Source organism: Burkholderia sp. Ac-20365, from assembly GCF_017104715.1.
Classification (GTDB): Bacteria; Pseudomonadota; Gammaproteobacteria; order Burkholderiales; family Burkholderiaceae; genus Paraburkholderia.
The window spans coordinates 56,020-111,481 of sequence record NZ_JAAGPI010000020.1; the positions used below are offsets into that span (position 1 = coordinate 56,020).

The window sequence follows — 55,462 nt, forward strand, 5'->3', positions numbered from 1 at the left end:
GCGGCGAAGGCATGGCGATCTTGCAGCGTACGCTGGCAGGCTACGCGGCCCATCCGAATTTCGCGTCGGTGCTGTTCGTCGGGCTGGGTTGCGAGACGAACCAGATTGGCGGCGTGCTCGAATCGGGCGGTCTGGCGGATAACACTGCAAAGCTGCGCAGCTTCACGATTCAGGACAGCGGCGGCACGCGCAAGACCATCGAGCGCGGCATTGCACTGGTGCGCGAAATGCTCGCCGATGCGAACCGAGCGGTGCGCGAGAAAGTGAGCGCGTCGCATCTGATGGTCGGCCTGCAATGCGGCGGCTCGGATGGCTACTCGGGCATTTCGGCGAATCCTGCATTGGGCGCCGCCGTCGACCGGCTCGTGCAGCATGGCGGCACCGCGATTCTCTCGGAGACGCCCGAAGTCTACGGCGCCGAGCATCTGCTCACGCGCCGCGCGGTGAGCCGCGAAGTCGGCGAGAAACTGCTGGCGCGTATCGCGTGGTGGCAGGATTACTGCGCGCGTAACGGCGCGGCGCTCGACAACAATCCATCGGCGGGCAACAAGGTCGGCGGGCTCACCACGATCCTCGAGAAATCGCTCGGCGCGGTGGCGAAAGGCGGCACGACGAATCTCGTCGACGTGTACGAATACGCGCAGCCAATCCACGCGAAGGGTTTCGTGTTCATGGATTCGCCTGGCTACGACCCGATGTCGGCGACGGGCCAGGTCGCGTCGGGTGCGAACCTGATCTGCTTCACGACCGGGCGCGGCTCCGCGTATGGCTGCGCGCCGTCACCGTCGCTGAAGCTCGCGACCAACACGGCGTTGTGGGACCGTCAGGAAGAAGATATCGACATCAATTGCGGCGGCGTGATCGACGGCACCGCGACCATCGATCAGCTCGGCGCGGACATCTTCCAGATGATGCTCGACTGCGCGTCGGGCACGCGCTCGAAAAGCGAACTGCACGGCTACGGACAGAACGAGTTCGTGCCCTGGCAAGTCGGCGTGGTGACCTGAACGCAGACCGGCATTACGCGGCTGCGGGCGCGCTGACGGGTGGCGTGCCGTCGTGCATCATCGCCGTCAACTGCGCGCGCAGTTCAGGCGAATCACTGTGCTTGTGTGCCTGCATCGCATGCGCGACGGCGGCTTCGATCAGTTCACTTTCCGAATCGGCGCAGAGCGCGACCGTGCAGTTGATGTCGCTCGGGCATTCGCGGCAATCGATGTATTTGCGGCCCATGACAGTCTCCTCAGATCAAAGGCGTCGAGCGCAACGCGTGCGTTGACTTGGCCTCGTCGTTAAAGTCGACGAAGCTGCGGCCAATGTGCGTGTGCGCGACGGGACGGCGCGGCTTGAGCCGAACAGGAAGGGGTAAGAAAAGTATAGGTCGCGGTGTGTGCGTTTGCCCCGCCTCCAGGCCAGTGGGACAATACCGGCCTTCGCGCCGAGCGCGTTTCATCGCCATTCACGTCCTATCTCAATCGATGCCGAATTCGTCCGAACACATCACGAATCACGTGCGCGTTGCCGTCATCGGCGGCGGCCCTGCGGGGCTGATGGCCGCTGAAGCGCTGGCGCAAGGCGGCGTGCGCGTCGATGTGTACGACGCGATGCCGTCCGTCGGACGCAAGTTTCTGATGGCGGGCAAAGGCGGCATGAACATCACGCACTCCGAGCCGATCGAGCCGTTTCTCGGCCGCTACGGGAAACGCCGCGCGGACATCGCGCCATTGCTCGATGTGTTCGGCCCGGACACGCTGCGCGCGTGGCTCGATGAACTGGGCGTCGCGACGTTCGTCGGCAGCTCGGGTCGCGTGTTTCCAACCGACATGAAGGCCGCGCCGATGCTGCGCGCGTGGCTGCATCGGTTGCGCGAAGCGGGCGTGCGGTTTCACATGCGGCATAAGTGGATTGGGTGGACTTCGACCGGCGCGCACGGCTTGCGCTTCGCGACGCCCGAAGGTGAGCGTGAGGTGAACGCGGATGCTGTCGTGTTTGCGTTGGGCGGCGGCAGTTGGGCGCGCCTCGGTTCCGACGCCGCGTGGGTTCCGTTGATGCAGCAGCGTGAGATTCCCGTCGAGCCGCTTCTGCCCGCCAATTGCGGCTTCGACGCGGAGTGGACCGCTTACTTCAGCGAACGCTACGCGGGTCAGCCGGTGAAGCCGGTTTCGATCGCTGTCGAGAACGTGGACGGCACGGTCCAGCATCGACAAGGTGAGTTCGTCGTGACATCGACGGGAATCGAGGGGAATCTCGTCTACGCGATGTCTTCCGCGATCCGCGACCGTCTGCTCGCCGACGGTGAGGTCACTATGCGGCTCGATCTGGCGCCTGGCCTGAGCGCGCAACGCGTAATCGATGAAGTGACGCGGCCGCGCGGCTCACGTTCGATGTCGAGTCATCTGCACAGCCGCATCGGCATTACGGGCGTGAAGCTCGGCTTGCTGCACGAATGCCTGTCCAAGGAGGACTTCACCGATGCAGCGAAGCTCGCGCAAGCAATCAAGTCGTTGCCCTTGCGGCTGACGCGCGCGCGACCCATCGACGAAGCAATCAGCAGCGCTGGCGGCATTCCGTTCGAAGCGCTCGATAGCGCGATGATGGTGCGGCAACTGCCCGGCGTGTTCTGCGCGGGCGAGATGCTCGACTGGGAAGCGCCGACGGGCGGCTATCTGCTGACGGCGTGCTTCGCCAGCGGGCTCGTGGCTGGGCGCGGCGCGCTCGCTTATCTACTCGCGCGCTGAACGGCGCGCTTTATTTGGCCTTGAGCCGCCACAGCGAAGTGATTTCAGCGACACGCGCGGCGTGCAGCGGATCGGACGCATCCGTCGCTTTCGGATGACGCGGCTTGATATCCTCGCGACCCGCGACGACGAGACCGGCTTTGTCGATTGCAGCCGTCAGCCAGTCGCGCGTGCGCATGCCAAGATGCTCCGCAAAATCCGACAGGATCAGCCAGCCCTCGCCGCCCGGCTCGAGATGCCCGGAAAGCCCGTTGAGAAAGCCGAGCAGCATGCGGCTTTCGTAGTCGTACACGGCATTTTCGATTGGTGAGGCCGGGCGCGCCGGCACCCACGGCGGATTGCAGACGACTAACGCCGCGCGGCCTGCGGGAAAGAGATCGGCGGCGATCAGTTCGACCTGTTGGTCGTAGCCGAGTCGCGTGAGATTTTCTTTGGCGCATGCAAGCGCGCGTGGATCCTGATCGGTCGCGACGATACGCTTGACGCCGCGCTTCGCGAGCAATGCCGACAACACGCCCGTGCCCACGCCGATATCGAATGCCAGTTCCTGCGACGGCAATGGCGCACGCGCGACGAGATCCACATATTCGCCTCGCACGGGTGAGAACACGCCGTAGTGCGGATGAATGCGCTCCTGCAAAGCAGGAATCTCGACGCCCTTCTTGCGCCACTCGTGCGCACCGACCAGACCGAGCAGTTCGCGCAGCGAGACCACGGAAGCTTCGCCGGAAGGCGGCCCATACACCTCTTCACAGGCCTGCTGGACGTTCGGCGCGCGGCGCAATGGAATCGTGTAATCGCCCTCGAGCGGAATGAGCACCATCCCGAGCGTGCGGGCGCGCTGCGATTGCGCTTGCCGGTGCAGATTGAAGGCGTCGAGCGGATTTGCCGGCGCCTGCTTGCGCGGTTTGCGTTCGAGTCGACGCGTCATCGCCTGCAATAGCTGACGGGCATTCTGGAAGTCACCGCGCCACAGCAACGCGGTGCCTTCGGAGGCGAGGCGGTAAGCGGCGTCGGCGGTCGTACGGTCATCCGCGATCACGACTCGCTTCGCGGGCGGAACCGCGGCTTCGGAGCGCCAGCGCGCCGAGTGCGGGCCGTCGGCTTCGGGCCAGGTCAGGGTGGGGAAATCGGTCATGTCCGTATTGTATTGAACCCTTGGGCCTCGTCGACTTCGAGCCACGTTCGCGCAAGACAGAACGTCAAAGACGACAGAACAGGAAAACGGCGCACCAAAGAAAAACGGGTTACACGGAATTCCGTGTAACCCGTTTCTTACAACTGGTGCCGGCTGCAGGACTCGAACCCGCCACCTCATGATTACAAGTCAAGCGCTCTACCTGATGAGCTAAGCCGGCATGAGACCGCGATTCTACTTCATTTCACGACTTTGAGGTGGCCTCTTCCGCCACCTTTCGATCCGTCGTCGTCGGGTCCCGGGGTGTCATCCGGTTCGCTGACGCTCTCCGCCGCCTTGGCCGCTTCCTGCGGTGCCTCGGCGATCACGGCTTCGTCGTCCTCGGAATCCGTCGCCTCGCCACCCGCCGATTCGACCGGGAACGCCATGCCCTGCCCGTTCTCGCGCGCGTAGATGGCGAGCACGTTCGCCACCGGCACCTCGATCTTGTGCGACTTGCCCGAAAACCGCGCGTTGAACTCGATCCACTCGTTGCCCATCTGCAGCTGGCTGGTCGCCTCGAAGCTGATGTTCAACACGATCTCGTTGTCGCGCACGAACTGGCGCGGCACGCGCGTCTGGTTGTCGACACGCACGGCGATATGCGGCGTATAGCCGTTATCGGTACACCATTCGTACAGCGCGCGCAGCAGGTACGGCTTCGTGGAAATCTCTTGCATCAACTGTCCTTTTGCCGGGCAGGCGCGCGAACCGGTACGAAAACGCCGCGCGCCGAACCCGAAGCCAATCTCAAACTCAGCGGCGCATCACCTTTTCCGACGGCGTCAGCGCTTCGATATAGGCCGGACGGCTGAAAATACGCTCAGCGTACTTCATCAGCGGCGCGGCGTTCTTCGACAGTTCGATGCCGTAGTGATCCAGACGCCACAAGAGCGGCGCGATCGCGACGTCGAGCATCGAGAACTCTTCGCCGAGCATGTACTTGTTCTTCAGGAAGATCGGCGCGAGTTGCGTCAGACGATCACGAATGGCCAGGCGCGCCTTTTCGTGATTCTTCTCGGCGGCTTTGCCCTTCTCGTTTTCGAGCGTGCCGACGTGAACGAACAGCTCCTTCTCGAAATTGAGCAGGAACAGACGCGCGCGAGCACGCTGGACGGGATCGGCCGGCATCAGCTGCGGATGCGGGAAGCGCTCGTCGATGTACTCGTTGATGATGTTCGATTCGTACAGGATCAGATCCCGTTCGACGAGGATCGGCACCTGACCGTACGGATTCATCACGGCGATGTCTTCCGGTTTGTTGAACAGGTCGACGTCGCGGATTTCGAAGTCCATGCCCTTTTCGAACAACACCAGCCGGCAGCGCTGGGAGAACGGGCAAGTAGTGCCGGAATACAGAACCATCATGTTTGCGTTTCCTCAAAAAACTTAAAGGGCCAGCGAGCGGGAAAACCGTCTTGCAGGTTTTCCCTTGCGCCGGCCCCACACCCGTTACGGTGTGACTATTTGATATCTTTCCAGTACGCGGCGTTCAGTCGCCAGGCTAAAAAGCTCAGAACGCCCAGGAACAGCAAGACCCAAACGCCAAGCTGACGCCGGGTTTTCTGCGTCGGTTCGGACATCCATGACAGGTACGACACGAGGTCGGCCACAGCAGAATCATAATCTACCGGCGACATCGTCCCCGGCGTGACCTGCTGGTATCCCACGAATTTCTTGACCTTTTCCTTCGTGTGTTCGTCGATGTCGTCTTCGAACTTCGCTGTTCTCTGCCCCTGAAGCTGCCACAGCACGTGAGGCATGCTCACGTTCTCGTACACCATATTGTTCCAGCCAGTCGGCCGTGTGTCATCGCGATAAAAACTGCGCAGATACGTGTACAGCCAGTCACGGTTCCGCGCCCGCGCTTCCACCGACAAATCGGGCGGCGTCGCGCCGAACCACGCCTTTGCGTCGTCGGGGCGCATCGCGACCGTCATCGTGTTGCCGACTTTATCTGTCGTGAACAGCAGGTTCTTTTCAATTTCCTTCTGCGAAATGCCGATATCTTGCAATCGGCTGTACCGCATCAGGTTCGCGCTATGGCAATTCAGGCAGTAGTTTACAAACAATTGGGCGCCGTGCTGCAACGAAGCAATATTGTCCGCGTTGTCGGGCGCACGGTCGAGCGGGAATTCGCCTTCCGCGCGAACAGACGTAGCGGATAACGCCAGCACGGTTGCACCGAGCAGCGCGAGCGTCGAAAGCAGTTTTTTCATCTTCGTTTTCTCCTGGCTCGCGGTTAGTGGGGTTTGAACCGCACTCGTTCGGGTGGCTGCTTGAACTTGCCAAGCGGCGTCCAGAACGGCATGCCGAGGAAAAACGCGAAGTAGACCAGCGCGCAAATCTGCGCAATCAGCGTCGCGGCGGGAGACGGCGGCTTGGTTCCGAGGAACGCCAGCGTCAAAAAGGCCAGTACGAAGATGCCGTAAAACACCTTGTGGAAGAACGGCCGGTAGCGGATCGATTTCACCGGCGAGCGGTCCAGCCACGGCAGAAAGAACAGCGACACCACCGCGCTGCCCATCACTACCACGCCCCAGAACTTCGACTCCGTGAACGCCATCGCCAGAATGACGAGGATCGCGAGCACGGGCAGGCCGAGCTTCCACTTGCCACGCGCGCGGATCAGCGCGAACAGGCCAAGCAGGCCAATCACGATCATCAGCACGATCTTGAACGGATCGGTGGTGGCGCGCAGCATCGCGTAGAACGCGGTGAAGTACCAGACCGGCGCGATTTCCGGCGGCGTCTGCAGCGGATTCGCCGGCACGAAGTTGTTCGACTCGAGGAAGTAGCCGCCCATCTCCGGCGCGAAGAAGATGATCGCCGCGAACACCATCAAAAAGACGCACACGCCCATGAAGTCGTGAACCGAGTAGTACGGGTGGAACGGAATGCCGTCGAGCGGAATGCCGTTCGCGTCCTTTTTCGCCTTGATCTCGATGCCGTCCGGGTTGTTCGAGCCGACTTCATGCAGCGCGACGATGTGCGCGACCACCAGCCCGAGCAGCACCAGCGGAATCGCGATCACGTGGAACGCGAAAAATCGGTTCAGCGTGACGTCGGACACCACGTAGTCGCCGCGAATCCACAGCGACAGGTCCGGGCCGATGAACGGAATCGCCGAGAACAGGTTCACGATCACCTGCGCGCCCCAGTACGACATCTGGCCCCAAGGCAGCAGATAGCCGAAGAACGCTTCTGCCATCAGGCACAGGAAAATCGCGCAGCCGAAGATCCACACCAGTTCGCGCGGCTTGCGATACGAGCCGTACAGCAGCCCGCGGAACATATGCAGATACACGACGACGAAGAACATCGACGCGCCCGTGGAGTGCATGTAGCGGATCAGCCAGCCCCACGGCACCTCGCGCATGATGTACTCGACCGATGCGAACGCGAGCAGCGAATCGGGCTTGTAGTTCATCGTCAGGAAGATGCCCGTGACGATCTGGTTGACCAGCACCAGCAGCGCGAGCGAGCCGAAGAAGTACCAGAAGTTGAAATTCTTCGGCGCGTAGTACTCGGACACGTGCGCTTTCCAGGTCGCCGTCATCGGAAAGCGGCGATCGATCCAGCCCGTGAGTCCGGTTGTTTCCACCTCTTTCTCGGTCGTCGCCATTACGCTTCTCCTTTCTCGTCCCTGCCGATCACGAGCGTGGTGCCGGTGATCATGTAGGGCGGAATGTCCAGGTTTTGCGGCGCAGGTTTGTTCTTGAAGACGCGGCCGGCCATGTCGTAGGTCGAGCCGTGGCACGGGCACAGAAAGCCGCCGGGCCAGTCGTCAGGGAGATTGGGCTGCGCGCCTTCCTGAAAGCGCGGAGTCGGCGTGCAGCCAAGATGGGTGCACACGGCGACGGCAACGAACAGATTCTTGTGTTCGGGACGGGAGCGGAACTCGTTTTTCGTGTAGTCCGGCTCGGGCATCGAAAACGGGTTCTTGCTTTCCGGATCGGCGACTTCCTTGTCGGCCTTCTGAACGTCGGCAAGCTGCTGATCAGTGCGATTGATGATCCAGACGGGCTTGCCGCGCCAGGCGACCGTCATCATGTCGCCGGGCTTGAGGTTGGAGATATCGACTTCGACGGGGGCTCCCGCCGCTTTGGCTTTTTCGGATGGTGCAAACGAACTAACAAAGGGTACGACGGTGGCGACTCCTCCGATGCCACCTGCTACGGTCGTCGCAATCAGCCAGCTACGGCGGCCGCCATCGACGCGTTCATCTTCCTTGTCTCGCATCACACGCCCCACTTCTGAGTTGGATTTTTCCTTCACGTCGGGTCTACCGCCGCTAGTTTGCTCGAATGGAGTCGCCATTTACAAGGGCCGATTGCCAAAAACCGTGCGAAGTCCTTGATAAATCAGGGTTTCCCCGCACGGATCGCAAACCTTTATGCGGCTTTTATTAAGCATTTCCTCCGTTTTTCAATCCTTTTTCTCGCTTAATGCAGCCGATATTCAAACCGGATTATGAATATCGATAAACAGGTGTTCCAGCTCGAAATGTTCGGACAGATGCGAGCCGAGCGCCTGCACGCCGTAACGCTCGGTCGCATGGTGACCCGCCGAGATGAACGCAACACCGCTTTCCGCCGACATATGCGTGATCGGCTCGGAGATTTCGCCCGTCAGATAGACGTCCGCGCCGGCCTCGATGGCGGCTTCGAAATAACCTTGCGCGGCGCCCGTGCACCACGCGACGCGCCGCAACTGCTTGTCGGGATCGCCCAGCACCAGCGGCGTACGGCCGAGCGTCTGCTCGACTTCCGCGCTGAAGTGCGCGAGCGTGATCGACATGGGCAGCGTGCTCATCCAGCCGATGTCGTTGTCGCCGAAACGGCCGTCGGGGATCAGACCGAACTTCGCGCCGAGCTGCGCGTTGTTGCCGTAGAGCGGGTGATCGTCGAGCGGCAGATGGTAGGCGAACAGGTTCAGATCGTTCGCGAGCAGCGCCTTGAGCCGTTGATATTTGCGGCCGGTGATCTGCGGCGCCTCGTTGCGCCAGAAGTAACCATGATGGACCAGCACGGCGTCCGCGCCCCACTCCAGCGCCGCCTCCAGAAAGGCCAGCGACGCCGTCACGCCCGTCGCGATTTTCTCGATCTTGCGTCGCCCTTCGACTTGCAGACCGTTCGGGCAATAGTCCTTGAAGCGCGAAGTTTCAAGGAGATTGTTCAAGTACAATTCGAGTTCGATCCGATCCATATACACCTCTAATTTTCAGATGCTCAGACGCTTTTGGCTGTTCTTCGCCCAGGCGGTGACCGTGCTGCTGGCGCTGATGTTCATCATTGCGACCCTCAAACCGCAGTGGCTGCAACGTCAAGGGCAGTTCGGCAAGCAGCTGGCCGAGCCGATCGTCGCGCTCCGAGAGGTGGCCCCCGGAATGGGCAGCGGCGGCTCCGTCCAGAATTCCTACGCGGACGCGGCACAGAAAGCGATGCCCGCCGTCGTCAACGTGTTCTCCAGCAAGGACGGCTCGCTTCCGCCCGACCCGCGCGCCAAAGACCCGCTGTTCCGCTACTTCTTCGGCGACAAGAACAAAAAGCAGCAGCAAGAGCAACCCGCGGCCAATCTCGGCTCTGGGGTTATCGTGAGTTCGGAAGGTTACATTCTAACGAACCAGCATGTCGTCGACGGCGCGGATCAGATCGAAATCGCGCTCGCCGACGGCCGTACGACGAACGCGAAGGTGATCGGCGTCGATCCCGAAACCGATCTCGCCGTGCTCAAGGTCAACATGACGAACTTGCCGACCATCACGCTCGGCCGCATGGACCAGACGCGCGTCGGCGACGTGGTGCTCGCGATCGGCAATCCGTTCGGGGTAGGTCAGACGGTGACGATGGGCATCGTCAGCGCGCTCGGCCGCAATCACCTCGGCATCAACACGTTCGAAAACTTCATCCAGACGGATGCGCCGATCAATCCTGGCAACTCGGGCGGCGCACTCGTCGATGTGAACGGCAATCTGCTCGGCATCAATACGGCGATTTACTCGCGCTCGGGCGGCTCGCTCGGCATAGGCTTCGCGATTCCCGTTTCGACGGCGCGCAGCGTGCTGGAAAGCATCATCACGACGGGCACCGTGACGCGCGGGTGGATTGGCGTCGAGCCGCAGGACGTGACGCCGGAAATCGCCGAATCGTTCGGGCTCGAGCAGAAGTCGGGCGCGATCGTGGCGGGTGTGCTGAAAGGCGGTCCAGCCGACAAGGCCGGCATCAAGCCGGGCGATATTCTGGTGTCGGTCAACGGCCAGGACATCACCGATACGACGCGCCTCCTGAACGTGATCGCGCAGATCAAGCCGGGCACCGACGCGAAGGTTCATCTGGTCCGCAAGAACAAGGAAATGGATCTGACGGTGATGATCGGCAAGCGCCCGCCGCCGCCAAAGCAGCCTTCGGACGATAGCGATGACGACGATGGCGGTTGAGCTTCAGGTCGTCAGAGCGGCCAGCTAGCGCAGGCAAATAAAAAGGGCAGTCTCCAACGGAGCACTGCCCTTTTTGCTGTCCAGCGCCCGTTCGACGCGGGCTTCTTCAGCTTGCCGCGTTGCCCTCGTTCTCAGGCGCCGCGACCGGCTTGCTCACGAACAGCCGCGCCGCGATGATGCCCGCTTCGTACAGCACGATCAGCGGAATCGCGAGAATCAGCTGCGAGAACACGTCCGGCGGCGTCACCACAGCGGAAATCACAAACGCGCCAACAATCACATACGGCCGTATTTCCTTGAGCTTCTTGATGGTCAGCACGTTCATGCGAACGAGCAGCACGACGACGATCGGTACTTCGAAGGTCACGCCGAAGGCGATGAACATCGTCAGCACGAAACTCAGGTAATTGTCGATATCGGTCGTCATCTCCGCGCCGAGCGGCGCATTGTAGTGCGCCATCACGCGGAAGATCGTGGGGAACACGACGAAGTACGCGAACGCCATGCCGCACAGAAATAGCGTGTAGCTGCTGCCGACCAGCGGCCCGACCAGCTTCTTCTCATGCTGATACAGGCCCGGCGCGACGAACGCCCAGATCTGGTACAGCACGATAGGTAGCGCGATCACGAACGCGACGAGCATCGTCACCTTCATCGGCACGAAAAACGAGCCGGTGACGTCGGTGACGATCATCTTGCCGTCCTTCGGCAGGTTGTTCATCAGCGGACGCGCAAGCAGCCGGAAGATGTCGGGCGCCCAGTAGACGAGCCCAACGAACACGACGATCACCGAAATGCCCGCGCGGATGATGCGGTCGCGCAGTTCGACGAGATGCGAGATGAAGGTCTCTTCAGTGCCTTCGTTCTGGTTTTGGGGGTCGCTCACACCGGCCCTCGGTTAGAGATTGATGCACAGGACATCGGTCGATCAGAAAAAGCGTGTCGGCCGACGCAGACTGACAGGCGTATGCCGCGCGACACGCGCCGCGCCCGATTGCACCCGCGTGCGCCGCAGCGTGGCGCGCTTGTACCAGTTCGGCGTAGCCGTCTGCTTGACGCGCCAGTTCTTGCGCTTCGGCGCGGCGGCATCGGTACTGCGCCAGGACGAGCCGCCCGTCATAAGGGAATCGGACGTGTTGAAGGTATCGGACGCCAGGCTTTCCGTCGCGCCGCCCGCAATGCTCGGCGACACCGACGTGCCTTGCGACCACGCCTCGTTCAGTTCGGTTTCGTGCTTGCGCAGATTGTCGTGAATCGAGGTTTCGACGTTTTGCGCCGCCGATTCGAATTCGGTCTTCATGCGGCGCAATTCGTCGAGCTCGATCTCACGCGTGACTTCGGACTTGACGTCGTTGATATAGCGTTGCGCGCGGCCGAACAGCGCGCCCGCCGTTCGGGCGACGCGCGGCAGGCGCTCAGGGCCGAGCACGACCAGCGCGACCACGCCGATCAACGCCATCTTGGTTAAACCGAGGTCCAGCATGGATAGGGCTTCCCGTCAGTGCGCGCGTGTCAGCGCAAGCTCGGCTGGCGCCGGATTAGCGGGAATCGCCGGAATGCGGCGCCTTTTCCTTTGCGTCGACATCAACGGTGTTCGTGCGCGCGATCTGATCACGCTGCTGGCCTTCGGGCGTTTCGCCGTCCTTCATGCCTTCCTTGAAGCCCTTCACCGCGCCGCCCAGATCAGTACCGATATTGCGCAGCTTCTTCGTACCAAACACCAGTGCGACGATCAGCAAAACGATCAGCCAATGCCAAATGCTCAACGAACCCATAAAAATCTCCTTAACCCCCACCGTCGTGCCTGGCGACGGCAACTGTGCGCCTTGCGGCCTGAATCGAAGCGCGCCTGACGGTCACGCTTCACCTGCAAAACTCCCGCCAACGCCCTTTTATTGCGTCAGCGCCCTCGGTCCCATTATGAACATGTCTGCGAGTCGCTGTCGTTACATCCCTACATAAACGCACGATGTCGTGATGCCGGGCCCGTCATTGTGCGCAGTCAAAAAGCATATGCGGCGAATCTTTGACGGTTTGGCCCATGTTGATTGCGAATTTGACCCGCGTTCAGCCCATTCTCAGCCACGGGCGAGGTCCCGCCAGCAGATGCGCATGCAGGTGATAGACCTCCTGTCCACCGCCCGGCCCCGTATTGATGACCGTGCGGAAACCTGTCTCGCCACCTTTGTACGCAACGCCCAACTGATCGGCGAGACGCGCAACCAGTATCAGCATCTTACCAAGCAGGGCCGAATCGCTCTCGGTACAGTTCGAGAGCGTCGCGATGTGCTTGCGCGGTATCACGAGCACGTGCGTTTCGGCCGCCGGACGGATGTCGCGGAACGCGACGAAGTCTTCGTCTTCGTGGACTTTGGTCGACGGAATTTCGCCTGCGGCGATCTTGCAGAAAAGGCAGTCCGGATCGTGGCTCATGGTCTTGTGAACGGCGAACGCCTTATGTGGCGCGGGTTAAAACCAGCCGCGCGGATTCGTCAGCGGCTTGTTGTCGTACAGATACAGCCAGCCTTTGATGATACGGTACAACGTCCAGATCGCGACAGCCCACAGGATCGGCACGCCAATCAGCACGATGAAGAGCGCAACGCCGATCAGATGCCCAATCAGCCCCAGCCAGAACGTACGGATCTGCCAGTCGAAATGCGCTTCGTACGGCGTGCCGACCGTCTCCGGCCGCTTGATGTAGTTGATGATGATCGCGATCAGCACGGAGATGCCGCCCGTGAGCCAGTACACGGCGTAGAGCGCGTAGATGATGTGCGTCAGCGTGCGCAGGCTGCGCTGCCGGTCGATTTCGACTGCGCTCTGATAAGACGGTGGCGGATAACCGCCGTGCGACTGTTCCATGCTGACGTCCTCCTGGAGGGGCGAATGGATACTGTTGCTACTGGTCTCTCGTCGCTCTTGTGTCCGCGCGCGCCGCCGCGCCTTGCTGGCTCAGTCGCCGTTCTGCTCGCGGTCGCGGCTCTTGCGCAGCGCCTTTTCCTCGATGCCCGACAAGCCCTCGCGGCGCTCCAGTTCGGCGAGCACATCGGCGGGATTCAGGTCGAAATGCGACAGCATCACGAGGCAATGGAACCACAAATCGGCCACTTCGCCGACCAGCGCCTTGCGCTCCGCGCCCAGCCGCACGTCCTTGGCGGCCAGCACGACTTCCGTGGCTTCCTCGCCGATCTTCTTGAGCACCGCATCGTCGCCCTTGTGGAACAGGCGCGACACGTACGAAGTTTCGGGATCGCCGCCCTTGCGGCTGTCGATAACGTCAGCGAGGCGCCGAAGCGTATCGTTCGTCGATTGCGAATCTTGCGTCATTTGTAGATATGTTCGGGGTCTTTCAGCACGGGATCGACGGCAACCCAGTTGCCGGCATCGACCGAGCCTTCGAATTTCTGGAAAAAGCACGAATGCCGGCCGGTATGGCACGCAATGCCCGACACCTGCTCGACCTTCAACAGCACGACGTCTTCGTCGCAATCGAGCCGCACCTCATGCACATGCTGCACGTGGCCCGATTCCTCGCCCTTGAACCACAGGCGCTGGCGCGAACGCGAAAAGTACACCGCGCGGCCCGTTTCGATCGTCTTCGACAGTGCTTCGCGGTTCATCCACGCGAACATCAGCACGTCGTTGGTCGATGCTTCCTGCGCGATCACGGGCACGAGGCCGTTCGCGTCCCACTTCACCTTGTCGAGCCAGCCGACTTCAGACGGATTGACCACGTTACAACCTCACCGAAATGCCCTGATCGGCCATGAAGCGCTTGCACTCGCCGACCGTGTGCTCGCCATAGTGGAAGATGCTCGCGGCCAGCACGGCGTCCGCGCGGCCTTCCTTGATGCCGTCGGCCAGATGCTGCAGCGAGCCGACACCGCCCGACGCGATCACGGGAATCGGCACCGCGTCCGACACCGCGCGCGTGAGCGCGATATCGAAGCCGCTCTTCGTGCCGTCGCGGTCCATGCTGGTCAGCAGGATTTCGCCTGCGCCGAGTTCGGCCATCTTGCGCGCCCATTCGACGGCATCCAGCCCCGTGTTCTTGCGCCCGCCATGCGTGAAGACTTCCCAGCGCGGCGCTTCGCCTTCGGCCGACACGCGCTTCGCGTCGATCGCGACGACGATGCATTGCGAGCCGTATTTGTCGGTCGAATCGCGCACGAGTTGCGGATTCGCCACCGCCGACGAGTTCATGCTGACTTTGTCCGCACCCGCGTTCAAGAGGCGTCGCACGTCTTCGACAGCGCGCACGCCGCCCCCGACCGTTAACGGAATGAACACTTGCGAGGCGACTGCTTCGATGATCGGGAGAATCAGGTCGCGCTGGTCGGAAGTGGCCGTGATGTCGAGAAACGTGAGTTCGTCGGCGCCCTGCTCGTCGTAGCGGCGCGCGATTTCAACGGGATCGCCCGCGTCGCGCAGTTCGACGAAGTTGACGCCCTTGACCACGCGGCCAGCCGTGACGTCCAGACAGGGAATGATGCGTTTAGCTAAAGCCATAGTCTTGCTAATACTTGCCAATACCGCTGGTGAGGCCGCTCACCCGTGCATCACGCCTCAAAAGGCGGTGGGGAAAACGGCGCAGGGCCGGTGCGCCGGAACCGCGCGGCGCGAGCCTGAATCATCTGTCAGACGCGCGCCATGCGCAGCACAGCCAACGCTCAGGCGTCGTCCGATTCGCGCAGGCGGTCCGCGTGCGTTTGCGCCGCGGCGAAATCGAGGTCGCCCGAATAGATCGCGCGGCCGCAAATCACGCCTTCGATCCCTTCGGATTCCACTTCGCACAGCGCTTCGATATCGCCCATGTTCGACAAGCCGCCGCTCGCGATCACGGGGATCTTCATCGAGCGCGCGAGACGCACGGTCGCCTCGATGTTGATGCCCTGAAGCATGCCGTCGCGGCCGATGTCCGTATAGATGATCGACTCGCAGCCATAGTCCTCGAACTTGCGCGCGAGATCCACGACTTCGTGGCCCGTCAGCTTGCTCCAGCCGTCGGTGGCAACCTTGCCGTCCTTCGCGTCGAGCCCGACGATGATATGGCCGCCGAACGCCGTGCACGCTTCGAGCAGGAAGCCGGGATTCTTCACGGCAGCCGTGCCGATGATCACGTACTCGAGGCCGTCGTCCAGATAGCGTTCGATCGTGTTCAGGTCGCGGATGCCGCCGCCCAGCTGCACGGGAATCTCACCGCCGACTTCTTCGATGATCGCGCGAATCGCTTCCTCGTTCTTCGGCTTGCCGGCGAATGCACCATTCAGGTCGACGAGGTGCAGGCGTCGCGCGCCGCGGTCGACCCAATGTCGGGCCATCACCGCCGGTTCCTCGTGGAAAATCGTCGCCTGGTCCATATCGCCCTGTTTGAGGCGTACACACTGACCGTCTTTCAGGTCGATGGCGGGGATCAGCAGCATAGCAATCGGGTGTTGTCAGGGAAAAAAGTTGAAATTCGGCTGGCGGAAAAACCGGCTGCGGTCCGCGCCAGGCCGTTTCGCTAGTTTAGTACATGTCTTTCGGCGACCTTGCTGACCGGCGTCGGATGCGTATGCATGGGAGCGAGGCAGCGGGGACGGACGGAGAACATGGACGGTTAATGATGTTGACGGCAGGGATGCTGACGGCAGCGATCAGGGATTCCAGTGCACGAAGTTGCGATACACGCGCAAGCCCGCGTCGGCGCTCTTTTCCGGGTGGAATTGGGTCGCAAAAATGTTATCCCGCGCCACCGCCGAGGTAAAGGGCACGCCATACACGGTTTCGCCCGACGTATGCGCGGCGTTTTCCGGCACGACGTAATAGCTATGCACGAAATAGAAGAACGCGTTGTCCGCGACGCCGTCCCACAATGGGTGCGACTGCGCCTGACGCACGCGATTCCAGCCCATTTGCGGCACCTTGAAGCGCGAGCCGTCGTCCTGCAGCTGGCCTGCGAGATCGAAGCGCACCACTTTTCCGGGCAACAGGCCGAGGCCGTTCGTGTCGCCTTCCGCGCTCCAGTCGAACAGCATCTGCTCGCCGACGCACACGCCCATCAGCGGCTTGCTGCGCGACGCTTCGATAACCGCGTCCTGCAAGCCGGATTCGCCGAGCGAGCGCATGCAGTCAGGCATCGCGCCCTGGCCCGGCAGCACCACGCGGTCCGCCGCGCGGATCGCTTCGGGCTTGTCGACGATCGCCACGTCCGCTTCCGGCGCGGCTTTCTTCAACGCCTGGGCAACCGAGCGCAGGTTGCCCATTCCGTAATCCACAATCGCAATCGAAGTTTTCATTTCAAGTTAGGCAGCAACGCCTTCAATCCGTTGACGATGAACTCCACCGCCAGCGCTGACAACATCAAACCCATCAACCGCGTGCCGATATTGATACCCGTGCGGCCAACCCAGCGTGCAATCGGTTCCGCGAGACTCAGCGATCCGAAGCAGAGCGCCGCAATCACAGCGCCGATGGCAATCAGACTAATCCGCTCGTACCAATGAGGATAGCTGGCCGAATAGACTAGGACAGTACTGATGGAGCCCGGCCCCGTCAGCAGCGGAATCGCGAGCGGCACCACGGCGATGTTGTCCTTCATCTCGGCTTCGTGCCGTTCTTCCGGCGTCGAGCGCGCATTGCCGACCTGTGCGTTCAGCATGCTGATCGACATCAGCAACATGATGATGCCGCCGCCGACTTCAAGCGCGCCGATCGAAATGCCGAAGAAGCGGATGATCTGCTGCCCGATCAGCGTCGACACCGCGATCACGCAAAACACGGAAATCGATGCGACACGGATCGTGCGCCGCTGTTCGGCGACCGACTGCTGTGACGTCAGACTCAGAAAGAACGGTATCGCGCCAACCGGGTTGATCAACGCCAGCAGCGAAATAAACGACTTGATGATGTCCATCTCAAGCCGGCCGCGCGACGCGCGCCGGTCCCGTTTGGTCGCTTAGAGGCTGCCCTTGGTCGACGGAATCTGCCCCGCCGCGCGCTCGTCCAGTTCGACGGCCATGCGGATTGCACGGCCGAACGCCTTGAACACCGTTTCCATCTGATGGTGCGCGTTCAGCCCGCGCAGGTTGTCGATATGCAGCGTGACGCCTGCATGGTTCACGAAACCGCGGAAAAATTCGATGGAGAGATCGACGTCGAACGTGCCGATGCGCGCACGCGTGAACGGCACGTGGAATTCGAGACCCGGACGGCCGGAAAAATCGATCACGACGCGCGACAGCGCTTCGTCGAGCGGCACGTACGAATGACCGTAGCGGCGAATGCCCTTCTTGTCGCCGACGGCCTTCGCGACGGCCTGACCAAGCGTGATGCCGACGTCTTCGACGGTATGGTGGTCGTCGATATGCGTATCGCCATGCGCTTCGACATCCAGATCGATGAGCCCGTGGCGGGCAATCTGGTCGAGCATGTGATCAAGAAACGGCACGCCCGTGGCCAGCTTTTGCTGACCGGTGCCGTCCAGGTTGATCTTCACACGGATCTGCGTTTCGCTGGTGTTGCGAACGACTTCCGCAAGGCGCATGGCAATTCCTCGAATCTGACTTAAAAAGTGGGGGTTGTGAAAAGTGCTGGCGTGAGTTCAGTTCAGCACGAGTTTCAGCGCGGCGAGCATTTGAGCGTTTTCATCCGGCGAACCGACCGTCAAACGCACGCAATTCGCGAGCAATGGATGCATTTTACTCACGTTTTTGATCAAAACCCGCGAAGTAAGGAGGGTTTCGAACGTCGCCGATGCATCCGGCACACGCACGAGCAGGAAATTGCCCGCGCTCGGGAACACTTCGGCGCCCGGCAGCGCGGCGACCGCGTCGGCCAGTTTCGCGCGTTCGTCGCGCAATTGCGCGGCCTGCGCGTCGAGCACGTCGATGTGATCGAGCAGGAAATCGGCCGTCGCCTGCGTCAGCACGTTGATGTTGTACGGCGGACGCACCTTGTCGAACTCGTTGATCCATTCGGTGCGGCCCGCCATATAGCCGAGACGGATGCCCGCAAGGCCCAGCTTCGACACGGTACGCATCACGACGACGTTATCGAAGTCGGCTGCACGCGGCATCCAGCTTTGCTGCGCAAACGGCTGATACGCTTCATCGATCACCACAAGACTGCCGCTCGCCGCCGCGATGATGCGCTCCATCTGCGCCGTATCGAACAGCGTACCCGTCGGGTTGTTCGGATACGCGAGATAGACGACGGCCGGCTTGTGTTCCGCGATCGCCGCCAGCATTGCCTCGACGTCGAGCGTGAAATCGGCGTTCAGCGGCACGCCGACGAACTCCATGTTCGCGAGCTTCGCCGACATCGCGTACATCACGAAGCCCGGCACGGGCGCCAGCACTTTCGCGCCCGGCGTCGCGCACGCCATCGAGATCATGCTGATCAGTTCGTCCGAGCCATTGCCGAGCAGCACTTCGCAGTTCGCCGGCACGTTCATCACGCGCTTGAGCTTGTCGAGCAGCGCCTGCGGACGCGGCGCCGGATAGCGATTCAGCGCGACGCCCGCCAGATGCTCGCCGAGTTGCGCGGCTAGCGCTTCGGGCAACGAAAACGGGTTCTCCATTGCATCGAGCTTCACGAGGCCCGTCGCGTCAGCGACCGGGTAGCTCGTCATCGCGAGCACGTCGCGGCGGATGATGTCTTGAGGTGTCGTCATGGCGTGTGATGCGCGTGCCTGCTCTCAGGCGACAGCGCAATAGGGGCGGCTGTGTGGCCGCCCCGGGTTGAGTTCTCTGTCTTTGTAGATCCGGAAGCCATCTCGAATTTAGCGCGCGTATTGCCCGCGTGAGACGGCTCGCCGCAAGGTCAGCCCGTGTTCTTCATCCGGTATTCGGCGCTGCGCGCATGCGCTTGCAGGCCTTCGCCATACGCGAGTTCGGCGGCGATTTCACCGAGCGTCTGCGCGCCGTCCGCGCTCACTTCGATCAGGCTCGAGCGCTTGAAGAAATCATAGACGCCGAGCGGCGACGAGAAACGTGCGGTACGAGACGTAGGCAGCACGTGATTCGGCCCCGCGCAGTAGTCGCCGAGGCTTTCGCTCGTGTAGCGGCCAAGGAAGATCGCGCCCGCGTGGCGGATCTGCTGCGCCCATTGCTGCGGCTCCAGCGCGGAGATTTCGAGGTGTTCGGGCGCGATATCGTTGGCGATCGCGCACGCTTCGGCCATGTCGCGCACCTTGACGAGCGCGCCGCGGCCTTCGAGCGACGCGAGAATCACGTCGCGGCGCGGCATCGTCGGCAGCAGTTCGTTGATGGCGTCTTCGACGCGCGCGATGAAACCCTGGTCCGGGCACAGCAGAATGGATTGCGCGAGTTCGTCGTGCTCGGCCTGCGAGAACAGATCCATCGCAACCCAACGCGGATCGGTCGTGCCGTCGCACAGCACGAGAATTTCCGACGGACCGGCAATCATGTCGATGCCGACCGTGCCGAACACGCGGCGCTTCGCCGACGCGACATAAGCGTTGCCAGGACCGCAGATCTTGTCGACGGCAGGAATGGATTGCGTGCCGTACGCGAGCGCGCCAACCGCCTGCGCGCCGCCAATCGTGAACACGCGATCGACGCCGCCGAGCAGCGCCGCTGCCAGCACCAGCGGATTTTTCACGCCGTCGGGCGTCGGCACGACCATGACGATTTCGCGCACGCCGGCCACACGCGCGGGAATCGCGTTCATCAAGACCGACGACGGATACGCCGCCTTGCCGCCCGGCACGTAGATGCCCGCGCGGTCGAGCGGCGTCACCTTCTGGCCGAGCACGGTGCCGTCGGCTTCCGTGTACTGCCAGCTATGGCTGCCGCATTCGATCTTCTGCTTCTCGTGATAGCCGCGCACACGCGCCGCCGCCGCTTCGAGCGCCGCGCGGCGCTTCGGCTCGAGACCTTCGAGCGCGGCTTCCAGCTCCGACATCGGCAGTTCGAGCGCAGCCACGCTATCGGCGCTCAGGCGATCGAAACGGTTCGTGTAGTCGAGCACGGCAGCATCGCCGCGCGCCTTCACGTCAGCCAGAATCTGCGCGACCGAGCGTTCGATCGCTTCGTCTTCGCTCGCCTCGAACGCGAGCACCGCATGCAGCGACTTGCGGAAATCTTCAGTGCTGGAATCGAGTTTGCGAATCTTGATAGACATGCTGGTATCCGTTTCGGTAAGGCGCGCGAGTGAGACTCTGGTTAAGACCTTGGGTTTGAAACTTGGGTTTGAATCTTGCCTCAGGCCGTTGCGTCGGTGCGTTGCGACGCGCGCTGGAACGCGTCGAGAATGGGCGCCAGCGCGGCGCGCTTCAACTTCAGCGCCGCCTGGTTCACCACGAGGCGCGACGAGATCTGCATGATCTCCTCGACCTCGACAAGATTGTTGGCGCGCAGCGTGCCGCCCGAGCTGACCAGATCGACGATCGCGTCCGCGAGGCCCACGAGCGGCGCGAGTTCCATCGATCCATACAGCTTGATCAGATCGACGTGCACGCCCTTGGCTGCGAAGTGCTCGCGTGCCGTCTGCACGTACTTCGTCGCGACGCGCAGGCGCGCGCCCTGGCGCACCGCGTTCGCGTAATCGAAGCCGGCCGCGACCGCCACCGACATGCGGCAGCGCGCGATGTCCAGATCGATCGGCTGATACAGACCGCTGCCGCCGTGCTCGATCAGCACGTCCTTACCCGCGACGCCGAAATCGGCGGCGCCGTATTCGACGTACGTGGGCACGTCCGTGGCGCGCACGATGATCACGCGCACGTTCGGATCGTTGGTCGGCAGGATCAGCTTGCGCGACGTTTCCGGGTCTTCCGTCACTTCGATGCCCGCTGCCGCAAGCAGCGGCACCGTTTCCTCGAAGATACGCCCCTTCGATAACGCGAGCGTCAGCGGCTTGTTCGCTGCGGGCGACGACGACGTTTGCGGCAATTCGCTCATGCCTGATTACCCTTGATGCGGCGCACCTTCGCGCCGACTGCCGTGAGTTTCGATTCCATCCGGTCGTAGCCGCGATCGAGGTGATAGATACGGTCGATCAGCGTTTCGCCATCGGCGCACAGGCCCGCGATCACGAGACTCGCCGATGCACGCAGGTCGGTTGCCATCACCTTCGCGCCCGACAGCTTCTCGACGCCGTTCACCAGCGCCGTCTTGCCGTCGATCGTGATGCTCGCGCCGAGACGGTTCAGTTCCTGCACGTGCATGAAGCGGTTTTCGAAGATCGTTTCGACCACTTGCGAGGTGCCGTCGGCCAGCGTGTTGAGCGCCATGAACTGCGCCTGCATGTCGGTCGGGAACGCCGGATATTCCGACGTGCGGAACGACACGGCCTTCGGACGCTGGTTCATGCGCACGCGCATCCAGTCGTCGCCCTCTTCGATCGTGACGCCGGCTTCGCGCAGCTTGTCGGTCACGGCTTCGAGAATCTGCGGACGCACGTGACGCAGCGTGACGTCGCCGCCAGCGGCCGCGACCGCGCACAGGAACGTGCCCGCTTCGATACGATCCGGCACCACCGTGTGCTTCGCGCCATGCAGCTTGTCGACGCCTTGAATGACAAGACGATCCGTACCGATACCGTCGATCTTCGCGCCCATCGACACCAGCAGGTTCGCGAGGTCGCCGACTTCCGGCTCGCGCGCGGCGTTTTCGATGACCGTTTCGCCTTCCGCGAGCACCGCTGCCATCAGCAGGTTTTCGGTGCCCGTGACGGTGATCATGTCGGTGATGATGCGCGCGCCCTTCAGACGCTTCGCGCGCGCTTCAATGAAGCCGTGCTCGATGTTGATCTCGGCGCCCATCGCCTGCAGACCCTTGATGTGCTGATCCACCGGACGCGCGCCGATCGCGCAGCCGCCGGGCAGCGACACCTTCGCCTCGCCGAAGCGCGCGACGAGCGGGCCGAGCACGAGAATCGATGCACGCATCGTCTTCACGAGTTCATACGGCGCGACGAGGTTGTCCACCTTCGACGCGTCGAGCATCACCTTGCCGTCCGAGCTTTCCGTGCGCACGCCCATCTGGCCGAGCAGTTTCAGCGTGGTGCGAACGTCCTGCAGATCGGGCACGTTATCCAGGTGCACCGGCTCCGCGCTCAACAAGCCCGCGCAAAGGATCGGCAGCGCCGCGTTCTTCGCACCCGAAACAACGATCTCACCAGCGAGCTTCTGCCCGCCTTCAATCACGAGTTTGTCCATGCCTGTTTGTTCCTGATCTGCCCGTCCGCCTGCGGGCGTCTTGTTGTGGGCGGTTGCTGCGGCGCCGTTGGCGGCGTCGCGATTCTCATGTGTAAGTCGCACTAATGTTCCAGCTAATTTGCAGCTACGTCTAAAGCTTATTGTGCAGCTTGTTGTTCCGCTCTTCCTGCAGCCAGTTTGTCAAGCGCCGTCCTCCGACAGACAGCACGGTTTGCGCGCAATCGCTACGCGCAGGTCAGGCGCTTTGCCATTCCGTGGGCGTCAGCGTTTTCATGCTGAGCGCGTGGATCTCTTCGCGCATGCGATCGCCGAGCGCCGCGTACACGAGTTGATGGCGTTGAATCAGACGCTTGCCTTCGAAATTCGGCGACACGATGGTCGCGAAGAAATGCTGGCCGTCGCCTTCCACTTCGAGATGCTCGCAAGGAAGGCCTGCCGCGATGTAGTTTTTGACCTGTTCAGGTGTGGGTAGCATGAATGGTGCTCCTAGTGACGCAGCTTGAAGCCGGTTGCGAGCATGCGCATCGCGATCACGGCCAGCACGACGAAGAAACCGGCGACGATCAGCAGGCTCCACAGCGGATTGATATCCGACATGCCAAAGAAGCCATAGCGAAAGCCGTCGATCATGTAGAAAAACGGATTGAGCCGCGAAATTTCGCGCCACACGGGCGGCAGCGTATGCGTCGAGTAGAACACGCCCGACAGGAACGTGAGCGGCATGATCAGAAAATTCTGGAACGCGGCAAGCTGGTCGAACTTCTCCGCCCAGATGCCCGCGATCACGCCGAGCGTGCCGAGAATCGCCGAGCCGAGCACGGCGAACGCGATGATGAAAAGCGGCGCAGTGAAGCTCATCGGAATGAACCAGACGGTCACGATAAACACGCCCAGCCCGACGCACAGTCCGCGCACGACCGCCGCCAGCACATACGCGCCGTACATTTCCCAGTGCGACAGCGGCGGCAGCAGCACGAACACGAGATTGCCCGTGATCTTCGATTGAATCAGCGACGACGAACTGTTCGCGAATGCATTCTGCAGCACGCTCATCATCACGAGGCCGGGCACGAGAAAGCTCGTGTACAGCACGCCGGGATAGACCTGCACGTGATCGCGCAGCGCATGGCCGAAGATCGTCAGATACAGCAATGCGGTGATGACGGGCGCGAGCACTGTCTGGAATGCGACCTTCCAGAAGCGCAGCAGCTCTTTGTAAAACAGCGTACGAAACCCGCTCATGCCAACCCCTCAACCACTTCCGGCCCGTTCATCACCTGCATGAACACGTCTTCGAGGTCGGCCTTGCGCACCTCGATTTCATCGAACGTGCAACCTGCCGTGCGACATTGCGCGAGGATGCGCTCCACGTCGTCATAGCTCGACAGGCGCAGCAAATGCTGGCGTCCGTTGACGTTGCTGGGATCGACTTCGAGCGAGCGCAGCTCGGCGGGCAGCACGCCCTGCGCAAAACGGATGAACAGTTGCGTACCTGCAAAGCGGGCGAGCAACGTGCTCGTGCGCTCCAGCGCAACCACTTCGCCACGACGCAGCATCGCAATGCGGTCGCACAGCGATTCGGCTTCTTCCAGATAGTGCGTGGTCAGCACGATCGTGTGGCCTTCGCGGTTCAGGCGCGAAATGAATTTCCACAGCGTCTGGCGCAATTCGACATCGACGCCCGCCGTCGGCTCGTCGAGCACGATCACGGGCGGCCGGTGTACCAGCGCCTGCGCGACCAGCACGCGGCGCTTCATCCCGCCCGACAAGGCACGCATGTTCGCGTCGGCTTTTTCGGTGAGATCGAGATTGGCCATCACCTCGTCGATCCAGTCGTCGTTCTTGCGCAGGCCGAAATAGCCCGACTGGATACGCAACGTTTCGCGCACGGTGAAGAACGGATCGAACACGAGTTCCTGCGGCACGACGCCGAGCGCGCGGCGCGCGAGACGGAAATCGTCGACGACATGGTGGCCGTGAACCGTGATGCTGCCTTCATCGGCGCGCGCGAGGCCCGCGAGAATACTGATGAGCGTCGTCTTGCCGGCGCCGTTCGGACCAAGTAGCCCGAAGAACTCGCCTTGTTCGACGGTGAAGCTGACGCCTTTGAGCGCTTGCAGATCTTTGTAGCGCTTCCTGACGTTACGAATTTCAATCGCTGACATGACTGTGCGCCGTCGGGGGAGACAGCGCCTGATAGGTCGCCCGGCAAGGGCGCGAAGCATGGGGACGGAATTGGGGCCGGGTGTAAAAGACCGCTTGCGCTGCCGCGCGCGTTGCTATTACAACCGCTACGACCGTTTCCGCGATGCGGGATGAAACGGCCAGGCGCCAAAAAACATTTGATTATAGGGCAAAAGTCTAAACGGCCGACTTGCCCTGGAGGAACGTGAGCCAGCGCAAATGGTGAAACGCGATGCGCGGCTCACTGACGCGTGAGCGTCAATGTCGTGAGGGTAACAGCGAATCGACGCCGTACGCTTGCGCGAGACTGGACAGCCCCGCAGGCAGGTTGACGATGGCGAGCGGCGTGCCGCGCGCAGTCGCTGCGCGTTGCCATGCGAGCAGCACGGCAAGCGCGGAAGAATCGAATTGCGTGAGCGCCGCGCAGTCGACAGCGGTCGCACCGCTGCCGATACGCGCAAGACCCGCTGCGAGCGCGGCCTTCGCGCTCGCGTGGGTCAGCGTGCTGCCCGATTCGAACGTGTTGACCGGCGTGCTGACCGGCGCGCTCACAAAGTTGTTCACGACTGTTTGCCGCCCGAGAGTTGCTGGTTGCGCGCCGTCAGGAACTGGATCAGGCCATCGACGCCACTCTTCTGGATCTGCTCGTTGAACTGCTGCTGGTACGCCTGGATCAGCCATGCGCCGAGCACGTTCAGGTCATACACGCGCCAGCCTTGCGGCGTCTTGTACAGACGGTAGTCGAGTTCGACCGGCGAGCCGTTGTTCATCACGACCGAGCGGACCACGACATCGGTATCTTCCGGGCTGGCGCGGAACGGCTTGTATTCGATCTGCTGGTCCTTCACCTGCGCCAGCGCACCCGAGTACGTGCGGATCAGCAGCATCTTGAACTGCTCGACCACGGCGTTCTGCTGCTCGGGCGTCGCGGTGCGCCAGTTGCGGCCCATTGCCAGTTGCGTCGTACGACGGAAGTCGGTGTACGGCAGGATCTTTTCGTTCACGAGCTTCGTGACGGCGCCGATGTTGCCGGTTTGAATCGTCTTGTCGGCGCGCACGGCGTCGATCACTTGCTGCGTGACGGTCTTGACCATCACGTCAGGATTGCTGCTGTCGACGGTTTGCGCGGATGCCACGCCGCCGAACGCAAAAAAGGCTGCAATAAACGGGATAAAGAAGAAGAATTTTTTCATTTCCAGTCCTGCAAAAAAGAGAAGCTCAGGTTGGAGGCGACGATATCACGCGAGTTCAGCCGCAATCCACGCCCAAACTGCGAGAGTCGTATCCGAGTGTTACGGCAGACAGATACGACGCTCGCATTTGACATACCTTAACGCAGCTTCAGCGACGGATAGCCGAAGAGCGCCGGCGGCACGATCTGACCAGCCGGGACGGTCGGCGGCGCATCGGTGCCGGATGCCGGTTGCGCAGCGCCTGCTGCGCCGTTCGATGTCGCGCCCGAAGCAGCTTCCGGCGCTGCAGCCGGGGCCGGCGCGGGTGCTGCTGCGGACGCGGGAGCCGGCGCGGACGCAGGTGCTGGCGTTGCCGCGCCGCCATCGACATCTTCGTACTTCGGCAGCGGCGCTTCGTTGCCGTAATCCGGCAGGCTCGACGACGCCGCAGTGCCGCCCGTCAGCAGATAACGGCGGCGTTGCAGGTACGCGTTGCGCACGAACGAATATTTGTCGAGCGCCGCGCCTTCGAGCACGTCGGTTGCATTCAGCAGGTTGGCGCGCGTGTTGACCAGATTCACGCCATACAACGCCCAGCTCAAACTATCCGGCTTCACATACGTGAGCGGATTGATGAAGTAGTTGCCGACGATACCCACGCCGTCACGCACCGTGCTCGGCCCGAACAGCGGCAACACCAGATACGGACCCGCAGGCACGCCATAGTGACCGAGCGTCAGACCGAGGTCGTTGTCGTGCTTCGGCAGCTTCGCTAGCGTCGCCACGTCGAACAGGCCGCCGACACCGAAGATCGTGTTGATCACGATCCGCATGATGTCCGACACACCGTCGGCGATCTTCAGCTGCAGCAGGTTGTTCGCCGCGATGTACACATCGCCGATGTTCGAGAAGAAGTTCGTGACGCTGTCACGCACCGGTTGCGGCGTGACGAACACGTAGCCCTTCGCGACCGGCTTGAACGCGTATTTATCGACGGTGTCGTTGAATGTGAAGACCGTGCGGTTAAAGCCCTCGATCGGATCTTCCTTTGTGGGGTTCTGAACGGTTGCGCAACCCGCAAGCGCGGCCACCGCGAGCGTCATCCCCGCGACACGTAAGCGTGTCGTCTTCATTGTTGTTCTCCTTATTGGCCGGATGCGCCCGACGCCGCTGCAGCAGACGCCGCAGGAGCGGAAGCCGCTTCTGCAGGCGCAGGCGCCGCAGCCGGCGCACCGGATTTGGCAGCGCCCGAATCCGCTGCCTTGCTATACAAAAACTGCCCGATCAGATTCTCCAGGACGATGGCTGATTGCGTCATCGTGATCGTGTCGCCGGCCTTCAGCATTTCGCTGTCGCCACCCGGCTCAAGACCGATGTACTGCTCACCCAACAGACCGGACGTCAGAATCTTCGCGGACGTGTCTTTCGGAAACTGATATTGCTTGTCGAGATCGAGCGTCACCAGCGCCTGATACGAATTGCTGTCGAAGCCGATCGACGCCACGCGGCCCACCGTCACGCCCGCGCTCTTCACGGGCGCGCGTACCTTCAGGCCACCGATATTGTCGAACTTCAGCTTGACCGGGTACGTCGCCTGAAACGACAGCGAGCTCATGTTGCCGGCCTTCAGCGCGAGGAACAGCAACGCGATGAAACCGAGCACCACGAACAGACCTACCCAGAAATCGAGAGCAGTTTTTTTCATCTTCATCCCAAAGAGAATCTATGCCGCTGCGGTGCGAGCCACGCGCGGCGCTTTGCGCGCGCGTTGGCTCGACATCGCCTAGCTGAACATCAGCGCGGTCAGAAGGAAATCCAGACCGAGCACGGCCAGCGACGCGTAGACAACCGTCTTCGTCGTCGCGCGCGAGACGCCTTCCGGCGTGGGCTTCGCTTCGTAGCCCTGGTAGAGCGCAATGAACGTGACCGCGAAGCCGAACACGATGCTCTTGATTACACCGTTGCCGACGTCGCGATACGCATCGACGCCGCCTTGCATCTGCGACCAGAATGCGCCCGCGTCGACACCGATCATCAGCACGCCCACGACATAGCCGCCGAGCACGCCCACCGCGCTGAAAATCGCCGCGAGAATCGGCATCGAGATGATGCCCGCCCACATGCGCGGCGCGACGACCACTTTTAAGGGATCGACGGCCATCATTTCCATGGCCGTCAGTTGCTCGCCCGCCTTCATCAGGCCGATTTCGGCCGTGAGCGACGTGCCCGCACGCCCGGCGAACAGCAGCGCCGTGACCACCGGCCCGAGTTCGCGCACCAGCGACAGCGCGACCAGCAAGCCTAGCGCCTGTTCGGAGCCATAGCGATTGAGCGTGTAGTAACCCTGCAAGCCAAGCACGAAGCCGACGAACAGCCCCGACACCGCGATGATCACCAGCGAATAATTACCGACGAAGTGGATCTGCTTCGTGACAAGACGCGGACGGCGCAGCAGCGGGAAAAATTCCAGCACGAGGCGCAGAAACATGCGCGCTGCGTAGCCCGTCTGCCCGAGCCCGCAGATGACGGAACGGCCGATGAAGCTGATCATGCGCGGCCTCCGCCAATGCCGAAGTCCGCCGCCAGCGGCGTCTTGCTCGGATAGTGAAATTTGAACGGACCGTCGGGCGTGCCGTCGATGAACTGACGCACGGTCGGATCCGTCGACGCACGCAGTTCCGCCGGTGTGCCTTCAGCAAGCACGCCACCGTTGGCGAGGAAGTAGACGTAATCGGCGATTGCGAACGATTCGGGAACGTCGTGCGTGACGAGAATCGAGGTCGCGCCAAGCGCCGTATTGAGCGCGCGGATCAGGTTCGCGGTGATGCCGAGCGAAATGGGGTCGAGTCCGGCGAACGGCTCGTCGTACATCATCAGTTCGGGATCGAGCGCGATGGCGCGGGCGAGCGCCACGCGGCGCGCCATGCCGCCCGAAATCTCCGACGGCGCGAGATCGCGCGCGCCGCGCAAGCCCACCGCGTTGAGCTTCATCAACACGAGGTCGCGGATCAGTTCTTCGGGGAGATCGGTGTGTTCGCGCAGCGCGAAGGCGACGTTTTCGAACACCGACATGTCGGTGAACAGCGCGCCGAACTGGAACAGCATGCCCATCTTGCGGCGCAGTGCGTACAGGCCATCGCGCGTCTGCGTGCCGATGTCCTGCCCATGGAACAGCACCTGGCCGCGCTGTGCGCGAACGAGGCCGCCGATCAGCCGCAGCACGGTCGTTTTGCCGCACCCCGAACCGCCCATGACCGCGACCACCTGGCCGCGTTTGAAGCGCAGATTCAGGTTCGACAGGACGAGCCGGTCGCCGTAGCCGAAGTCGACGTCGCGCAGCTCGAGGAGGGTCTCGGAAGAGGAAGGCACGTAACTGACAGTCCTTTTACACGGAAGGCCGAATTATAGGGCCTTCGTGCAAACCCTGCCTTGACGACGCTAACGATTTAACTTTTCTAAACTTTTTCTTGCAAAAAAGCGCTTTTTAACGAAGTAGCGGCTGCTGCGGGATCGGCAGCTTCCGTGATCGCGCGCACGACGGCCGCGCTCTTCACGCCCGTGGCCAGAACTTGCGGCAGCACATCGCCGCTGATCCCGCCGATCGCGACCAGCGGCACGACGCCATCCAGCAGTTTCACGTAACGCGCGAGTCTTGCCAGACCTTGCGGCGCGGTCGGCATGACTTTCGTCGTGGTCGGGAACACGGCGCCGAGCGCAATGTAGCTCGGACGGAAGTGCCACGCGGTGAGCATTTCGTAGTAGCCGTGCGTCGACAGGCCGAGGCGCACGCCAGCCTTCGACAATGCATGCAGATCGGCCGTATGCACGTCTTCCTGGCCGAGGTGAACGCCATAGGCGCCTGCGTCGATGGCAGCCTGCCAGTGATCGTTGATGAAAACCTGCGCATCGTGCTCGCGGCCCGCCGCGACCGAACGCGCGATTTCACGCTTCAGCTCGTCCGGTTCCGCCGATTTGCGGCGCAATTGCAGCGTTTTCACACCGAAGCCGGCCACGCGCTCGACCCAATCGGCCGTCGGCAGTACGGCGTAGAGGCCGAGTGCATCCGGACATGCCGCGAACGGTTGCGCGGGCGCGTCCGGCAAACCGGCGACGCGCGGAAAGCGCGACATGTCACAAGGCCATGCATCGTCGGATTTCGTTTCGTCGCCGTCGCGCCAGGCGAGCGCGAGCGTCAACGCGTCGTGCGGATCGAAACCGCAGTCGAGAAACGCCGCCAGTGCGGCAATCCAGTCTTCTGCAAGATGGCCTTCCAGCTGATAACGCACGCCGCCCAGGTGCAGCACCGCGCGGCCCGCCGCCGCCTCGATCACACCCGCGCCCTGCGTCTGCCAGCGGGCAATCCGCTCGACGTGCTGCGTGCTGTCCTGCTGCGTATCGGTGAAGACGATCAGATCGCCGCCGTTCGCGTCATCGGGCGCCGTCAGGCAAATGCGCCAGTTGACGTGCGTCGGCGGCCAGTCGCCGAGGCGCGCGCGAATGCGCTCGGCCGCTTCCGTGAGTTCGTCGGCGGGCGGCCAGAACAGATCGCGGCCCGCGAGTTTCAGAGTCTCAGTCATGCCGCAGCGCTCCCATCCTGATGCCAGAACGGCATGCCGACGACGGGCGTGCTCGCGTGGGCAGTTTCACGTTCGGCCATCGGGCCGGCCAGATAAGCTTCGCGACCGGCTTCGACGCCCATCGCGAAAGCACGCGCCATCGTTTCCGGATGCGTAGCCTGCGAGACGGCCGTATTCAGCAGCACGCCGTCGAATCCCCACTCCATCACCTGACACGCATGCGACGGCACGCCGAGGCCTGCATCGACGATCAGCGGCACGTCGGGCAGACGCTCGCGCAGCACGCGCAAGCCATACGGATTCACGACGCCCTTGCCCGTGCCGATCGGCGCGCCCCACGGCATTAGTGCTTCACAGCCCGCATCGAGCAGACGCCGGCCGATCACGAGATCTTCCGTGCAGTACGGCAGCACCTTGAAGCCGTCTTTCACGAGTTGCGCGGCCGCTTCGATCAGACCGACCGGGTCGGGCTGCAGCGTGTAATCGTCGCCGATCAGTTCGAGCTTGATCCAGTCGGTCTCGAAGACTTCGCGCGCCATGTGCGCGGTCGTCACTGCTTCAGTGACCGTCTGACAGCCGGCCGTATTCGGCAGCAGCGGCACGCCGTGGCGCTTGAGCAGATCGAAGAAGCCGGCTTCCGCGCCGCCCTCGCTCATCTGCCGGCGCAGCGCGACCGTCACCATGCCCGGCTTCGACGCCGCGATCGAATCCGACAGCGACTGCAGCGACGGATAGCGCGACGTGCCCAGCAGCACGCGGCTCTGGAAGATTTCGCCGTAAAGCGTGAGCGCGTCGGCGGGTGCGTTCGCGTGTGAGTTCATGTGTGATTCCTTGTCTGTGGCTTGCGTCGCGTGGCTTGGCCTGGCCTGGCCTTAGCCGCCCGCGACGGGATGCACGACGTCGAGCTTGTCGCCCGCTTGCAGTGCGCGCGCCGCATGCTGCGTGCGCGCGACGAAATTGCCGTTCAGCGCGACGGCGAACGGCGGCCGCGCGCCATACGCGCTGAGCGCGTCGGCGACGGTCGCGCCTTCGGGCAGCGACAGCGGCTTCTGGTTGATCTGGATATCCATGGTTCTGTATTCAAACGTTGAGTGTGGCCGCAGACTGCGCGTGCGCGCCATCGAGCCGGAACAGTTCATTCCAGCGCGCATTGCGCTGCCAGTCGGCGAAACCGTCGGCATCGGCGACACGGCCGTCGAGCAGCGCCGACGCGAGCCGCACCGCTTCGCCCGCGACTTCGGGCGCGATCATATAGCCATGCCGATACAGCCCGTTCACGCGCAGCGTGGCCGCGCCGTCCCACAACAACACGGGACGATGATCGGGCAGCGTCGGCCGGCATTGCGAGTTCAGTTCGAGAATGCGCGCCTCGCCGAAACCGGGGTGCACCGAGAACGCCGCGCTCAGCAGTTCAAGCGCCGAGCGCACGCTCACGGGCGACATGTCCTCGCCTTCGACTTCCGTCGCGCCGATCACATACAGATCGTTCTGCTTCGGCGCGATATAGAGCGGATAGCGCGGATGCAGCAGCCGCACGGGTCGCGTCAGATCGATGCCCGGCGCGTGCACACGCGCGACTTCGCCGCGGATACCGCGCAGCGTCGGCATGACGGGCTTCGCACCCAGGCCGCGGCAATCGATCGTGATCTTCGCGGGCGGCAGCGCGTTGTCGTCGATCGTCACGTTCCAGTGCGTGTCGACGCCGCGCTCGGCCAGCCCCGCCGCCAGCGCAGCCAGCACCTGACGGTTATCGAGTTGACCTTCGTGCGGGAGCAGCCAGCCTTGCGTGAAACGGCCAGCGAGCGCCGGCTCGGCCGCGCCGACCTGAGCGCCAGCCAGCGCCACCAGTCCGCCATCGAGCAGTTCGGCGGGCGCGTTCGCGCGCAGACGGCGTTCGAACAGCGGCGCTTCGGCGCGATCGCTGTGATGCCAGACGATCAGCGAGCCGTTGCGCTGGAAGAACACCGGCTCGGGCAATTGCGCGAGCAAGGTCGGCCATGTTTCCAGCGACGCCGCGCCCAGCCGCGTAATCAGCAGTTCGGCGCTGGCGGCTTCGGCGAGCGGCGCCAGCATCGCGGCGGCGACCCACGCGGCCGCCTGCGAACCGGCAGCGTCGCCGCGCTCGTACAGCGCGACGCGATGCCCTTCGCCCGCGAGCTGCCACGCAACCAGACGCCCGCACAGCCCGCCGCCGATCACGGCGAAATCCGGTTGAGCAGAAGTCCTCATCGTGTGGCTCCGAAGCAAAGCCCGGACGCCGCAAACCGCGCGCCCACGGCGCAACGACGTGCGAAACCCGCAGCAATGAAGCAAATAACTGAAGAATGAGCGGTCATCGAATCCTTTCCGTACGGCAAAAGTGCTCGTACCCAAGGACGATTCAAGGACGAAAACGCGGCGGGCAAGGCCGGCCGGGCATGGGGCGCTCAAAGGGAACGCCGCCCCGGCGGAAGGAGAACTTCCAGGAAATACTTCCCGAAAACTTCCCGCGCCGGTATTACCCGGATCGGGTGCGAAGGGTCTCTCTCAGCCTCGCCGCAGTAACAGCCCGCGCACGAAGCACCCCTGTTTCGTCCGGACCATTAGACCATAAAAGCCGCGCGCGCCGCAAACCCGGGCAGACCACAATCGGCCGCGGCTGATTTTGGCGAGCTTGCTGGTTGCTCTGGCACAATGGCACGCGTCAATGCGGACGGAATGCCGCGCCACTGCAAGGCCTTTGTCGGGTTGCCCACGCGGGCCAGAGGCACGGTGAAACGTCCGCTTAAGTTCAGATTAAGTCGCTGCCGGAACAATCGCAGCCTGGGCCACACCCGACGGCGAGCAACGGCAGCACAATGCGGCTACGCAGGGCATCGCCCCGCCGCTCGGGCCGACCGTATCAAAGGACGCTTATGATCGACAACTCAAACAATCCGGCGGACATCACCGCGTGGGGCCTCATCAAGCCCTACTGGGTGTCCGAGGATCGATGGAAGGCGTGGGGGCTGCTCGCGCTCGTCATCGCGATGAACATGACGATGGTCGCCGCCAACGTCTGGTTCAACAGCTGGCAGCGCACGTTCTTCGACGCGATCCAGCAGTACAACTACCCCGTCTTTAAATACTCGCTGCTGCAGTTCACGGTCATCGCGCTTGCGCTGATCCTGCTTGGCTCGTACCGGACGTATTTCCGCCAGATGCTCGAATTCCGCTGGCGGCAATGGCTCACCAACCGCTATCTGAACGAGTGGCTCGGCGACCGCGCGTACTACCGGATCGAGCGCGACAGCCTCGCCGACAACCCCGACCAGCGGGTTTCCGCCGACCTGCAAGGTCTCGCCAGCGCAACGCTGAATCTGTCGCTCGGACTGCTGTCGACGACGGTCACACTGTTCTCGTTCATCGTGATCCTGTGGAACCTGTCGGGCGCGCTGGCGTTCCACGCGTTCGGCACCGAAATCTCGATACCGGGCTATATGGTGTGGGCCGCGCTGATCTATGCCGCGATCGGTTCGTGGGTCACGCATAAGGTCAACCATCCGCTGGTGTCGATCAACTACCAGCAGCAGCGCGTCGAAGCCGACTTCCGTTTCTCGCTGATCCGCATTCGTGAGAACGCCGACCAGATCGCGCTGTATCAGGGCGAGCGTTCCGAAGAGCAGCAGCTCAAAGGCGTGTTCGGTCATATCCGCGACAACTGGCGTCTGATCATGCGCTTCACGCGGCGCTTTAACATCGTCGTCATCAGCTACTCGCAGCTGGCGATCGTGTTCCCGTATATCGCCGCTGCGCCGAAGTACTTCTCGAAGTCGATTTCGCTCGGCGTCTATCAGCAGGTGACGGGCGCGTTCGGCACGGTCAGCGATTCATTCTCCTGGTTCATCAATAATTACGATTCGCTCGCCGAGTGGCGCGCCACCGTCAACCGTCTGCGGGAATTCCACCGCGTGATGACTTCGCAGCATCTGCACGAGTCGGTTGTCGAAGGCACTGCACATGGCGGCATCAACGTGCATGTCACGGATACCGATTCGATCGACGTCACGAACCTGCGTCTGCAGCGCCCCGACGGCGAGCCGATGGCGAACGTCGGTTCGTTCCGTATCGCTCCGAAATCGCGCTGGCTGGTGCGCGGTCCGTCGGGCGCGGGCAAGAGCACGCTGCTGCGCTCGCTCGCAGGCCTATGGCCGTTCGGCGAAGGCACGATCGAAAAGCCCGCCGATGCGAAGCTGCTGTTCATCCCGCAGCGCAGCTATCTGCCCATCGGCACGCTGAAGGGCGCGCTCTGCTATCCGTCAGATGCCTCCGCGTTTTCGGATGAAGCGTGCCGCGAAGTGCTCACGGTTTGCCGTCTGCCGGAACTCGCGGATCGACTGGGCGAATCGGCGCACTGGGAGCGTTCCCTGTCGCCGGGTGAGCAGCAGCGTCTCGCGGCTGCGCGCGCGTTGCTGCAGCAACCGGACTTCCTGTTCCTCGACGAAGCGACCAGCGCGCTCGATCCCGACAACGAAAGCATCATCTACAACGCGTTGATCGAGCGCCTGCCGAACGCGGCCATCGTGAGCGTCGCGCATCGCAAGACGCTCGAAGCGTTCCACGACCAGACGCTGTTCATCGAGCGCGCGGTCGAGCGCGTAGCGGCGTGAGCGACGCGTCGTTCGAGCGCGTCGTGCTGGTGACGGGCGCAGGCTCCGGCATCGGCGCCGCGCTCGCCCGGCGCATCGCGGCGCCACGCGTCGCGCTGATGTTGCATGCGCGCGGTGCCGACGCCGCGTCGCGCACGCGACTCGATGAAGTCGCGGCAAGCTGCGCGACGAGCGGCGCGACCTGCGCCACCGTGCTCGGCGACCTCGCTGAACGCGGCGCATCCGAACATGCGGTTCATCAGACGCTGGCGCGTTTCGGCGCGCTCGATCAGATCGTCGCCAACGCGGGACACGCGCAGCGTCAGAGCATCGGCACACTCGATATCGAATCGCTTGCGGAGTCGTTCGCGGCGATGCCCGCCGCGTTCGCCGCGCTCATCAAACGCGCGGCACCTGCGCTCGAAACATCGAAGCGCGGACGCATCGTCGCCGTCAGCTCGTTCGTCGCACATCGTTATCGAATGGACTCGCCGTTTGCTGCGACGGCTGCCGCGAAAGCCGCGCTCGAATCGCTGGCGAAAACGGCAGCGGCCGAACTCGCGCCGCACGGCGTCACGGTGAATTGCGTTGCGCCCGGCTACACGCGCAAGGATCGCGGGCCGAGCGCGGAAAACGCGCCTGCCTGGGCGCGTGCGGCGGAAGCAACGCCGCTCGGCCACGTCGCCGAGCCCGACGATATCGCCGCACTAATCGCCTTCCTGCTTTCCGATTCCGCGCGGCACATCACGGGTCAGGTGATCCATGTCGACGGCGGCCTGACGCTCGGCTGATTGACGCGCGACTCTTACGCGCCGTCCGTCGACGCAACATCCGGAAAGATTCTCGAACAGTTGGAAAGCACTCTCGAAGCGTACGCGCTGTTCCGTGCTTTGTGCGCGCGCAATTCCAGCGACGATTGCATCGTGGGCCAAACGCTCCCCTGGCGCCGCCCGCAATGCATGTTCAACGTCACTGGAAATACCTGCCATGTCATTCGACCGCCGCCTCCCCTCGCTTTCCCGCCTGTCTTTCATGGCCGCGCTGCTGTTCGCGACCGCTGCCAACGCTGCGCAGATCACGCCGGCGAAGCAGGCTGAACCCGCTGATGTGTGCCCTGCGCTGTCGCACATCGTGTCGTCCGCCGACTTCAAGAAGCTGCGCGACGAGCCGGCCGCGAAGCTGCCGGGCGTCGACCCTATTGAAGATTGCCGCGCGAGCTCGCACTCGTACGACTGCACGTTCCGCGCGCACTGGGAAGCCGACGGCTTCGTCAACGATCCGCTCGAAGAAATCGGTGCGGACATTGCCGCGTGCTTTCCGAACGTCGTGCACGACCTCAACACGCCGACGCGCCAGCACTTCATCGTGAAGACGGCTGACCGCCGCGTGAGCGTGACGGCGAGCGTACAAGGCCAGAACGAACTGCGCCTGCGCATTGCGCGCTGAGCGTTCGTATCCGTCCTGACGACCCTTCGATAAACCTGCCTGCGAGCGCATCGTGACTGGCTCTTCATTCGCGCATTTTTTGCGGATCGTGCTCGCGGCGTTGTCCCTGATGTCGCTGAGCGGCTGTGCGTGGACGCTGATCACGGCAGCCGACGCGACGGGCTCGGTGATTCAGGCGGGGTACGCGATTGCATCGAACTATTCGTCGCCGACTTTCATCAATGGGAGGCCGGCGAAGATCAGTACCGTGTGTATCGAAGTGAACCAGATGGTGTCGGTTGGCGACTTCGTGCCGGCGTTGCAGCTTGCGCTGGATAAGCGTGGGATCCGCTCGGACGTGTATAACCCTGGGACGTCGCCTGCCAGTTGCGAGGCGCGGCTTGTCTATAACGCGTCTGTCGATTATGGGCGACGGTCGTTTAGCGATGAGGCGATCCAGTATCTGTCGATGATCGATCTCACGCTGATCCAGCATGGGCGGATTCTTGTTACTGCCCGATATCAGACGGGCGGGCTCGGGGTTGACCGGTTTTCTAGCGCTTCGGTGAAGCTCGATGGGTTGATCGACAGGATGGTCGTAAATCGCGTTGAGAATTTGCAGTCTGAGACTATTCAGACTTCTTCGGCAATTGGGAATTAGTTGCTGCGCAGGCCTTTTTTTCGCTGGCGATCGCGATGTGATTTACCCCTTTACTCGTTGCCCCTGTGCGGGGCGGCATTTGTTCTTTGTTTTTGTTTTTGTTTTTGTCTTTGTCTTTGTCTTGCGACGCTGGTTCGGTTTGCCTGTGTTTTCGCTGGCATCCGCGAGTTGTCTTGCCTGCTTCATGCGTTGCCCCTGTGCGGGGCGGCACCTACTTTTCTTTGCCGCGGCAAAGAAAAGTAGGCAAAAGAAAGCCGCTGAACACCGCCAACTTTTCTTCCTGCCCACGGGCCCCCAACAGCCCCGTCCTGTTCGCGGCATCACTCTTCTCGATGCCCGCTGCCAACTCTCTTGCCAGACGCATCACCCGCTTCACGCTCCCGCGTCGACGCATGCGCGATCAAATCGCCCACGTTCTATAGCGGCAAACTGTGTGTCGGCTGTCGCGGCGTACACACATCACTCCGGACTGAAAAGCACAATCGGTGTCGTAAGAGCGCTGAGGTGTGAAGCACTACGACCGACACACAGTTTGCCACCTGGGCGGCCGTGATCATTCGCTGCCGCTGGTTGCGCTACGGGTAATTAAAGTGGGTGAGGCGCTCGTTCGAAGCGTTGGCAACGCGCGGTGACTGAGAAGTTGCCGTTTGAAGTAGAGGAACCGTTGGGGGCCCTCAGGCAACGGTCAAGAACGGGCGGTGTTAGCCCGCTTTCTTTGCTTACTTTCTTTGCGGCGGCAAAGAAAGTAAGTGCCGCCCCGCACAGGGGCAACGCTTGAAGCACCAGTAACGAAACGCGGATGCCAGCAAAAGCAAAAGCAAAAGCAAAAGCAAAAACAAAACCAAACCAACCCCAACGTCGAAAGACAAACCCCAACCCCACCTCTTACGAAGGAAAGATTTCGAAAGCACCCAAACCTTCCGCGCGAAGCGCACAGAAACTACTATCGCCGGAATGAACTCATCCATTATGGTCGTCGACGACGACCCCGTCGTCCGCGACATCGTCCGCGACTATCTGCAAGGCCGGGGCTTCTCGGTATCGGTGCTCGAGAACGGCATGGCCCTGCAACAGGCATTGCAGCGCGAGCGCCCGGCGCTGGTCGTGCTCGACATCATGATGCCGGAGCTGGACGGTATCAGCGCCCTGCGCGCGCTGCGTCTCGCTGGCGACAACATCCCCGTGATCCTGCTCACCGCGCGCGCGGATGTGATCGATCGCGTGATCGGTCTCGAACTCGGCGCCGACGATTACCTCGGCAAGCCTTTCGATCCCAGCGAACTCGTCGCGCGTATCCGCAGCGTGCTGCGCCGACGCGAAAGCGCGGCACCTAGCGCGCCGGAAAACCGGGCGCCGTATCGTTTTGGCCGCTTCGAAGTGAATTTCCCCGCACGCGAGTTGCGCCGCGACGGTGAGCGTATCGCGCTGCGTTCAAGCGAATTCGCCATGCTCAAAGTGTTCGTCTCGCACGCGATGACAGTCCTCACGCGCGCGCAACTGCTCGAAAAGCTGCACGGCGGTACCGATACGCATCGCAACCGCAGTCTCGATGTGTCGATCTGGCGTCTGCGTCGTCTGATCGAAGTCGACCCGTCCGAGCCACGCTATGTGCAGACGGTGTGGGGCAAAGGCTATGTGTTCGTGCCCGATGGCGAAATCGGTGCAGCGGAACGCTACGACGCACCCGTCGCCAATCTCTGACGGAAGGCCACGCCGCAGCGTGCAGGCAATCAGAACGTCAACACGCTCATGAACATGCGCTGCAGCCAGCCAAGCGTCGTCGAATCGGCCAGCATGCCCTGGCCCGCCTGCTCGATGCGCGCGTTCGCTACCTTGCTCGACGCGACGTAATTGCCATACTCGATGTCCTTCGGGTTCACGATGCCCGACAGACGCAGCCGGTCACGGTTGCCGGCCATCGAAATTACCTTCTCGCCCGACACGACCAGATTGCCCGTCGGCATCGTGCCGATCACCGTGACGGCCAGCGTGCCTGTCATGCCGCTCGTGTCGGCAATCGAACCCTGCCCCTTGAACGTCGTGCTCGCCGAGCCGATGTTGAACAGCCGCGCAAGACGCGCCGCCGTGCCCGTCGATTTGTCGGCGGCTTCCGCGGTGATGTCGCTCGCGCGGCTCGCCTGCGCGTTCGCGCTATTCGAGCCGGTGTACGACTCGGACAGGCGGATGGTCAGCACATCGCCGATATGCTGCGCGCGCGGCGTCTCGTACAGCAGGATGCCCGTGCCCGCCTGATAGATCGCGCCCTGTGTGTTCACGTTCAGCGGCGCCGTGGAAAGCGGCGGCAGCATCGGCGTGTCGACGATCGAGTCTTTCGTGCTGCCGCAAGCGGCGAGCGCACAGAAAGCAGCGGTGCTGGTCAGCACGGCAACCGCGCGTGGCATATGCATGGCGTTCATGATGTGTCGTGCCCCTGCGTGTGATGAAGCAATCAAGCGATAAAACGGTTGGAAAACTGATGCGAACAGGTCGTCAGCCAGCGTCGGGACTGCTCGCCTGCCACTGCCGCACGACCGACTTCATATACGCGTCGGGATCTTTCAGCAGGTAGGTAAGCGTCGCGTTGTGCGTCGCGGGCAACAGGCACAACGTGATCGAACTCACGTCGTTTTCCCAGATGTAGACGGGCAACGCGCCCGCCGTCGGCGAGGTGACCTGCGTCGACGCGCGCGGCGCGCCGTAGCGGTCCTCGAATGCGTCGCGCAGATCGTCAGCCGTGATCTCGTCGATCACGAAAGAAATCTCGTACAGCCGGAACGCGCTCTGCCCATCGACGCGCACGAAGCGCAGCACATGCTCGTCGGCAGGCGAACCATCGACGACGGCGCGCGACACTTGCCAGCCATCCGCCGCGCGATGCGCCCATTGGCACGCAATCGTGAGGCTCTGCGAGGTCTTCAGCCGCATGCCGAGCGAACCCGCAGCGTTGTCGGTCTCGCACACTGGCACACTGCCGATCGGCGTTGCGCGCACACGCGAGCCGGCGCGAAACTCGTCGAGCGTGATGCCCAGCGCAATGCCGCGAAACGCGTACGGCTTGTCCACGGTGCGCTTTTTCACGCTCGCCGCGGACATGCGCAACGCGGCCGCCTGTTGCGGCGACAACATGTTCTGCGCACGCACCGCGATGGGCGCGAATGCACAGGACACAGCCACGGCGCAGGCAGTCAGCACGCGCCCGATCGAAGTGAGTTGCATGGCTCGCCTCGCGTAATCGATGGAAGCAGCTCAGTCGATGGCTGCCGCACAGGCGTCGAACGGCGTCGCGGCCACATGGCCGACGACGGGCAGAATCTTCAGCGTCGCCGAAGTCAGCCGGCACGGCAGCGCCGCGACGGCACAACCGTCGAGCGGCAGCACCGCCGCGCCCACGGCCGACCACATCGCAAGACGTGTCACTGCGCGTCGTGCATGCGTGAAAAAGCGTGATTTCGGCACGGCGAACTCCGCAACGTCAGGCCGTCGTATTGACGTGATTGCCGACGAGACCACCCGGCGCGACCGGCGTCTGCGCTGCGCCGCCCTTGTCGCCCGATGCCGGGGCGGTAGCCGTCGACGACGTGCCGCGCGCGGCCGGCCGTTCGGTCGCCGTCGGACGCGCGATGCTCGACAGTTGTGTGTTGAAGTGATTGTTCTGGACAGTCATGGCAAACCTCGTGAAGTGCGAGAGTCTTCGGAATCGCCGCACGTCCGTACGCAGAAATTTTCTCCGCGTAAGAAACGCACGACGGCTTGTGGCGTGACGAATGATCCCGTCTGTGCCGTATCCACGATGGCTCAAGCAACGCACGGATTTCCGAGGTACTTACGACCGCTTGCGAATGCACGCGAAATCTTTCCAACTGCGTAAAACACAAATGCTTTCGCGCCGGATCGGACATGCACGCGCGAGGAAATATTGCGGACTACAACGCACGCGACAGGCCGCACTGCCGCGCCGCGCAAGGAAGGCTTGCGAAGTCGCGCGGCAAGTGCGCCCTGCCTGAGAGTTTGCGTAAGTGTTGGTAAGAAAACCGGTGAGCGCCGACAAGCAATGCCAGACTAGAATTTCGGTATGAATCCACAGGTCCTCATCGTCGACGACGATCCCGTCGTGCGCGATCTGCTTTGCCGCTTCCTGCAATCGAATGGCTACGATGCATCCGTGCTGCATGACGGCACGCATCTGCAACGGCGTCTCGAACGGGAGCGGCCTTCCGTCGTCGTGCTCGACATCATGATGCCGAACACCGACGGCCTGCGCGCGCTCACCGCGCTGCGTGCGGCCGGCGACGACATTCCCGTTATCTTCGTGACGGCGCGCGGCACAGTGGCCGATCGCATCATCGGGCTGTCGCTCGGCGCCGACGACTATATTACGAAGCCTTTCGATCCACGCGAGCTGCTCGCGCGCATCCAGACCGTCTTGCGCCGGCGCGGCCCGGCCACGACGAGCGCGCCCGAAGCACGCAAGCGTTATCGCTTCGGCCCGTTCGAACTGGACTTCGCCACGCGCACGCTGTCGCGCGACGAAACGCGCGTCACGCTGCGCGACAGCGAGTTCGCGCTGCTGAAGATCTTCGTCAACAATCCGTACAAGGTGCTGTCGCGCGTGCTGATTCACGATCTCGTGCATCGCGACGACCTGCCGTTCCGTGATCGCAGCCTCGACGTGCCGATCTGGCGCCTGCGCCGCGTGATCGAAAACGATCCGTCCAATCCGTGCTACGTGCAGACGGTGCGCGGCAAAGGCTATGTCTTCGTCCCCGACGCTGACCCGAACGGCGCGCCCTTCGCCGCCGACCCCGCGTGACGCTCGCGTGACCCGCATCAGGAATCCGCTGAATACGCTGTTCGGCAGGATGGCGTTGCTGTCGTCGGCGGTGCTGTTTGCAATTCAGGCAGGCTGGTTCGTGCTCGTCGTGATGCAGCCGCCGCATCACGAAGTGGACGGCTACGCGCGCGGCATTCTGCTCGCGCTGCAGGCCGCAAACGGCGAGCCCGTCAACGGCGCCGACGTTGCGCCCGCGCTGCGCGTGCATCTCGTGCCGACATGGAACATGCCGGCCACCGTCCATCTCGAACCGCCCACGCGCAAGCCGTTCGTCGAGCTCACGCGCCATCTGCGCGCGAGCCTGCCGCCCGGCACCGAAATCGCCGTCGACGACACGCATTTGCCGCGTCTGTGGGTGCGTTTTCCGCGCAAGTCGATGTGGGTCGTGATACCCGTCGATGTGCCGCCGCGTCCGCGCTTCGTGATCGAATCCGTGTCGATGCTGCTGGCTGCGCTGCTGCTGTCGCTGCTCGCGGTGTGGCAGATGCAGCGGCCGCTCACGCGCGTCGCGCACGCGGCGCGCGCGTTCGGCGCGGGCGCGCGACCCGAGCCCGTTTCCGAACAGGGGCCGCGCGAATTGCGCGATCTGATCGGTTCGTTCAACGACATGATGCGGCGCCTGAACGAAGCGGGCGACGATCAGGCCGTGATGCTGGCCGGCGTCGCGCACGATCTGAAAGCGCCCCTTACACGCCTGAAATTGCGCGCGAGCGTGCTCGCCGATGAAAACGAGCGCGCGGGTCTGATCCGCGACGTCGATTCGCTCACGAATATCGTGCAGCAGTTTCTGGAGTTCGCAGGACAATCGGCGGAATCGGGACCGATGACGGAAGTGGACGGCTTTCTGCGCGAGCAGTTTTCCGCCACGGACGGCAACGAAAATGACGAAGGCGACAGCGGCGAAGCGCCGCTATTCAAGCTCGATCTGCGCGCCGGTCCGCGCTTCACGCTGCCGCGCACGCTGCTGGACCGGCTCGTCACGAATCTCGTCGACAACGCGTTCGAGCACGGCGCGCCGCCCGTGGACATCGCCACTTCGCGCGATGAGCAGCAATGGATCATCGATGTCCGCGATCATGGCCCCGGCATTCCCGAAGACCGCATCGCGGCCGCGATGAAGCCGTTCGTGCGGCTCGACGCAGCACGCGGCGGCGAAGGACATTGCGGGTTGGGGCTCGCGATCGTCGTGCGGCTCGCGCATCATCGCGGCGGCAAATGCACCGTGGAGAATCATCCGGAAGGCGGGCTGCATGTGCGCATCGCACTGCCGTTCGTCGTGCCCGTCGACGCCTGAAACGGCGCGCAGATCACGCGCTTTATCGAAGCGCGTTACTGACCACGTTACCGACGCGCGTTACTGAACGCATTACCGACATTACGCGCCGCTGCGCTTGCACTTACCTTGCCTTACGGTTGCGCCTTTCCGACCTGATCCCGGCCTATAGTGCAATCCGGCGTCCTCGGCGCCTCCCTGTTCGGTCCGTCCCGCTGCCACCTGGGACGGGCCGTTTTTTCTTTGTGCGGGAGAAAAGTCAGAGAAGCAGGCGGTCGCGCAGGTTATCGACTGTCGATTGCGCGAGGCCGAGCCCGCGCGTCAGGTAGCCCGACATCGTGCCGTAGCTGGCCTGCACCTGATCGAACGATGCCTGCAAAAAGCTGCTCTGCACGCTCGCCAGCGTCTTCTCGATGTTCGCGGCAAGATCGCCGCCTTCCTGCCGGCGCGCCTCGACGCTCGCCGAAATCGAATTCGCCAGATAGGTGTTCGACAGCAGATAGTCCTGCATGATGATGTCGAACGGCACGTTCGCGATGCTCAGCAGCAGCGCCGCCGCCCAGCCCGCGCGGTCCTTGCCCGCGCGCGAATGAATCAGTTGCGGCCCCGGCGTGCTCGCGAGTTGCGACAGCAGCGAGCCGAACGCCATGCGATGCACGGGGTCCATCACGTACTGCCGCTGCGCGTTTTCCATCGCCGATGCGGCGCTTCCCGCGCTATCCGCTGCGGGCATCATTAAATCTTCGCGTCCGGTGACGTTGATCTTCATGTACTGCGCGTTGGCGGGCAGCACATCGGATGCGCGCTCGATCTCTCCGGGCGTGCGCAGATCGTAGACGGCCGCGATGCCGAGTGAATTAAGTACGGCGGCGTCAGCGGTGTTTTCCGTCAACGCATTCGAGCGAAAGAAAGCATTACGCCGCACGACGCGGCCATCGACGGTCGGATAACCGGCCGCCGTGCCGCCCACGTCACGAAAGTTTTCCAGCGTGGCGAGACGCGGCGTCGGCGCCTGGTCCGAACCGGCATTGTTGCCGCCGCACGCCGTCAGCAGCGTGCTCCCCATGCCAGAAAGCAGCAGCGCGCCGGCCGTGCTCTTCAGAAAGCGACGGCGCGAAGCGAGTTGCGCGTGCGCTGGCAGCGACGCGAGTGGTAAGGCGTGGAGATCATGCGCAGCGGCGAATGAAATATCCGCTTTCGCAGAGGAAGTCATCGTTGTGTCTACAAGGTGCAGCGCGATTGCCGCGCGCAGATGCGAAAGACGCACGCAGTTCGCGTGCAGGTTTGACCAGCCGACAGACGGCGTGACCGACCGCTTTGGTCGATCACTTACGGCGCCGACGTGCAGTGTAATGGACGAAAACAGTTCAAGGGTTACACGGTAGCAGTCAGTAAGAATTCGGAATGTTGGCGTGTCGTCTTTCGTTTCTGCCGTGTGAGCGATCGGCACACCCTTGTACCGCATTTTTCCCGCTTTTTTTCGTGCATTGGCCGCAATCGACGCGGACCGTAGAATACAAACCACTTGCGGCACGCCCGTCACAACGCCCGAATCACAACAGCAAACCCACGTATAGGGAACAGAGGAGAGGGGATGGCGTCATTTCAGTGGTTTACAGAACTGTCGACGCGCGAGCGCCGCACGCTCTACGCCGGCTTCGGCGGTTATGCGGTCGATGCATTCGACTTCATGATCTACTCGTTCCTGATTCCGACGTTGATCGCGGCGTGGGGCATGTCGAAAAGCGAAGCGGGCATGATCGCAACGAGTTCGCTGATTTCGTCGGCGATAGGCGGCTGGCTCGCGGGTATCCTCGCTGACCGCTACGGCCGCATCCGCGTGCTGCAATGGACGATCGCCACCTTCGCCCTCTTCACCTGCCTGTCCGGTTTCACGCACAACTTCTGGCAACTGCTGACGACGCGTACCTTGCAAGGCATCGGCTTTGGCGGTGAATGGTCGGTGGTGACGATCATGATGGCGGAGACGATCCGCTCGCCGCAGCATCGCGCGAAAGCGGTCGGCACCGTGCAGAGCAGCTGGTCGTTCGGCTGGGGCGCGGCGGCGATTCTCTACTGGGCGTTCTTCGCGCTGCTGCCCGAAGAATATGCGTGGCGCGCGTGCTTCTGGATCGGCATCGTGCCCGCGCTTTGGATCATCTACATTCGCCGCAACGTCAGCGATCCCGAGATTTACCTCGCAACGCGCCGCGCGCGCGAAAGCGACTTCGACACCGCGCACTTCCTGCAGATTTTCTCCCGCGCGCACCTGAAGACGACGATACTCGGCAGCGCGCTGTGCAGCGGCATGCTGGGCGGCTATTACGCGATCACGACGTGGCTGCCCACGTATCTGAAGACGGTGCGCCATCTGTCCGTGTTCAACACGAGCGGTTATCTGGTCGTGCTGATCGTCGGCTCGTTCATCGGGTATATCGTCGGCGCGATTCTTTCGGACAAGATCGGCCGGCGCGGGTCGTTCATCCTGTTTGCGATCGGCTCGTTCCTGCTCGGCATGGTCTACACGATGCTGCCCATCACCGATGCCGCGATGCTGCTGCTCGGTTTTCCGCTCGGCATCGTCGTGCAGGGAATATTCGCGGGCGTCGGTGCGTATCTATCAGAGCTGTATCCGAATGCGATACGCGGGTCGGGACAAGGTTTCTGCTATAACCTCGGGCGCGGTGTCGGCTCGTTCTTTCCGATTCTGGTCGGCACGCTGTCGCAAACGATGACGCTCGTGAAGGCAATCGGCATCGTCGCGGGCGCGGGCTATCTGCTCGTCGTCGTCGCGGCGCTGGCGCTGCCTGAAACGAAGGGCAAATCGCTGGCAGCCGAAGCCGCGAAATCGGCGGAACACGTGTAATACCATCCATGCAAACGATCGTTCTCGGCGGCGGCATCATCGGTGTCGCCACTGCCTTCTACCTGCGCGAGCGCGGCTGCGACGTCACCGTGATCGAACGCGAATCCGACGTTGCGCTCGCGACGAGCTTCGGCAACGCGGGCGTGATCGCACCCGGCTACGTGACGCCGTGGGCTGCGCCCGGCATGCCGTTCAAGATCCTGAAGTATCTGTTCAAGCCTGCCTCACCGCTGATCTTCCGGCCGACCTTCGATCCCGCGCAATGGCGCTGGATCGCGCGCTGGCTGCGCGAATGCGATCTCGCGCGCTTTCGCGTCAACAAGCAGCGGATGCAGCGCATCGCGTATTACAGCCGCGAGTGTCTGCATGAGTTTCGCGGACATCATCCGTTCGAGTACGGGCGCAGCCAGGGTTATCTGCAACTCTTTCGCAGCGAGTTCGACGTCGAGATGGCGCAGCCGGCGCTTGCCGTGTTGCGCGACGCCGGCATCAGGCATCGCGAAGTGAGCGCGGGCGAATGCGCGGAGATCGAGCCGGGATTGCGCTGGGCGCGTCAGGCGCCGGTGAGCGGCCTCTATCTGCCCGACGACGAAGCGGGCGACTGCGCACGTTTTACGCGTGAACTGCGCGCGATCTGCGAGGCAAACGGCGTGCGCTTTCGCTTCGATACACGCGTGACGTCGCTCGATGTTCGTGGCGGCTCGGTGCATGGCGTGCATGTCGAGAGCGCGGCGGGAAGCGAAACGCTGGTGGCGAATGCTGTGGTGGTGGCAGCGGGCGTCGATAGCGCGGAACTGCTCGCGCCGCTCGGCGTGAAGGTGCCGCTGTATCCCGTGAAGGGTTACTCGGCGACGCTGCAGATCGTCGATGACGAGAAGTCGCCGCGCGCGGCGTTGATGGACGAATCGCTGAAGACGGCGATCACGCGTTTCGGGCCGAATCTGCGCGTCGCGGGCACGGCGGAGCTTGGCAACCGGCAGACGACATTACGCGAGCAGGCGCTGCAGACGCTGATGAAAGTGCTCGACGACTGGTTCCCGCATGCTACAGCGCCCTCTTCCGCGCACTTCTGGGTCGGACGCCGTCCGATGACGCCGGATGGCGCGCCCTTGCTTGGGCCGTCGGGTATCGACAGGTTGTGGATCAATCTCGGACACGGCTCGACGGGATGGGCGATGTCGCTGGGGTCGGGGCGCGTGGTGGCGGATCTGGTTACGCAGCGCGCGCCGGAAATCGATCTGGATGGGCTGACGCTGGCGCGGTATTGACGCGCGGCGCTTCATGCATAGACGACGGGTACGCTTGCCTGCGATCGGTAGCGTGCGCCCGTGCGGGCTAGCGTGCTCGAGTACAACGTCAACGATTCGAAGCGCGTGATCAGTTCCTGTTGCAATTCCGTTGCGGGACCGACGGCTGCTGCATCGTGCCGATAGCGCGCGAGCGTCACGTGCGGGCGGAACGCGCGGGCGTCGACGGGCAGGCCGAGCGCGATCATCGACGAGCGTACGCGCCAGTCCAATGCGATGAACTCATCGGACATTGCCAGTGCTGCTACCGTCAGGCGTGGGTGCGAGGCACGCGGCCAATGTTCTATTTTTGTCACTGATGTGAGCTTGAGCGGCACGGTCTCGCTGGTGAGTGCGTCGATTAGCGATGCGGTTTTTTCTTGCGGCAATACGCCGATGAACGTCACCGTCAGGTGGAGTTGATCGTATGGGACGCGGCGCGCGGGAGTGGGGACGGTGATCGCCGATAGTGCGTCGCGGGTCGCTTTGTCGGGGACTAATGCTATGAAACAGCGCTGGTAGCCGTGCTGGCCGGGCTCTGTGTCTTCGCCATTCGCGGATGGTGGGTCGTCCGGGCCCGGCGCACGGGGTTCTTCGCGGTCAGTGCGTTGCATTTGGGGTGTCTCCCAGCGTTTGCGCGGGGTGCAGGGTTGTACTTTAGCGCGGGAGCGTGGGGATGTGTCTGCGACGCTCGTTTGGTTTGGTTTGGTTTGGTTTGGTTTGGTTTGGTTTGGTTTTTGCCGGCGGCCGCGATGTGATGTGCCCCTTCACGCGTTGCCCCTGTGCGCGGCCGCATTTGCTTTGGGTTGTCTTGTGACGCTGGGTTGGTTTGGTTTTGTTTTTGCTGGCATCCGCGATTTGTTACTGGTGCTTCATGCGTTGCCCCTGTGCGGGGCGGCACTTACTTTCTTTGCCGCCGCAAAGAAAGTAAGCAAAGAAAGCGGGCTAACACCGCCCGTTCTTGACCTCCGCCTGAGGGCCCCCAACGGGTCCTCCGCTTCACACGGCAACTTCTCAGTCATCGCCCGTTGCCAACCCTTCTAATCGGCGCCTCACCCGCTTCGATCACCCGTAGCGCAGCCAGCGGCAGCGAATGATTGCGGCCGCCCAGGTGGCAAACTGTGTGTAGGGCGTAGTGCTTCACACCTCAGCGCTCCTACGACACCGGCCTTGCATTTCAGTCCGGAGTGATGCGTGTACGGCGCGAAAGCCGACACACAGTTTGCCGCTATAGAACGTGGAAGATTTGATCGCGCGAGTGGCGACGCGGGAGTGTGAAGCGGGTGATGAGCCAGTTCGAAACGTTGGCAGCGGGCAGTGAAAGGCAGGTTGCCGTATGAAGCGGAGGACCCGTTGGGGGCCCTCAGGCGGGAACAAGAATTAGCGGTGTTCAGCGGCTTTCTTTTGCCTACTTTTCTTTGCCGCGGCAAAGAAAAGTAGGTGCCGCCCCGCACAGGGGCGACGCATGAAGCAGGCAAGACAAATCGCGGATGCCCGCGAAAACAAAAGCAAACCACCCCAGCGTCGCAAGACAAACAAAACCAAAACCAAAACCAAAAACAAAACGCGGACACCAGCACAAAACCGGCACCCGCGTCGCAGACAAACAAAAAACCTTACCTCGGAAGCTCCGAATGCCCCATCAGATAAGCATCAACAGACCGCGCACACTGACGGCCTTCGCGAATCGCCCACACAACGAGCGACTGTCCGCGCCGCATATCACCCGCGGTGAAAACCTTGTCCACTGACGTGTAATAGGCCTTGTCACCTTCGGTAGCTGCACGCACATTCCCACGCGCGTCCTTATCCACGCCGAAGGCTTCGAGCACCGGCGAAACGGGCTGAGTAAAGCCCATCGCCAGCAACACGAGATCGGCCTTCATTTCGAATTCGGAACCCGGCACTTCAACCATCTTGCCGTCCTTCCATTCGACACGCGCCGCAATCAGCTTCTCGACCTTGCCGTTCTTGCCTTCAAAACGCTTGGTCGCAACCGCCCAGTCACGCTCGCAACCTTCCTCATGCGACGACGACGTGCGCAGCTTGACCGGCCAGTACGGCCACACGAGCGGCTTGTTTTCTTCTTCCGGCGGCTGCGGCAGCAGTTCGAATTGCGTCACGTCCTTCGCGCCATGACGGTTCGACGTGCCGACACAGTCCGAGCCCGTATCGCCACCACCGATCACCACCACATGCTTGCCCTTCGCCAGCAACTGGTCCGCGACCTTGTCGCCCGCGTTGACCTTGTTTTGCTGCGGCAGGAATTCCATCGCGTAGTGAATGCCCGCGAGTTCACGCCCCGGCACCGGCAGGTCGCGCGGCGTCTCGGAGCCGCCCGTCAGGATCACGGCGTCGAACAGTTCCTTCAGTTCTTCCGGAGTGACAATCTCTTTAGCGGTGTTGCCGATATACGCCGGCAGCGCATCCTTGCCAACGAACACGTTCGCGCGGAACGTCACGCCTTCCGCTTCCATCTGGCGCATGCGGCGGTCGATCAGCCACTTCTCCAGCTTGAAGTCAGGAATGCCATAACGCAGCAAACCACCAATGCGGTCGTTCTTTTCGAACACCGTCACGTCATGGCCAGCGCGCGCGAGTTGCTGCGCAGCCGCCATACCTGCCGGGCCCGAACCGACCACGGCGATCTTCTTGCCCGTCTTGTGCTTCGGCGGCTGCGGTGCGACCCAGCCTTCGGCCCACGCTTTATCGATGATCGCGTGCTCGATCGACTTGATGCCGACCGGGTCGTCGTTGATGCCGAGCGTACACGCCGCTTCACACGGCGCCGGGCAGATGCGGCCCGTGAACTCGGGGAAGTTGTTCGTCGAATGGAGAACGTCGATGGCGCTCTTCCAGTCCTGACGGAACACCAGATCGTTGAAGTCCGGAATGATGTTGTTCACCGGACAGCCGTTGTTGCAGAACGGAATGCCGCAGTCCATGCAACGTGCGCCCTGAATCTTGGCTTCGTCGTCGGTCAGCGCCGAAACGAATTCCTTGTAGTGCTTCACACGCGTGAGGGGAGCTTCGTACGCCTCGTGGCGGCGCTCGAACTCGAGAAAACCGGTTGCCTTGCCCATGTGGTTCTCTATGTCTATCTGATTCGGTGAGGGGATCGGCGCCCGCCGCATGCTGCGGCAGGCGCGCTTCGTTTTATCGTCAGTGGTTCGGTCGGGAAACGATCAGGCTGCGAGCACTTCCTTGGCAGCCTTCTTCGCGCCCATTTCGCCCAGCGCGCGCTTGTATTCCGTCGGGAACACCTTCACGAACTGACGGCGCGACGCATCCCAGTTTTCGAGCAGCGCCTTGGCGCGCGGCGAACCGGTGAACTGGAAGTGACGTTCGATGAGCCCCTTGAGCAGCGCTTCGTCGGTCTCGCCGGCGTGCCACAGTGCCTTGTCGACCGTGCGTTCCTGTTCGGCCTGTTGCAGCACCGGCTCGAGCGCGACCATCGACTTGTTGCACTTCGCCGCGAACGAACCGTCCACGTCGTACACGTAAGCGACGCCGCCCGACATGCCGGCCGCGAAGTTACGGCCCGTTTCGCCGAGCACGACCACCGTGCCGCCCGTCATGTATTCGCAACCGTGGTCGCCCGTGCCTTCGACAACCGCCGTCGCACCCGAGTTACGCACGCAGAAGCGCTCGCCCGCGACGCCGCGGAAGAACGATTCGCCTTCGATCGCGCCGTACATCACCGTGTTGCCGCAGATGATGTTTTCTTCGGACTTGCCGCGGAAATCGTTGGTCGGACGGATGATGATGCGGCCACCCGACAGACCCTTGCCGACGTAGTCGTTGCCGTCGCCGACCAGATCCAGCGTGACGCCCTTCGCGAGGAACGCGCCGAAGCTCTGACCCGCCGTGCCCTTCAGCTGGATGTGGATTGCATCGTCGGGCAGACCGTCGTGGCCGTACTTCTTCGCGATCGTGCCGGATAGCATTGCGCCGACCGTACGGTTCACGTTGCGCACCGGCTGGATGAACGACACATGCTCGCCCTTCTCGATCGCTGCCTTCGCCTTCTCGATCAGCGTGTGATCGAGTGCGCGGTCGAGGCCGTGATCCTGCGATTCGACGTGCAGACGCGCGACGCTCGCCGGAACGTTCGGCTGATAGAACACGCGCGAGAAGTCCAGACCCTTCGCCTTCCAGTGCTCGATGCCCTTCTTCATATCGAGGAATTCGCTATGGCCGATCAGGTCGTCGAACTTGCGAACGCCCAGTTGCGCCATGATTTCGCGCACTTCTTCAGCAACGAAGAAGAAGAAGTTCACGACGTGTTCCGGCTGGCCCTGGAATTTCGCGCGCAGCACGGGGTCTTGCGTCGCGACGCCGACCGGGCACGTGTTCAGGTGGCACTTGCGCATCATGATGCAGCCTTCGACGACGAGCGGTGCCGTCGCAAAGCCGAATTCGTCCGCGCCGAGCAGCGCGCCGATCACGACGTCGCGGCCCGTCTTCATCTGGCCGTCGGCCTGCACGCGGATACGGCCGCGCAACTGGTTCAGCACCAGCGTCTGCTGCGTTTCAGCAAGACCGAGTTCCCACGGCGTGCCGGCGTGCTTCACCGACGACAGCGGCGATGCGCCCGTGCCGCCATCGTGACCGGCGATCACGACGTGATCGGCCTTCGCCTTCGCCACACCCGCTGCAACCGTGCCGACGCCCACTTCCGACACGAGCTTCACCGAGATGCTCGCGGCCGAGTTCGCGTTCTTCAGATCGTGGATCAGCTGCGCCAGATCTTCGATCGAGTAGATGTCGTGGTGCGGCGGCGGCGAAATCAGGCCGACGCCCGGCACCGAGTAACGCAGCTTGCCGATGTACTCGGACACCTTGTGACCCGGCAGCTGACCGCCTTCGCCCGGCTTCGCGCCCTGCGCCATCTTGATCTGGATCTGATCTGCGGACGCGAGATATTCCGCCGTCACGCCGAAACGGCCCGACGCAACCTGCTTGATCTTCGAGCGCAGCGAATCGCCTTCCTTCAGCGGAATGTCGACGATCACTTCGTCGCCGATCACGGACTTCATCGTGTCGCCGTTCTTGATCGGGATGCCGCGCAGTTCGTTGCGATAGCGGTTTTCGTCTTCGCCGCCTTCACCCGTGTTCGACTTGCCGCCGATACGGTTCATCGCGACCGCCAGCGTGGCGTGCGCTTCCGTCGAGATCGAGCCGAGCGACATCGCGCCCGTTGCAAAGCGCTTGACGATGTCCTTCGCCGATTCGACTTCGTCGAGCGGAATGGCCTTCGACGGATCGACCTTGAATTCGAACAGGCCGCGGAACGTCATGTGGCGCTTCGTCTGATCGTTGATCAGATGCGCGTATTCCTTGTACGTCTGATACGAGTTGCTGCGCGCCGAGTGTTGCAGCTTGGCGATCGCATCCGGCGTCCACATATGGTCTTCGCCGCGTACGCGGTAGGCGTATTCGCCGCCCGCGTCGAGCGCGTTCGCGAGAACCGGGTTGTCGCCGAACGCTTCGCGGTGCAGGCGGATCGCTTCTTCCGCGACTTCAAAGAGGCCAATGCCGCCGACCTTCGACGCCGTACCCTTGAAGTACTTGCTCACGAGATCTTCAGCGAGACCGACCGCTTCGAAAATCTGCGCGCCTGTGTACGACATGTACGTCGAAATGCCCATCTTCGACATGACCTTGTAAAGGCCCTTGCCGACTGCCTTCGTGAAGTTGTAGACCGCCTTTTCCGCCGACAGGTCGCCCTTCATGCCCGCTGCCATCTGCGCGAGCGTTTCCATCGCGAGGTACGGGTGAACGGCTTCCGCGCCGAAGCCCGCGAGCAATGCGAAGTGGTGCGTTTCACGCGCCGAGCCCGTCTCGACGACGAGGCCCGTGCTCGTGCGCAGACCTTGCGACACGAGGTGCGAGTGGATCGCCGAGGTAGCCAGCAGCGCCGGAATCGCGACGTTGTCGCGGTCCGTCTTGCGGTCCGACACGATCAGCATGTTGTAGCCGGACCGGACGGCATCGACGGCTTCCGCGCACAGCGAAGCCAGACGCGCTTCAATGCCTTCCTTGCCCCAGCTGACCGGATAGCAGATGTTCAGTTCGTACGAGCTGAACTTGCCGCCCGTGTACTGATCGATCGCGCGGATCTTCGCGATGTCGCGGAAGTCGAGCACCGGCTGCGACACTTCGAGACGCATCGGCGGGTTGATGTTGTTCGTGTCGAGCAGGTTCGGCTTCGGGCCGACGAACGACACCAGCGACATCACCATGTTTTCGCGGATCGGGTCGATCGGCGGGTTCGTCACCTGCGCGAACAGCTGCTTGAAGTAGTGATACAGCGTCTTGTTCTTGTTGGACATGACGGCCAGCGGCGAATCGTTGCCCATCGAGCCAACGGCTTCTTCGCCTGCCTGCGCCATCGGCGCCATCAGGAACTTGAGGTCTTCCTGCGTGTAGCCGAACGCCTGCTGGCGATCGAGCAGCGCAGCCGCTTCGCGGCGTTCCGTCGCGACGTCTTCCGCGTTCGGCTCGATTTCGTCGAGCTTGATGCGCACGGCATCGATCCAGCTCTTGTACGGCTTCGCGTTCGCGAGGTTGTCCTTCAGTTCCTTGTCGTCGATGATGCGGCCGTGCTCCATGTCGATCAGGAACATCTTGCCCGGCTGCAGACGCCACTTCTTGACGATCTTCGATTCGGGAATGGGAAGCGTGCCCGCTTCCGACGCCATGATGACGAGGTCGTCGTCGGTAATGATGTAGCGTGCCGGACGCAGACCGTTACGGTCGAGCGTCGCGCCGATCTGACGGCCGTCGGTGAACGCGATGGCGGCCGGGCCGTCCCACGGCTCCATCATCGCGGCGTGGTATTCGTAGAACGCCTTGCGGTTCTCGTCCATCAGCGTGTGCTGTTCCCAGGCTTCCGGGATCATCATCATCACTGCGTGCACGAGCGGGTAGCCGGCCATGACGAGCAGTTCGAGGCAGTTGTCGAACGATGCCGTATCCGACTGGCCCGGATAGATCAGCGGCCAGAGCTTGGGCAGGTCGTCGCCGAGCACGTGCGAGGCGATTGCGCCGGTACGCGCGTTCAGCCAGTTGACGTTGCCCTTCACCGTGTTGATTTCGCCGTTGTGGGCGATCATGCGGTACGGGTGAGCCAGTTCCCACGCCGGGAACGTGTTGGTCGAGAAGCGCTGGTGCACCAGTGCCAGCGCCGACACGACGCGCTCGTCCTGCAGGTCGCGGTAGTACACGCCGACCTGGCCCGCCAGCAGCAGACCCTTGTAGACGACCGTGCGCGCCGAGCACGACGGCACGAAATATTCCTTGCCGTGCTTGAGCTTGAGCGCCTGGATGCGGTGGCTCGCGGTCTTGCGGATGATGTACAGCTTCCGCTCCAGCGCGTCCGTGACCATGATGTCCTTGCCGCGGCCGATGAAGATCTGGCGGATCAGCGGCTCGCTCGCCTTCACCGTCGGCGAAATCGGCATGTTGTGGTCGACGGGCACATCGCGCCAGCCGAGCACGACCTGGCCTTCGGCCTTCACCGTGCGCTCCAGTTCCTGTTCGCACGCGAGACGCGAAGCGTGTTCCTTCGGCAGGAAAATCATACCGACGCCGTACTCGCCGTTCGGCGGCAGCGTCACGCCCTGCTTGGCCATTTCTTCGCGGTAGAACGAGTCCGGGATCTGGATCAGGATGCCCGCGCCGTCACCCATCAGCGGATCGGCGCCGACGGCGCCCCGGTGATCGAGGTTTTCCAGGATCTTCAGGCCTTGCTGGATGATCTCGTGGCTTTTCTTGCCCTTGATATGCGCGACGAAGCCGACGCCGCATGCGTCGTGCTCGTTTGCCGGGTCATACAGACCTTGCGCGGCGGGAACCGTGGAAATCGGCTGCTGGTGGTCGTTCATGGGGACACCGTCTGTCAGGGGCCGTGGGGCCTGTTGAACCATTTTGTTGTTGCCCGCGGTTTGAGCTTCGACCGCGCGGGCGGCGCGCGACGCGCGATATTGCAGTTGCACATCGGGACGCCGGAAATCGGAATATACGCGACGAATCAAAGGAATAGCAAACAAAATGTG

Annotated in this window: 59 protein-coding genes, 1 tRNA gene and 1 riboswitch (1 of these 61 cut by a window edge); of the genes, 13 read left to right on the forward strand and 47 right to left on the reverse strand. The window is 62.6% G+C overall.

Annotation, left to right across the window (positions count from 1 at the left end):
- Positions 1-1,007 carry the 3' portion of an altronate dehydratase family protein gene (locus G3O01_RS27220; RefSeq protein WP_205809734.1) on the forward strand. Its footprint begins 544 nt before the window's first position, so only the last 1,007 of its 1,551 coding nucleotides appear in the window; the start codon falls outside the window, past its left edge; it ends in the stop codon at positions 1,005-1,007.
- A 13-nt stretch (positions 1,008-1,020) separates the two neighbouring features.
- Here the strand turns inward: G3O01_RS27220 and G3O01_RS27225 are convergent, their stop codons facing one another.
- Positions 1,021-1,233 (reverse strand): DUF1059 domain-containing protein, encoded by a 213-nt coding sequence (locus G3O01_RS27225; RefSeq protein ID WP_205809735.1) that lies wholly within the window; start codon positions 1,231-1,233, stop codon positions 1,021-1,023.
- Between the two features lie 245 nt (positions 1,234-1,478).
- Between G3O01_RS27225 and G3O01_RS27230 the strand changes: the two genes are divergently transcribed.
- A complete protein-coding gene (locus tag G3O01_RS27230; RefSeq protein WP_205809736.1) occupies positions 1,479-2,738 on the forward strand; it encodes a TIGR03862 family flavoprotein in 1,260 nt (419 codons plus the stop codon).
- A 10-nt stretch (positions 2,739-2,748) separates the two neighbouring features.
- Here G3O01_RS27230 and G3O01_RS27235 read toward each other — a convergent pair whose 3' ends face one another.
- From G3O01_RS27235 to G3O01_RS27270, 8 genes are all read right to left on the reverse strand, one after another.
- The gene (locus tag G3O01_RS27235; RefSeq protein WP_205809737.1) at positions 2,749-3,876 is read right to left on the reverse strand and encodes a class I SAM-dependent methyltransferase; all 1,128 of its coding nucleotides are present in this window, start codon (positions 3,874-3,876) and stop codon (positions 2,749-2,751) included.
- A gap of 144 nt (positions 3,877-4,020) precedes the next feature.
- Positions 4,021-4,096, reverse strand: a tRNA-Thr gene (locus tag G3O01_RS27240).
- A 19-nt stretch (positions 4,097-4,115) separates the two neighbouring features.
- Positions 4,116-4,595, reverse strand: a complete 480-nt coding sequence (locus G3O01_RS27245; RefSeq protein ID WP_205809738.1) for a ClpXP protease specificity-enhancing factor — start codon at positions 4,593-4,595, stop codon at positions 4,116-4,118.
- Between the two features lie 76 nt (positions 4,596-4,671).
- The gene (locus G3O01_RS27250) at positions 4,672-5,283 is read right to left on the reverse strand and encodes a glutathione S-transferase N-terminal domain-containing protein (protein WP_006052302.1); all 612 of its coding nucleotides are present in this window, start codon (positions 5,281-5,283) and stop codon (positions 4,672-4,674) included.
- A 95-nt stretch (positions 5,284-5,378) separates the two neighbouring features.
- Positions 5,379-6,134, reverse strand: coding sequence for a cytochrome c1 (locus G3O01_RS27255; protein ID WP_205809739.1), 756 nt, complete (start codon positions 6,132-6,134; stop codon positions 5,379-5,381).
- A gap of 23 nt (positions 6,135-6,157) precedes the next feature.
- On the reverse strand, positions 6,158-7,540 hold the full coding sequence (locus G3O01_RS27260; RefSeq protein WP_205809740.1) for a cytochrome bc complex cytochrome b subunit: 1,383 nt from the start codon (positions 7,538-7,540) through the stop codon (positions 6,158-6,160).
- On the reverse strand, positions 7,540-8,157 hold the full coding sequence (petA, locus tag G3O01_RS27265) for a ubiquinol-cytochrome c reductase iron-sulfur subunit (protein ID WP_205809741.1): 618 nt from the start codon (positions 8,155-8,157) through the stop codon (positions 7,540-7,542). The genes G3O01_RS27260 and petA overlap by 1 nt, the downstream gene beginning before the upstream one ends.
- A 219-nt stretch (positions 8,158-8,376) precedes the next feature.
- Complete coding sequence (locus tag G3O01_RS27270; RefSeq protein ID WP_205809742.1) at positions 8,377-9,123, reverse strand: Nif3-like dinuclear metal center hexameric protein; 747 nt, start codon at positions 9,121-9,123, stop codon at positions 8,377-8,379.
- A 19-nt stretch (positions 9,124-9,142) separates the two neighbouring features.
- On the opposite strand from G3O01_RS27270, the gene G3O01_RS27275 reads away from it, so the two are divergent.
- Positions 9,143-10,354 carry a Do family serine endopeptidase gene (locus G3O01_RS27275; protein WP_205809743.1) on the forward strand — a complete coding sequence of 404 codons (1,212 nt, stop codon included), beginning with the start codon at positions 9,143-9,145 and terminating at the stop codon, positions 10,352-10,354.
- Between the two features lie 106 nt (positions 10,355-10,460).
- Here G3O01_RS27275 and tatC read toward each other — a convergent pair whose 3' ends face one another.
- The 29 genes from tatC to G3O01_RS27420 all read right to left on the reverse strand — a co-directional run bounded on the left by tatC (position 10,461) and on the right by G3O01_RS27420 (position 32,682).
- A complete protein-coding gene (tatC, locus tag G3O01_RS27280) occupies positions 10,461-11,240 on the reverse strand; it encodes a twin-arginine translocase subunit TatC (protein WP_205809744.1) in 780 nt (259 codons plus the stop codon).
- Between the two features lie 42 nt (positions 11,241-11,282).
- Complete coding sequence (gene tatB / locus G3O01_RS27285; protein WP_205809745.1) at positions 11,283-11,837, reverse strand: Sec-independent protein translocase protein TatB; 555 nt, start codon at positions 11,835-11,837, stop codon at positions 11,283-11,285.
- 55 nt (positions 11,838-11,892) lie between these two features.
- Positions 11,893-12,129: a Sec-independent protein translocase subunit TatA gene (tatA, locus tag G3O01_RS27290; protein ID WP_205809746.1), complete on the reverse strand. Its 237-nt coding sequence runs from the start codon at positions 12,127-12,129 to the stop codon at positions 11,893-11,895.
- Positions 12,130-12,421: 292 nt separating this feature from the next.
- A complete protein-coding gene (locus G3O01_RS27295; protein WP_205809747.1) occupies positions 12,422-12,787 on the reverse strand; it encodes a histidine triad nucleotide-binding protein in 366 nt (121 codons plus the stop codon).
- A 36-nt stretch (positions 12,788-12,823) separates the two neighbouring features.
- The gene (locus tag G3O01_RS27300; RefSeq protein WP_205809748.1) at positions 12,824-13,219 is read right to left on the reverse strand and encodes a hypothetical protein; all 396 of its coding nucleotides are present in this window, start codon (positions 13,217-13,219) and stop codon (positions 12,824-12,826) included.
- Positions 13,220-13,309: 90 nt separating this feature from the next.
- Complete coding sequence (locus G3O01_RS27305) at positions 13,310-13,684, reverse strand: phosphoribosyl-ATP diphosphatase (protein WP_205809749.1); 375 nt, start codon at positions 13,682-13,684, stop codon at positions 13,310-13,312.
- Positions 13,681-14,091, reverse strand: coding sequence for a phosphoribosyl-AMP cyclohydrolase (gene hisI / locus G3O01_RS27310; protein ID WP_205809750.1), 411 nt, complete (start codon positions 14,089-14,091; stop codon positions 13,681-13,683). The genes G3O01_RS27305 and hisI overlap by 4 nt, the downstream gene beginning before the upstream one ends.
- 1 nt (position 14,092) lies before the next feature.
- Positions 14,093-14,866 carry an imidazole glycerol phosphate synthase subunit HisF gene (gene hisF / locus G3O01_RS27315; protein ID WP_205809751.1) on the reverse strand — a complete coding sequence of 258 codons (774 nt, stop codon included), beginning with the start codon at positions 14,864-14,866 and terminating at the stop codon, positions 14,093-14,095.
- 161 nt (positions 14,867-15,027) lie between these two features.
- A complete protein-coding gene (hisA, locus tag G3O01_RS27320; RefSeq protein ID WP_205809752.1) occupies positions 15,028-15,780 on the reverse strand; it encodes a 1-(5-phosphoribosyl)-5-[(5-phosphoribosylamino)methylideneamino]imidazole-4-carboxamide isomerase in 753 nt (250 codons plus the stop codon).
- Positions 15,781-15,993: 213 nt separating this feature from the next.
- Positions 15,994-16,635 carry an imidazole glycerol phosphate synthase subunit HisH gene (hisH, locus tag G3O01_RS27325; protein ID WP_205809753.1) on the reverse strand — a complete coding sequence of 214 codons (642 nt, stop codon included), beginning with the start codon at positions 16,633-16,635 and terminating at the stop codon, positions 15,994-15,996.
- Entirely contained in the window at positions 16,632-17,252 is a 621-nt protein-coding gene (locus G3O01_RS27330; RefSeq protein ID WP_205809754.1) for a MarC family protein, read from the reverse strand. Before G3O01_RS27330 ends, hisH begins: the two co-directional genes overlap by 4 nt.
- Positions 17,253-17,294: 42 nt before the next feature.
- Complete coding sequence (gene hisB, locus G3O01_RS27335; protein ID WP_205809755.1) at positions 17,295-17,882, reverse strand: imidazoleglycerol-phosphate dehydratase HisB; 588 nt, start codon at positions 17,880-17,882, stop codon at positions 17,295-17,297.
- 57 nt (positions 17,883-17,939) lie between these two features.
- Positions 17,940-19,010, reverse strand: coding sequence for a histidinol-phosphate transaminase (gene hisC, locus G3O01_RS27340; protein ID WP_205809756.1), 1,071 nt, complete (start codon positions 19,008-19,010; stop codon positions 17,940-17,942).
- A 149-nt stretch (positions 19,011-19,159) separates the two neighbouring features.
- Positions 19,160-20,482 carry a histidinol dehydrogenase gene (gene hisD / locus G3O01_RS27345; RefSeq protein WP_205809757.1) on the reverse strand — a complete coding sequence of 441 codons (1,323 nt, stop codon included), beginning with the start codon at positions 20,480-20,482 and terminating at the stop codon, positions 19,160-19,162.
- Between the two features lie 80 nt (positions 20,483-20,562).
- Positions 20,563-21,261, reverse strand: coding sequence for an ATP phosphoribosyltransferase (hisG, locus tag G3O01_RS27350; RefSeq protein ID WP_205809758.1), 699 nt, complete (start codon positions 21,259-21,261; stop codon positions 20,563-20,565).
- Positions 21,258-22,520: a UDP-N-acetylglucosamine 1-carboxyvinyltransferase gene (gene murA / locus G3O01_RS27355; protein WP_205809759.1), complete on the reverse strand. Its 1,263-nt coding sequence runs from the start codon at positions 22,518-22,520 to the stop codon at positions 21,258-21,260. The genes hisG and murA overlap by 4 nt, the downstream gene beginning before the upstream one ends.
- 235 nt (positions 22,521-22,755) lie before the next feature.
- On the reverse strand, positions 22,756-22,995 hold the full coding sequence (locus G3O01_RS27360; protein ID WP_007731848.1) for a BolA family protein: 240 nt from the start codon (positions 22,993-22,995) through the stop codon (positions 22,756-22,758).
- 11 nt (positions 22,996-23,006) lie between these two features.
- The gene (locus G3O01_RS27365) at positions 23,007-23,762 is read right to left on the reverse strand and encodes an ABC transporter permease (protein WP_205809760.1); all 756 of its coding nucleotides are present in this window, start codon (positions 23,760-23,762) and stop codon (positions 23,007-23,009) included.
- The gene (locus G3O01_RS27370; RefSeq protein ID WP_205809761.1) at positions 23,759-24,685 is read right to left on the reverse strand and encodes an ABC transporter ATP-binding protein; all 927 of its coding nucleotides are present in this window, start codon (positions 24,683-24,685) and stop codon (positions 23,759-23,761) included. Before G3O01_RS27370 ends, G3O01_RS27365 begins: the two co-directional genes overlap by 4 nt.
- 277 nt (positions 24,686-24,962) lie before the next feature.
- Positions 24,963-25,268, reverse strand: a complete 306-nt coding sequence (locus G3O01_RS27375) for an STAS domain-containing protein (protein WP_205809762.1) — start codon at positions 25,266-25,268, stop codon at positions 24,963-24,965.
- Positions 25,265-25,897: an ABC transporter substrate-binding protein gene (locus tag G3O01_RS27380; protein ID WP_205809763.1), complete on the reverse strand. Its 633-nt coding sequence runs from the start codon at positions 25,895-25,897 to the stop codon at positions 25,265-25,267. The genes G3O01_RS27375 and G3O01_RS27380 overlap by 4 nt, the downstream gene beginning before the upstream one ends.
- Before the next feature lie 137 nt (positions 25,898-26,034).
- A complete protein-coding gene (locus tag G3O01_RS27385; protein ID WP_205809764.1) occupies positions 26,035-27,009 on the reverse strand; it encodes a VacJ family lipoprotein in 975 nt (324 codons plus the stop codon).
- Between the two features lie 11 nt (positions 27,010-27,020).
- Entirely contained in the window at positions 27,021-27,581 is a 561-nt protein-coding gene (gene mlaD / locus G3O01_RS27390) for an outer membrane lipid asymmetry maintenance protein MlaD (protein WP_205809765.1), read from the reverse strand.
- A gap of 78 nt (positions 27,582-27,659) precedes the next feature.
- Positions 27,660-28,427 carry a lipid asymmetry maintenance ABC transporter permease subunit MlaE gene (gene mlaE, locus G3O01_RS27395; RefSeq protein WP_205809766.1) on the reverse strand — a complete coding sequence of 256 codons (768 nt, stop codon included), beginning with the start codon at positions 28,425-28,427 and terminating at the stop codon, positions 27,660-27,662.
- Positions 28,424-29,245: an ABC transporter ATP-binding protein gene (locus G3O01_RS27400; protein ID WP_205809767.1), complete on the reverse strand. Its 822-nt coding sequence runs from the start codon at positions 29,243-29,245 to the stop codon at positions 28,424-28,426. Before G3O01_RS27400 ends, mlaE begins: the two co-directional genes overlap by 4 nt.
- An 86-nt stretch (positions 29,246-29,331) precedes the next feature.
- Complete coding sequence (thiE, locus tag G3O01_RS27405; protein ID WP_205809768.1) at positions 29,332-30,453, reverse strand: thiamine phosphate synthase; 1,122 nt, start codon at positions 30,451-30,453, stop codon at positions 29,332-29,334.
- Positions 30,450-31,274 carry a thiazole synthase gene (locus G3O01_RS27410; protein WP_205809769.1) on the reverse strand — a complete coding sequence of 275 codons (825 nt, stop codon included), beginning with the start codon at positions 31,272-31,274 and terminating at the stop codon, positions 30,450-30,452. Before G3O01_RS27410 ends, thiE begins: the two co-directional genes overlap by 4 nt.
- Positions 31,275-31,325: 51 nt before the next feature.
- The gene (gene thiS, locus G3O01_RS27415) at positions 31,326-31,523 is read right to left on the reverse strand and encodes a sulfur carrier protein ThiS (protein ID WP_205809770.1); all 198 of its coding nucleotides are present in this window, start codon (positions 31,521-31,523) and stop codon (positions 31,326-31,328) included.
- Between the two features lie 10 nt (positions 31,524-31,533).
- Positions 31,534-32,682, reverse strand: a complete 1,149-nt coding sequence (locus tag G3O01_RS27420) for an FAD-dependent oxidoreductase (RefSeq protein ID WP_205809771.1) — start codon at positions 32,680-32,682, stop codon at positions 31,534-31,536.
- 237 nt (positions 32,683-32,919) lie between these two features.
- Positions 32,920-33,030: riboswitch (TPP riboswitch) on the reverse strand.
- Positions 33,031-33,347: 317 nt separating this feature from the next.
- On the opposite strand from G3O01_RS27420, the gene G3O01_RS27425 reads away from it, so the two are divergent.
- From G3O01_RS27425 to G3O01_RS27440, 4 genes are all read left to right on the forward strand, one after another.
- Positions 33,348-35,081 carry an ABC transporter ATP-binding protein/permease gene (locus G3O01_RS27425; RefSeq protein ID WP_205809772.1) on the forward strand — a complete coding sequence of 578 codons (1,734 nt, stop codon included), beginning with the start codon at positions 33,348-33,350 and terminating at the stop codon, positions 35,079-35,081.
- A complete protein-coding gene (locus G3O01_RS27430; RefSeq protein WP_205809773.1) occupies positions 35,078-35,851 on the forward strand; it encodes an SDR family oxidoreductase in 774 nt (257 codons plus the stop codon). Before G3O01_RS27425 ends, G3O01_RS27430 begins: the two co-directional genes overlap by 4 nt.
- 196 nt (positions 35,852-36,047) lie before the next feature.
- Positions 36,048-36,506 carry a hypothetical protein gene (locus tag G3O01_RS27435; protein WP_205809774.1) on the forward strand — a complete coding sequence of 153 codons (459 nt, stop codon included), beginning with the start codon at positions 36,048-36,050 and terminating at the stop codon, positions 36,504-36,506.
- A gap of 109 nt (positions 36,507-36,615) precedes the next feature.
- Positions 36,616-37,146, forward strand: coding sequence for a hypothetical protein (locus G3O01_RS27440; protein WP_241024310.1), 531 nt, complete (start codon positions 36,616-36,618; stop codon positions 37,144-37,146).
- Positions 37,147-37,357: 211 nt separating this feature from the next.
- Here G3O01_RS27440 and G3O01_RS27445 read toward each other — a convergent pair whose 3' ends face one another.
- Positions 37,358-37,522, reverse strand: coding sequence for a hypothetical protein (locus G3O01_RS27445; protein ID WP_205809776.1), 165 nt, complete (start codon positions 37,520-37,522; stop codon positions 37,358-37,360).
- Between the two features lie 578 nt (positions 37,523-38,100).
- Here G3O01_RS27445 and G3O01_RS27450 point away from each other — a divergent pair.
- On the forward strand, positions 38,101-38,847 hold the full coding sequence (locus tag G3O01_RS27450) for a response regulator (protein ID WP_205809777.1): 747 nt from the start codon (positions 38,101-38,103) through the stop codon (positions 38,845-38,847).
- A gap of 29 nt (positions 38,848-38,876) precedes the next feature.
- Here the strand turns inward: G3O01_RS27450 and G3O01_RS27455 are convergent, their stop codons facing one another.
- From G3O01_RS27455 to G3O01_RS27470, 4 genes are all read right to left on the reverse strand, one after another.
- Positions 38,877-39,563 carry a flagellar basal body L-ring protein FlgH gene (locus tag G3O01_RS27455; RefSeq protein WP_205809778.1) on the reverse strand — a complete coding sequence of 229 codons (687 nt, stop codon included), beginning with the start codon at positions 39,561-39,563 and terminating at the stop codon, positions 38,877-38,879.
- Between the two features lie 73 nt (positions 39,564-39,636).
- Positions 39,637-40,362 (reverse strand): hypothetical protein, encoded by a 726-nt coding sequence (locus tag G3O01_RS27460; RefSeq protein WP_205809779.1) that lies wholly within the window; start codon positions 40,360-40,362, stop codon positions 39,637-39,639.
- A gap of 30 nt (positions 40,363-40,392) precedes the next feature.
- The gene (locus G3O01_RS27465) at positions 40,393-40,602 is read right to left on the reverse strand and encodes a DUF6726 family protein (RefSeq protein WP_205809821.1); all 210 of its coding nucleotides are present in this window, start codon (positions 40,600-40,602) and stop codon (positions 40,393-40,395) included.
- 16 nt (positions 40,603-40,618) lie between these two features.
- Positions 40,619-40,810 (reverse strand): hypothetical protein, encoded by a 192-nt coding sequence (locus tag G3O01_RS27470; RefSeq protein ID WP_205809780.1) that lies wholly within the window; start codon positions 40,808-40,810, stop codon positions 40,619-40,621.
- Between the two features lie 408 nt (positions 40,811-41,218).
- Here G3O01_RS27470 and G3O01_RS27475 point away from each other — a divergent pair, with 408 nt between their 5' ends.
- Complete coding sequence (locus G3O01_RS27475; protein ID WP_180729056.1) at positions 41,219-41,956, forward strand: response regulator; 738 nt, start codon at positions 41,219-41,221, stop codon at positions 41,954-41,956.
- A gap of 16 nt (positions 41,957-41,972) precedes the next feature.
- Positions 41,973-43,271 (forward strand): ATP-binding protein, encoded by a 1,299-nt coding sequence (locus G3O01_RS27480; protein ID WP_205809819.1) that lies wholly within the window; start codon positions 41,973-41,975, stop codon positions 43,269-43,271.
- A 238-nt stretch (positions 43,272-43,509) separates the two neighbouring features.
- Here G3O01_RS27480 and G3O01_RS27485 read toward each other — a convergent pair whose 3' ends face one another.
- Entirely contained in the window at positions 43,510-44,463 is a 954-nt protein-coding gene (locus tag G3O01_RS27485; RefSeq protein WP_205809781.1) for a tyrosine-protein phosphatase, read from the reverse strand.
- Between the two features lie 381 nt (positions 44,464-44,844).
- Between G3O01_RS27485 and G3O01_RS27490 the strand changes: the two genes are divergently transcribed.
- Together G3O01_RS27490 and G3O01_RS27495 are read left to right on the forward strand one after the other, a co-directional pair.
- The gene (locus G3O01_RS27490; RefSeq protein WP_205809782.1) at positions 44,845-46,116 is read left to right on the forward strand and encodes an MFS transporter; all 1,272 of its coding nucleotides are present in this window, start codon (positions 44,845-44,847) and stop codon (positions 46,114-46,116) included.
- An 8-nt stretch (positions 46,117-46,124) separates the two neighbouring features.
- Entirely contained in the window at positions 46,125-47,384 is a 1,260-nt protein-coding gene (locus G3O01_RS27495; RefSeq protein WP_205809783.1) for a D-amino acid dehydrogenase, read from the forward strand.
- 11 nt (positions 47,385-47,395) lie between these two features.
- Here the strand turns inward: G3O01_RS27495 and thpR are convergent, their stop codons facing one another.
- Positions 47,396-48,016 carry an RNA 2',3'-cyclic phosphodiesterase gene (thpR, locus tag G3O01_RS27500; RefSeq protein ID WP_205809784.1) on the reverse strand — a complete coding sequence of 207 codons (621 nt, stop codon included), beginning with the start codon at positions 48,014-48,016 and terminating at the stop codon, positions 47,396-47,398.
- Positions 48,017-48,080: 64 nt separating this feature from the next.
- Here thpR and G3O01_RS27505 point away from each other — a divergent pair, with 64 nt between their 5' ends.
- A complete protein-coding gene (locus G3O01_RS27505) occupies positions 48,081-48,446 on the forward strand; it encodes a hypothetical protein (RefSeq protein WP_205809785.1) in 366 nt (121 codons plus the stop codon).
- Between the two features lie 572 nt (positions 48,447-49,018).
- On the opposite strand, the gene G3O01_RS27510 is transcribed toward G3O01_RS27505, so the two are convergent.
- Together G3O01_RS27510 and G3O01_RS27515 are read right to left on the reverse strand one after the other, a co-directional pair.
- On the reverse strand, positions 49,019-50,485 hold the full coding sequence (locus tag G3O01_RS27510; protein ID WP_205809786.1) for a glutamate synthase subunit beta: 1,467 nt from the start codon (positions 50,483-50,485) through the stop codon (positions 49,019-49,021).
- A gap of 102 nt (positions 50,486-50,587) precedes the next feature.
- A complete protein-coding gene (locus G3O01_RS27515; RefSeq protein ID WP_241024302.1) occupies positions 50,588-55,291 on the reverse strand; it encodes a glutamate synthase-related protein in 4,704 nt (1,567 codons plus the stop codon).
- Positions 55,292-55,462 lie beyond the last annotated feature (171 nt).

What these genes read in the sequence shown, in the direction of transcription:
- G3O01_RS27380 (WP_205809763.1), bottom strand. Translation starts at nt 25,897, where the DNA reads ATGAAAAAATTCTTCTTCTTTATCCCGTTTATTGCAGCCTTTTTTGCG.
- G3O01_RS27515 (WP_241024302.1), bottom strand. Translation starts at nt 55,291, where the DNA reads ATGAACGACCACCAGCAGCCGATTTCCACGGTTCCCGCCGCGCAAGGT.
- G3O01_RS27455 (WP_205809778.1), bottom strand. Translation starts at nt 39,563, where the DNA reads ATGAACGCCATGCATATGCCACGCGCGGTTGCCGTGCTGACCAGCACC.
- hisH (WP_205809753.1), bottom strand. Translation starts at nt 16,635, where the DNA reads ATGAAAACTTCGATTGCGATTGTGGATTACGGAATGGGCAACCTGCGC.
- G3O01_RS27300 (WP_205809748.1), bottom strand. Translation starts at nt 13,219, where the DNA reads ATGGAACAGTCGCACGGCGGTTATCCGCCACCGTCTTATCAGAGCGCA.
- hisF (WP_205809751.1), bottom strand. Translation starts at nt 14,866, where the DNA reads ATGGCTTTAGCTAAACGCATCATTCCCTGTCTGGACGTCACGGCTGGC.
- G3O01_RS27485 (WP_205809781.1), bottom strand. Translation starts at nt 44,463, where the DNA reads ATGACTTCCTCTGCGAAAGCGGATATTTCATTCGCCGCTGCGCATGAT.
- G3O01_RS27440 (WP_241024310.1), top strand. Translation starts at nt 36,616, where the DNA reads ATGTCGCTGAGCGGCTGTGCGTGGACGCTGATCACGGCAGCCGACGCG.
- G3O01_RS27225 (WP_205809735.1), bottom strand. Translation starts at nt 1,233, where the DNA reads ATGGGCCGCAAATACATCGATTGCCGCGAATGCCCGAGCGACATCAAC.
- G3O01_RS27495 (WP_205809783.1), top strand. Translation starts at nt 46,125, where the DNA reads ATGCAAACGATCGTTCTCGGCGGCGGCATCATCGGTGTCGCCACTGCC.
- G3O01_RS27370 (WP_205809761.1), bottom strand. Translation starts at nt 24,685, where the DNA reads ATGTCAGCGATTGAAATTCGTAACGTCAGGAAGCGCTACAAAGATCTG.
- G3O01_RS27410 (WP_205809769.1), bottom strand. Translation starts at nt 31,274, where the DNA reads ATGAACTCACACGCGAACGCACCCGCCGACGCGCTCACGCTTTACGGC.
- G3O01_RS27305 (WP_205809749.1), bottom strand. Translation starts at nt 13,684, where the DNA reads ATGACGCAAGATTCGCAATCGACGAACGATACGCTTCGGCGCCTCGCT.
- hisG (WP_205809758.1), bottom strand. Translation starts at nt 21,261, where the DNA reads ATGAGCGAATTGCCGCAAACGTCGTCGTCGCCCGCAGCGAACAAGCCG.
- thpR (WP_205809784.1), bottom strand. Translation starts at nt 48,016, where the DNA reads ATGCAACGCACTGACCGCGAAGAACCCCGTGCGCCGGGCCCGGACGAC.
- G3O01_RS27420 (WP_205809771.1), bottom strand. Translation starts at nt 32,682, where the DNA reads ATGAGGACTTCTGCTCAACCGGATTTCGCCGTGATCGGCGGCGGGCTG.
- G3O01_RS27385 (WP_205809764.1), bottom strand. Translation starts at nt 27,009, where the DNA reads ATGAAGACGACACGCTTACGTGTCGCGGGGATGACGCTCGCGGTGGCC.
- tatB (WP_205809745.1), bottom strand. Translation starts at nt 11,837, where the DNA reads ATGCTGGACCTCGGTTTAACCAAGATGGCGTTGATCGGCGTGGTCGCG.
- petA (WP_205809741.1), bottom strand. Translation starts at nt 8,157, where the DNA reads ATGCGAGACAAGGAAGATGAACGCGTCGATGGCGGCCGCCGTAGCTGG.
- G3O01_RS27235 (WP_205809737.1), bottom strand. Translation starts at nt 3,876, where the DNA reads ATGACCGATTTCCCCACCCTGACCTGGCCCGAAGCCGACGGCCCGCAC.
- hisA (WP_205809752.1), bottom strand. Translation starts at nt 15,780, where the DNA reads ATGCTGCTGATCCCCGCCATCGACCTGAAAGACGGTCAGTGTGTACGC.
- G3O01_RS27475 (WP_180729056.1), top strand. Translation starts at nt 41,219, where the DNA reads ATGAATCCACAGGTCCTCATCGTCGACGACGATCCCGTCGTGCGCGAT.
- thiE (WP_205809768.1), bottom strand. Translation starts at nt 30,453, where the DNA reads ATGACTGAGACTCTGAAACTCGCGGGCCGCGATCTGTTCTGGCCGCCC.
- G3O01_RS27295 (WP_205809747.1), bottom strand. Translation starts at nt 12,787, where the DNA reads ATGAGCCACGATCCGGACTGCCTTTTCTGCAAGATCGCCGCAGGCGAA.
- G3O01_RS27365 (WP_205809760.1), bottom strand. Translation starts at nt 23,762, where the DNA reads ATGAGCGGGTTTCGTACGCTGTTTTACAAAGAGCTGCTGCGCTTCTGG.
- hisC (WP_205809756.1), bottom strand. Translation starts at nt 19,010, where the DNA reads ATGACGACACCTCAAGACATCATCCGCCGCGACGTGCTCGCGATGACG.
- G3O01_RS27270 (WP_205809742.1), bottom strand. Translation starts at nt 9,123, where the DNA reads ATGGATCGGATCGAACTCGAATTGTACTTGAACAATCTCCTTGAAACT.
- G3O01_RS27490 (WP_205809782.1), top strand. Translation starts at nt 44,845, where the DNA reads ATGGCGTCATTTCAGTGGTTTACAGAACTGTCGACGCGCGAGCGCCGC.
- mlaD (WP_205809765.1), bottom strand. Translation starts at nt 27,581, where the DNA reads ATGAAAAAAACTGCTCTCGATTTCTGGGTAGGTCTGTTCGTGGTGCTC.
- G3O01_RS27330 (WP_205809754.1), bottom strand. Translation starts at nt 17,252, where the DNA reads ATGGACATCATCAAGTCGTTTATTTCGCTGCTGGCGTTGATCAACCCG.
- mlaE (WP_205809766.1), bottom strand. Translation starts at nt 28,427, where the DNA reads ATGATCAGCTTCATCGGCCGTTCCGTCATCTGCGGGCTCGGGCAGACG.
- G3O01_RS27435 (WP_205809774.1), top strand. Translation starts at nt 36,048, where the DNA reads ATGTCATTCGACCGCCGCCTCCCCTCGCTTTCCCGCCTGTCTTTCATG.
- G3O01_RS27245 (WP_205809738.1), bottom strand. Translation starts at nt 4,595, where the DNA reads ATGCAAGAGATTTCCACGAAGCCGTACCTGCTGCGCGCGCTGTACGAA.
- hisD (WP_205809757.1), bottom strand. Translation starts at nt 20,482, where the DNA reads ATGTCTATCAAGATTCGCAAACTCGATTCCAGCACTGAAGATTTCCGC.
- G3O01_RS27250 (WP_006052302.1), bottom strand. Translation starts at nt 5,283, where the DNA reads ATGATGGTTCTGTATTCCGGCACTACTTGCCCGTTCTCCCAGCGCTGC.
- G3O01_RS27360 (WP_007731848.1), bottom strand. Translation starts at nt 22,995, where the DNA reads ATGCTACCCACACCTGAACAGGTCAAAAACTACATCGCGGCAGGCCTT.
- G3O01_RS27260 (WP_205809740.1), bottom strand. Translation starts at nt 7,540, where the DNA reads ATGGCGACGACCGAGAAAGAGGTGGAAACAACCGGACTCACGGGCTGG.
- G3O01_RS27510 (WP_205809786.1), bottom strand. Translation starts at nt 50,485, where the DNA reads ATGGGCAAGGCAACCGGTTTTCTCGAGTTCGAGCGCCGCCACGAGGCG.
- tatA (WP_205809746.1), bottom strand. Translation starts at nt 12,129, where the DNA reads ATGGGTTCGTTGAGCATTTGGCATTGGCTGATCGTTTTGCTGATCGTC.
- hisB (WP_205809755.1), bottom strand. Translation starts at nt 17,882, where the DNA reads ATGCGCCTTGCGGAAGTCGTTCGCAACACCAGCGAAACGCAGATCCGT.
- G3O01_RS27230 (WP_205809736.1), top strand. Translation starts at nt 1,479, where the DNA reads ATGCCGAATTCGTCCGAACACATCACGAATCACGTGCGCGTTGCCGTC.
- G3O01_RS27460 (WP_205809779.1), bottom strand. Translation starts at nt 40,362, where the DNA reads ATGCAACTCACTTCGATCGGGCGCGTGCTGACTGCCTGCGCCGTGGCT.
- G3O01_RS27275 (WP_205809743.1), top strand. Translation starts at nt 9,143, where the DNA reads ATGCTCAGACGCTTTTGGCTGTTCTTCGCCCAGGCGGTGACCGTGCTG.
- G3O01_RS27470 (WP_205809780.1), bottom strand. Translation starts at nt 40,810, where the DNA reads ATGACTGTCCAGAACAATCACTTCAACACACAACTGTCGAGCATCGCG.
- G3O01_RS27450 (WP_205809777.1), top strand. Translation starts at nt 38,101, where the DNA reads ATGAACTCATCCATTATGGTCGTCGACGACGACCCCGTCGTCCGCGAC.
- murA (WP_205809759.1), bottom strand. Translation starts at nt 22,520, where the DNA reads ATGGACAAACTCGTGATTGAAGGCGGGCAGAAGCTCGCTGGTGAGATC.
- G3O01_RS27425 (WP_205809772.1), top strand. Translation starts at nt 33,348, where the DNA reads ATGATCGACAACTCAAACAATCCGGCGGACATCACCGCGTGGGGCCTC.
- G3O01_RS27255 (WP_205809739.1), bottom strand. Translation starts at nt 6,134, where the DNA reads ATGAAAAAACTGCTTTCGACGCTCGCGCTGCTCGGTGCAACCGTGCTG.
- thiS (WP_205809770.1), bottom strand. Translation starts at nt 31,523, where the DNA reads ATGGATATCCAGATCAACCAGAAGCCGCTGTCGCTGCCCGAAGGCGCG.